At 70.3% G+C, this 46,346-nt stretch carries 57 protein-coding genes, 1 pseudogene and 1 riboswitch (1 of these 59 only partly in view); of the genes and pseudogenes, 52 read left to right on the top strand and 6 right to left on the bottom strand.

Going from position 1 to position 46,346, the window contains the following annotated elements; translation table 11 throughout:
• The first annotated feature begins 66 nt into the window (after positions 1-66).
• From ABZ671_RS07230 to truA, 40 genes are all read left to right on the top strand, one after another.
• Positions 67-3,954: a DNA-directed RNA polymerase subunit beta' gene (locus ABZ671_RS07230; protein WP_357852577.1), complete on the top strand. Its 3,888-nt coding sequence runs from the start codon at positions 67-69 to the stop codon at positions 3,952-3,954.
• Between the two features lie 108 nt (positions 3,955-4,062).
• The gene (locus ABZ671_RS07225; protein ID WP_357852574.1) at positions 4,063-4,431 is read left to right on the top strand and encodes a hypothetical protein; all 369 of its coding nucleotides are present in this window, start codon (positions 4,063-4,065) and stop codon (positions 4,429-4,431) included.
• A gap of 616 nt (positions 4,432-5,047) precedes the next feature.
• Positions 5,048-5,419: a hypothetical protein gene (locus ABZ671_RS07220; RefSeq protein WP_357852631.1), complete on the top strand. Its 372-nt coding sequence runs from the start codon at positions 5,048-5,050 to the stop codon at positions 5,417-5,419.
• A 511-nt stretch (positions 5,420-5,930) separates the two neighbouring features.
• Complete coding sequence (rpsL, locus tag ABZ671_RS07215) at positions 5,931-6,305, top strand: 30S ribosomal protein S12 (protein ID WP_014440718.1); 375 nt, start codon at positions 5,931-5,933, stop codon at positions 6,303-6,305.
• A gap of 1 nt (position 6,306) precedes the next feature.
• Positions 6,307-6,777 carry a 30S ribosomal protein S7 gene (gene rpsG, locus ABZ671_RS07210; RefSeq protein WP_013735957.1) on the top strand — a complete coding sequence of 157 codons (471 nt, stop codon included), beginning with the start codon at positions 6,307-6,309 and terminating at the stop codon, positions 6,775-6,777.
• 75 nt (positions 6,778-6,852) lie between these two features.
• On the top strand, positions 6,853-8,949 hold the full coding sequence (gene fusA, locus ABZ671_RS07205; RefSeq protein ID WP_357852571.1) for an elongation factor G: 2,097 nt from the start codon (positions 6,853-6,855) through the stop codon (positions 8,947-8,949).
• Positions 8,950-9,170: 221 nt separating this feature from the next.
• Positions 9,171-10,364: an elongation factor Tu gene (gene tuf / locus ABZ671_RS07200; protein WP_357852567.1), complete on the top strand. Its 1,194-nt coding sequence runs from the start codon at positions 9,171-9,173 to the stop codon at positions 10,362-10,364.
• Between the two features lie 354 nt (positions 10,365-10,718).
• Positions 10,719-11,027 carry a 30S ribosomal protein S10 gene (gene rpsJ, locus ABZ671_RS07195; protein ID WP_007073037.1) on the top strand — a complete coding sequence of 103 codons (309 nt, stop codon included), beginning with the start codon at positions 10,719-10,721 and terminating at the stop codon, positions 11,025-11,027.
• Between the two features lie 11 nt (positions 11,028-11,038).
• Entirely contained in the window at positions 11,039-11,704 is a 666-nt protein-coding gene (gene rplC / locus ABZ671_RS07190) for a 50S ribosomal protein L3 (RefSeq protein ID WP_357852564.1), read from the top strand.
• A complete protein-coding gene (gene rplD / locus ABZ671_RS07185) occupies positions 11,701-12,351 on the top strand; it encodes a 50S ribosomal protein L4 (protein ID WP_357852561.1) in 651 nt (216 codons plus the stop codon). Before rplC ends, rplD begins: the two co-directional genes overlap by 4 nt.
• Positions 12,348-12,650 carry a 50S ribosomal protein L23 gene (rplW, locus tag ABZ671_RS07180; protein WP_357852558.1) on the top strand — a complete coding sequence of 101 codons (303 nt, stop codon included), beginning with the start codon at positions 12,348-12,350 and terminating at the stop codon, positions 12,648-12,650. Before rplD ends, rplW begins: the two co-directional genes overlap by 4 nt.
• A gap of 12 nt (positions 12,651-12,662) precedes the next feature.
• The gene (gene rplB, locus ABZ671_RS07175; RefSeq protein WP_357852555.1) at positions 12,663-13,502 is read left to right on the top strand and encodes a 50S ribosomal protein L2; all 840 of its coding nucleotides are present in this window, start codon (positions 12,663-12,665) and stop codon (positions 13,500-13,502) included.
• A 15-nt stretch (positions 13,503-13,517) separates the two neighbouring features.
• Positions 13,518-13,799, top strand: a complete 282-nt coding sequence (rpsS, locus tag ABZ671_RS07170) for a 30S ribosomal protein S19 (protein WP_091627706.1) — start codon at positions 13,518-13,520, stop codon at positions 13,797-13,799.
• A gap of 40 nt (positions 13,800-13,839) precedes the next feature.
• Positions 13,840-14,295, top strand: coding sequence for a 50S ribosomal protein L22 (gene rplV, locus ABZ671_RS07165; protein WP_357852551.1), 456 nt, complete (start codon positions 13,840-13,842; stop codon positions 14,293-14,295).
• Positions 14,295-15,176 (top strand): 30S ribosomal protein S3, encoded by an 882-nt coding sequence (rpsC, locus tag ABZ671_RS07160; RefSeq protein WP_357541189.1) that lies wholly within the window; start codon positions 14,295-14,297, stop codon positions 15,174-15,176. Before rplV ends, rpsC begins: the two co-directional genes overlap by 1 nt.
• 3 nt (positions 15,177-15,179) lie before the next feature.
• Positions 15,180-15,605 (top strand): 50S ribosomal protein L16, encoded by a 426-nt coding sequence (gene rplP, locus ABZ671_RS07155; protein ID WP_073834927.1) that lies wholly within the window; start codon positions 15,180-15,182, stop codon positions 15,603-15,605.
• Positions 15,605-15,841: a 50S ribosomal protein L29 gene (gene rpmC / locus ABZ671_RS07150; RefSeq protein ID WP_357852547.1), complete on the top strand. Its 237-nt coding sequence runs from the start codon at positions 15,605-15,607 to the stop codon at positions 15,839-15,841. Before rplP ends, rpmC begins: the two co-directional genes overlap by 1 nt.
• On the top strand, positions 15,838-16,116 hold the full coding sequence (gene rpsQ, locus ABZ671_RS07145) for a 30S ribosomal protein S17 (RefSeq protein WP_357852544.1): 279 nt from the start codon (positions 15,838-15,840) through the stop codon (positions 16,114-16,116). Before rpmC ends, rpsQ begins: the two co-directional genes overlap by 4 nt.
• 101 nt (positions 16,117-16,217) lie before the next feature.
• Positions 16,218-16,586, top strand: a complete 369-nt coding sequence (rplN, locus tag ABZ671_RS07140; RefSeq protein ID WP_007465279.1) for a 50S ribosomal protein L14 — start codon at positions 16,218-16,220, stop codon at positions 16,584-16,586.
• Positions 16,583-16,903 (top strand): 50S ribosomal protein L24, encoded by a 321-nt coding sequence (gene rplX, locus ABZ671_RS07135; protein ID WP_181570334.1) that lies wholly within the window; start codon positions 16,583-16,585, stop codon positions 16,901-16,903. Before rplN ends, rplX begins: the two co-directional genes overlap by 4 nt.
• On the top strand, positions 16,903-17,472 hold the full coding sequence (rplE, locus tag ABZ671_RS07130; RefSeq protein WP_357852539.1) for a 50S ribosomal protein L5: 570 nt from the start codon (positions 16,903-16,905) through the stop codon (positions 17,470-17,472). The genes rplX and rplE overlap by 1 nt, the downstream gene beginning before the upstream one ends.
• A 1-nt stretch (position 17,473) precedes the next feature.
• Positions 17,474-17,659, top strand: coding sequence for a type Z 30S ribosomal protein S14 (locus ABZ671_RS07125; RefSeq protein ID WP_007073023.1), 186 nt, complete (start codon positions 17,474-17,476; stop codon positions 17,657-17,659).
• Positions 17,660-17,756: 97 nt separating this feature from the next.
• Positions 17,757-18,164 carry a 30S ribosomal protein S8 gene (gene rpsH, locus ABZ671_RS07120; protein ID WP_013288624.1) on the top strand — a complete coding sequence of 136 codons (408 nt, stop codon included), beginning with the start codon at positions 17,757-17,759 and terminating at the stop codon, positions 18,162-18,164.
• A 16-nt stretch (positions 18,165-18,180) separates the two neighbouring features.
• Complete coding sequence (rplF, locus tag ABZ671_RS07115; protein ID WP_302771506.1) at positions 18,181-18,723, top strand: 50S ribosomal protein L6; 543 nt, start codon at positions 18,181-18,183, stop codon at positions 18,721-18,723.
• On the top strand, positions 18,720-19,109 hold the full coding sequence (rplR, locus tag ABZ671_RS07110) for a 50S ribosomal protein L18 (protein ID WP_357852536.1): 390 nt from the start codon (positions 18,720-18,722) through the stop codon (positions 19,107-19,109). The genes rplF and rplR overlap by 4 nt, the downstream gene beginning before the upstream one ends.
• 33 nt (positions 19,110-19,142) lie before the next feature.
• Entirely contained in the window at positions 19,143-19,757 is a 615-nt protein-coding gene (rpsE, locus tag ABZ671_RS07105) for a 30S ribosomal protein S5 (RefSeq protein WP_357852533.1), read from the top strand.
• The gene (rpmD, locus tag ABZ671_RS07100; RefSeq protein ID WP_357541198.1) at positions 19,757-19,939 is read left to right on the top strand and encodes a 50S ribosomal protein L30; all 183 of its coding nucleotides are present in this window, start codon (positions 19,757-19,759) and stop codon (positions 19,937-19,939) included. Before rpsE ends, rpmD begins: the two co-directional genes overlap by 1 nt.
• Positions 19,939-20,382, top strand: coding sequence for a 50S ribosomal protein L15 (rplO, locus tag ABZ671_RS07095; RefSeq protein ID WP_357852530.1), 444 nt, complete (start codon positions 19,939-19,941; stop codon positions 20,380-20,382). The genes rpmD and rplO overlap by 1 nt, the downstream gene beginning before the upstream one ends.
• Positions 20,383-20,617: 235 nt before the next feature.
• The gene (secY, locus tag ABZ671_RS07090; RefSeq protein WP_357852527.1) at positions 20,618-21,946 is read left to right on the top strand and encodes a preprotein translocase subunit SecY; all 1,329 of its coding nucleotides are present in this window, start codon (positions 20,618-20,620) and stop codon (positions 21,944-21,946) included.
• Position 21,947: 1 nt separating this feature from the next.
• Positions 21,948-22,601, top strand: coding sequence for an adenylate kinase (locus ABZ671_RS07085; protein ID WP_357852524.1), 654 nt, complete (start codon positions 21,948-21,950; stop codon positions 22,599-22,601).
• Between the two features lie 95 nt (positions 22,602-22,696).
• Positions 22,697-23,548 carry a type I methionyl aminopeptidase gene (gene map, locus ABZ671_RS07080; protein WP_357852521.1) on the top strand — a complete coding sequence of 284 codons (852 nt, stop codon included), beginning with the start codon at positions 22,697-22,699 and terminating at the stop codon, positions 23,546-23,548.
• Positions 23,549-23,809: 261 nt separating this feature from the next.
• On the top strand, positions 23,810-24,391 hold the full coding sequence (locus ABZ671_RS07075) for a DUF1707 domain-containing protein (protein WP_357852518.1): 582 nt from the start codon (positions 23,810-23,812) through the stop codon (positions 24,389-24,391).
• A gap of 285 nt (positions 24,392-24,676) precedes the next feature.
• Entirely contained in the window at positions 24,677-24,898 is a 222-nt protein-coding gene (gene infA, locus ABZ671_RS07070) for a translation initiation factor IF-1 (protein WP_007073013.1), read from the top strand.
• A 92-nt stretch (positions 24,899-24,990) separates the two neighbouring features.
• The gene (gene rpmJ, locus ABZ671_RS07065; RefSeq protein ID WP_357852515.1) at positions 24,991-25,104 is read left to right on the top strand and encodes a 50S ribosomal protein L36; all 114 of its coding nucleotides are present in this window, start codon (positions 24,991-24,993) and stop codon (positions 25,102-25,104) included.
• A 208-nt stretch (positions 25,105-25,312) separates the two neighbouring features.
• Complete coding sequence (gene rpsM / locus ABZ671_RS07060; protein ID WP_007073012.1) at positions 25,313-25,693, top strand: 30S ribosomal protein S13; 381 nt, start codon at positions 25,313-25,315, stop codon at positions 25,691-25,693.
• A gap of 18 nt (positions 25,694-25,711) precedes the next feature.
• Entirely contained in the window at positions 25,712-26,119 is a 408-nt protein-coding gene (gene rpsK / locus ABZ671_RS07055) for a 30S ribosomal protein S11 (RefSeq protein ID WP_007073011.1), read from the top strand.
• Positions 26,120-26,133: 14 nt separating this feature from the next.
• Positions 26,134-26,760, top strand: a complete 627-nt coding sequence (gene rpsD, locus ABZ671_RS07050; RefSeq protein WP_357852512.1) for a 30S ribosomal protein S4 — start codon at positions 26,134-26,136, stop codon at positions 26,758-26,760.
• Positions 26,761-26,858: 98 nt separating this feature from the next.
• On the top strand, positions 26,859-27,881 hold the full coding sequence (locus ABZ671_RS07045; protein ID WP_013735931.1) for a DNA-directed RNA polymerase subunit alpha: 1,023 nt from the start codon (positions 26,859-26,861) through the stop codon (positions 27,879-27,881).
• Between the two features lie 34 nt (positions 27,882-27,915).
• Positions 27,916-28,461 carry a 50S ribosomal protein L17 gene (gene rplQ, locus ABZ671_RS07040; RefSeq protein WP_357852510.1) on the top strand — a complete coding sequence of 182 codons (546 nt, stop codon included), beginning with the start codon at positions 27,916-27,918 and terminating at the stop codon, positions 28,459-28,461.
• 74 nt (positions 28,462-28,535) lie between these two features.
• Positions 28,536-29,369, top strand: coding sequence for a tRNA pseudouridine(38-40) synthase TruA (gene truA / locus ABZ671_RS07035; RefSeq protein ID WP_357852508.1), 834 nt, complete (start codon positions 28,536-28,538; stop codon positions 29,367-29,369).
• Between the two features lie 16 nt (positions 29,370-29,385).
• Here the strand turns inward: truA and ABZ671_RS07030 are convergent, their stop codons facing one another.
• On the bottom strand, positions 29,386-30,273 hold the full coding sequence (locus ABZ671_RS07030; RefSeq protein ID WP_357852506.1) for a hypothetical protein: 888 nt from the start codon (positions 30,271-30,273) through the stop codon (positions 29,386-29,388).
• A gap of 685 nt (positions 30,274-30,958) precedes the next feature.
• Here ABZ671_RS07030 and ABZ671_RS07025 point away from each other — a divergent pair.
• The 10 genes and pseudogenes from ABZ671_RS07025 to ABZ671_RS06980 form a co-directional block, all read left to right on the top strand.
• Positions 30,959-31,564 carry a methyltransferase gene (locus ABZ671_RS07025; protein ID WP_357852628.1) on the top strand — a complete coding sequence of 202 codons (606 nt, stop codon included), beginning with the start codon at positions 30,959-30,961 and terminating at the stop codon, positions 31,562-31,564.
• A gap of 41 nt (positions 31,565-31,605) precedes the next feature.
• Positions 31,606-33,285, top strand: coding sequence for an ATP-binding cassette domain-containing protein (locus ABZ671_RS07020; RefSeq protein ID WP_357852503.1), 1,680 nt, complete (start codon positions 31,606-31,608; stop codon positions 33,283-33,285).
• 13 nt (positions 33,286-33,298) lie between these two features.
• Positions 33,299-34,243, top strand: coding sequence for an aldo/keto reductase (locus ABZ671_RS07015; RefSeq protein ID WP_357852625.1), 945 nt, complete (start codon positions 33,299-33,301; stop codon positions 34,241-34,243).
• A gap of 161 nt (positions 34,244-34,404) precedes the next feature.
• A riboswitch (TPP riboswitch) is annotated at positions 34,405-34,513 on the top strand.
• The gene (gene thiE / locus ABZ671_RS07010; RefSeq protein WP_357852500.1) at positions 34,508-35,134 is read left to right on the top strand and encodes a thiamine phosphate synthase; all 627 of its coding nucleotides are present in this window, start codon (positions 34,508-34,510) and stop codon (positions 35,132-35,134) included. It overlaps the preceding riboswitch by 6 nt.
• Complete coding sequence (gene thiO / locus ABZ671_RS07005) at positions 35,128-36,264, top strand: glycine oxidase ThiO (RefSeq protein ID WP_357852498.1); 1,137 nt, start codon at positions 35,128-35,130, stop codon at positions 36,262-36,264. Before thiE ends, thiO begins: the two co-directional genes overlap by 7 nt.
• On the top strand, positions 36,255-36,455 hold the full coding sequence (gene thiS, locus ABZ671_RS07000; protein ID WP_357852495.1) for a sulfur carrier protein ThiS: 201 nt from the start codon (positions 36,255-36,257) through the stop codon (positions 36,453-36,455). Before thiO ends, thiS begins: the two co-directional genes overlap by 10 nt.
• A complete protein-coding gene (locus ABZ671_RS06995; RefSeq protein ID WP_357852492.1) occupies positions 36,452-37,231 on the top strand; it encodes a thiazole synthase in 780 nt (259 codons plus the stop codon). Before thiS ends, ABZ671_RS06995 begins: the two co-directional genes overlap by 4 nt.
• A gap of 62 nt (positions 37,232-37,293) precedes the next feature.
• On the top strand, positions 37,294-37,950 hold the full coding sequence (locus ABZ671_RS06990) for a thiamine phosphate synthase (RefSeq protein ID WP_357852622.1): 657 nt from the start codon (positions 37,294-37,296) through the stop codon (positions 37,948-37,950).
• Positions 37,947-38,735, top strand: a complete 789-nt coding sequence (gene thiD, locus ABZ671_RS06985; protein ID WP_357852489.1) for a bifunctional hydroxymethylpyrimidine kinase/phosphomethylpyrimidine kinase — start codon at positions 37,947-37,949, stop codon at positions 38,733-38,735. The genes ABZ671_RS06990 and thiD overlap by 4 nt, the downstream gene beginning before the upstream one ends.
• Positions 38,736-38,752: 17 nt before the next feature.
• Positions 38,753-39,171: pseudogene (locus ABZ671_RS06980) on the top strand (phosphomethylpyrimidine synthase ThiC); the annotation flags it as partial.
• A gap of 141 nt (positions 39,172-39,312) precedes the next feature.
• On the opposite strand, the gene ABZ671_RS06975 reads toward ABZ671_RS06980, so the two are convergent.
• The 4 genes from ABZ671_RS06975 to ABZ671_RS06960 all read right to left on the bottom strand — a co-directional run bounded on the left by ABZ671_RS06975 (position 39,313) and on the right by ABZ671_RS06960 (position 43,744).
• Positions 39,313-41,577, bottom strand: a complete 2,265-nt coding sequence (locus tag ABZ671_RS06975; RefSeq protein WP_357852487.1) for a hypothetical protein — start codon at positions 41,575-41,577, stop codon at positions 39,313-39,315.
• Positions 41,578-41,661: 84 nt separating this feature from the next.
• A complete protein-coding gene (locus ABZ671_RS06970; RefSeq protein WP_357852484.1) occupies positions 41,662-41,970 on the bottom strand; it encodes a cupin in 309 nt (102 codons plus the stop codon).
• A complete protein-coding gene (locus ABZ671_RS06965; RefSeq protein WP_357852481.1) occupies positions 41,970-42,917 on the bottom strand; it encodes an LLM class F420-dependent oxidoreductase in 948 nt (315 codons plus the stop codon). Before ABZ671_RS06965 ends, ABZ671_RS06970 begins: the two co-directional genes overlap by 1 nt.
• A gap of 2 nt (positions 42,918-42,919) precedes the next feature.
• Positions 42,920-43,744: an ABC transporter ATP-binding protein gene (locus ABZ671_RS06960; protein WP_357852478.1), complete on the bottom strand. Its 825-nt coding sequence runs from the start codon at positions 43,742-43,744 to the stop codon at positions 42,920-42,922.
• Positions 43,745-44,027: 283 nt separating this feature from the next.
• Here ABZ671_RS06960 and ABZ671_RS06955 point away from each other — a divergent pair, with 283 nt between their 5' ends.
• Both ABZ671_RS06955 and ABZ671_RS06950 read left to right on the top strand, forming a co-directional pair.
• Complete coding sequence (locus ABZ671_RS06955) at positions 44,028-45,056, top strand: ABC transporter substrate-binding protein (protein ID WP_357852476.1); 1,029 nt, start codon at positions 44,028-44,030, stop codon at positions 45,054-45,056.
• 107 nt (positions 45,057-45,163) lie between these two features.
• Positions 45,164-45,982 (top strand): ABC transporter permease, encoded by an 819-nt coding sequence (locus ABZ671_RS06950; RefSeq protein ID WP_357852619.1) that lies wholly within the window; start codon positions 45,164-45,166, stop codon positions 45,980-45,982.
• A 127-nt stretch (positions 45,983-46,109) separates the two neighbouring features.
• On the opposite strand, the gene ABZ671_RS06945 is transcribed toward ABZ671_RS06950, so the two are convergent.
• Positions 46,110-46,346 carry the end of an ABC transporter substrate-binding protein gene (locus ABZ671_RS06945; protein WP_357852473.1) on the bottom strand. 945 nt of this gene lie beyond the right edge of the window, so only the last 237 of its 1,182 coding nucleotides appear in the window; the start codon falls outside the window, past its right edge; it ends in the stop codon at positions 46,110-46,112.

The raw sequence follows: 46,346 nt of genomic DNA, 5'->3' as shown, positions 1-46,346 counted from the left end.
CCGGCGACGCCGGCTCCCGACTCCGCCCGTTAGCTAAGCAGTACAGACGACGACATAGGGGACATAGTGCTCGACGTCAACTTCTTCGACGAGCTGCGCATCGGCCTCGCCACCGCTGACGACATCCGTCAGTGGTCCCACGGCGAGGTCAAGAAGCCCGAGACCATCAACTACCGCACCCTGAAGCCGGAGAAGGACGGGCTCTTCTGCGAGAAGATCTTCGGTCCGCAGCGGGACTGGGAGTGCTACTGCGGTAAGTACAAGCGGGTCCGCTTCAAGGGCATCATCTGCGAGCGCTGCGGTGTCGAGGTGACCCGCTCCAAGGTTCGCCGGGAGCGGATGGGTCACATCGAGCTGGCCGCTCCGGTGACCCACATCTGGTACTTCAAGGGCGTGCCGAGCCGGCTGGGCTACCTGCTGGACCTCGCCCCGAAGGACCTTGAGAAGATCATTTACTTCGCCTCGTACGTCGTGACGAGCGTGGACGCCGAGGCGCGTCACCGTGACCTCTCGACCATCGAGAACGAGATCCTGGCCGAGAAGCGGCAGTCCGAGAACAGCCGCGACTCGGAGATCGAGAAGCGGGCCGCCAAGCTCGAGGCCGACCTGGCCGAGCTGGAGGCCGAGGGCGCGAAGGCGGACGTCCGGCGCAAGGTCAAGGAGGGCGGAGAGCGCGAGATGCGCCAGATCCGCGACCGGGCCCAGCGCGAGATCGACCGCCTCGACGAGGTCCTCGACACCTTCCGCAAGCTCGAGCCGAAGCAGCTGGTCACCGACGAGCTGCTCTACCGCGAGCTGCGCGACCGCTTCGGCGAGTACTTCACCGGCAGCATGGGCGCCGAGGCCATCAAGGCGCTGGTCCAGAACATGGACCTCGACGCCGAGGCCGAGAGCCTGCGCGAGACCATCCGCTCCGGCAAGGGTCAGCGGAAGATCCGGGCGCTCAAGCGGCTGAAGGTCGTCGCGGCGTTCCAGAACACCCGCAACTCGCCGCTCGGCATGGTGCTGGACTGCGTTCCGGTCATCCCGCCGGACCTGCGTCCGATGGTGCAGCTGGACGGTGGCCGCTTCGCGACCTCCGACCTGAACGACCTGTACCGCCGGGTGATCAACCGGAACAACCGCCTCAAGCGGCTGATCGACCTCGGCGCGCCCGAGATCATCGTCAACAACGAGAAGCGGATGCTCCAGGAGGCCGTCGACGCGCTGTTCGACAACGGCCGCCGCGGCCGGCCGGTCACCGGCCCGGGCAACCGCCCGTTGAAGTCGCTCTCCGACATGCTCAAGGGCAAGCAGGGCCGGTTCCGCCAGAACCTGCTGGGCAAGCGCGTCGACTACTCGGGCCGTTCGGTCATCGTGGTCGGCCCGAAGCTCAAGCTGCACCAGTGTGGCCTGCCCAAGCAGATGGCGCTGGAGCTGTTCAAGCCGTTCGTGATGAAGCGGCTGGTTGACCTCAACCACGCGCAGAACATCAAGTCCGCCAAGCGGATGGTCGAGCGGCAGCGGCCGGTCGTGTGGGACGTGCTGGAAGAGGTCATCGGCGAGCACCCCGTTCTGCTGAACCGGGCGCCGACCCTGCACCGGCTGGGCATCCAGGCGTTCGAGCCGCAGCTGGTCGAGGGCAAGGCCATCCAGATCCACCCGCTGGTCTGCACCGCCTTCAACGCCGACTTCGACGGTGACCAGATGGCGGTCCACGTGCCGCTGTCCGCCGAGGCCCAGGCCGAGGCGCGGATCCTGATGCTGTCGTCGAACAACATCCTCAAGCCGGCCGACGGCAAGCCGGTCACCATGCCCACCCAGGACATGGTCATCGGTCTCTACCACCTCACCCACCTCACCCCGGGCAACAAGGGCGAGGGCCGGGCGTTCAGCTCGGACGCCGAGGCTCGGATGGCGTACGACAACGGCGAGCTGCACCTGCAGGCGCCGGTCAAGATCCGGCTGCGGGACGTCGTCGGGGTCGACAACGGCGCTGGCGCCGAGCCGTGGGTCGCGCCCGAGGGCTGGGTCGAGGGCGAGCCGGTGACGGTGGAGACCACCCTGGGTCGGGTCCTGTTCAACGAGACGCTGCCGCCGGGCTACCGCTTCGTGAACTACGAGATCCGCAAGGGCCAGCTCTCCGCGATCGTCAACGACCTCGCCGAGCGCTTCCCGAAGGTGGCCCTCGCGGCCACCCTGGACGGGCTCAAGGAGGCCGGTTTCCACTGGGCCACCTGGTCCGGCGTCACCATCGGCATGGAGGACGTCATCGCTCCGCCGCGCAAGCGGGAGATCCTGGAGCGGTACGAGAAGGAAGCCGACCGGATCGACAAGCAGTACCAGCGTGGTCTGATGACCGCCGAGGAGCGTCGCGGCGAGCTCATCGAGATCTGGACCAAGGCGACCAACGAGGTCGCCCGGGAGATGGACACCGCGCTGCCGCAGGAGAACCCGCTGTGGAAGATGATCAACTCGGGCGCCCGCGGTAACCTGCTCCAGCTCCGGCAGATCGCGGCGATCCGTGGTCTGGTGGCCAACCCGAAGGGTGAGATCATCCCGCGGCCCATCAAGGCCTCGTACCGGGAGGGTCTGTCCGTACTGGAGTACTTCATCTCCACGCACGGCGCCCGGAAGGGTCTCGCGGACACCGCCCTGCGTACCGCCGACTCGGGTTACCTGACCCGTCGTCTGGTGGACGTCTCGCAGGACGTCATCATCCGCGAGGAGGACTGCGGCACCGACCGGGCCATCCCGATGCAGATCGGCCAGCGGGTCGACGGCAAGCTGGTCGTGCACGAGCACGCCGAGACCAGCGTGCACGCCCGTACCCTGGCCGACGACATCAAGGCGCCGGACGGTGCCCTGGTGGCCGAGCGGGGTCAGGACGTCAACTCGATCCTGGTCGACCGGATCGTCGCGGCCGGCGTGGAGAACATCCGGGTGCGCAGCGTGCTCACCTGCGAGTCGAAGCTGGGCGTCTGCGGTGCGTGCTACGGCCGCTCGCTGCCGACCGGCAAGACCGTGGACGTCGGCGAGGCGGTCGGCATCATCGCCGCCCAGTCGATCGGTGAGCCGGGTACGCAGCTGACGATGCGTACCTTCCACACCGGTGGTGTCGCGGGTGAGGACATCACCCAGGGTCTGCCCCGGGTCCAGGAAATCTTCGAGGCCCGGATCCCGAAGGGCAAGGCGCCCATCGCCGACACCCCGGGCCGGATCCGGATCGAGGACGGCGAGCGGTCGCGGAAGATCATCGTGGTGCCGGACGACGGCAGCGACGAGATCGTCTACGACAAGATCTCCAAGCGGGTCCGGCTGCGGGCCCACGACGGCGACCACGTCGAGGTCGGCGAGAAGCTCACCGAGGGCACCATCGACCCGCACGAGCTGCTGCGCATCCTCGGCCCGCGCGCGGTCCAGGTCCACCTGACCCAGGAGGTCCAGGAGGTCTACCGCTCGCAGGGTGTGCTCATCCACGACAAGCACATCGAGATCATCATCCGTCAGATGCTGAAGCGGGTGACGGTCATCGACTCCGGCTCGACCGAGTTCCTGCCGGGCGTGCTGGTCGACCGGGCGCTCTTCGAGTCGGAGAACCGCCGACTCGTCTCCGAGGGCGGCGAGCCCGCCGCGGGTCGCCCGGTGCTGATGGGTATCACCAAGGCCTCGCTGGCCACCGACTCCTGGCTCTCGGCGGCCTCCTTCCAGGAGACCACCCGGGTGCTGACCGACGCGGCGATCCACGCCCGCAGCGACTCGCTGATCGGTCTCAAGGAGAACGTGATCATCGGTAAGCTCATCCCGGCCGGTACGGGCATCAGCAAGTACCGCAACATCCGGGTCGAGCCGACCGAGGAGGCGAAGGCCAAGGTCTACTCGATGACCGGCTACCCGGAGACCGACTACGGCTTCGGGCCGGCCAGCGGCCAGGCGGTGCCGCTGGACGACTTCGACTTCGGGTCGTACCGCTAAGCACCAGCAACGACGAGGCCCCCGGCACCCCGCCGGGGGCCTCGTCGCGTTACCGGCGTGGCCGAAACCGTCGCTGGGGCCGGGCGAGGCCCGGGCATGATGGTGGGCATGACGACCGTGCCCGGGCAGATGCCCGCCGCCGAGCAGGGGCCGCGCCATCCGCTCGACCCCGAGCCGGTTCGCTCGACCAAAGCCCGCGCGGTCTTCGCCCTGGGGCTGATCGGGGCATGCACCGGGCTCTTCGTCGGCGGCGTGGTGCCGTCGACCATCGCGCTGCGGCTCGCCCGGCAGGCCCGGCGGGAGGCGTACGCCTCGGGTGGCTACCTGACCGGCGCGGACTGGCTGCGGCGCGGGGAGCGGCTGGCCTGGACGGGCCTGTTCCTGGTCGCGGTCGCGGTGGTCGCGGCCGTGGTGATCGGGGTGGTCCGGCTCGCTGACGCGCCCTTCGGGCACGACTACCCCCCGAACGTCGACTGATCGGGCGGGGGAGGCCGGCCGCGCCCGGCCCGCCTCTCGCGACCCTGACGGTAGCCTGGCCCGTGTCCGCCGCGCGGCGGACGAGCCACGTCGACAGGAGGCGCTCGTGACGGAGTCGGCCCCGCCGCCGGGAGACGACCCGACCCGGTCCGTCACCGGCCCGGACCCCGCCGGGGCGACGCCGGGCAGCGACCCGGCCAGTCCGTGGGCCGCACCGGGAGCCGGGTCCTCGGGGTCCACGCCGCCGGGGGCCTGGCCGCCCGCTGGGTCGTACCCGCCGCTTCGGTCCTCGGCACCGCCTCCTCCCGGTGTCCCGCCGCACTACGTCGGGTACCCCGTGCCAACCGGGCTCGGGGTGCCTCCTCCCGGATCGCCGCCGCCGACGCCCGGTGGGTGGGCGCCGCCCGGGACGTACCCGGGCAACCAGCCGACGCCCGGTGGGTGGGCGCCGCCCGGGACGTACCCGGGCAACCAGCCGACGCTTGGCGGCGGGTGGGCGACGCCGGGGGGTGTGCCGGTGGGCGGCGGTTGGGCCCCGGCGCCGCCGGCGGCCAGCGCCCGACCGGTGCCGCCGCCCCCGCGTGAGGCCCTGCGCCCGCCGAGGCGGGTCGATCCGGTGCCCGGCACCCCGTTCGGCGTGGTTCACCTCGAGGTGCCCCCGGTGACCTCGGGCCTCGCCGTCGGGTCGCTGGTGAGCGGGATCGCCTCGATCCTGGTCTCGCTGCTGGTCTTTTGCTTCGGCATCGCCGGGCCGAGGTACGGAGGTGCCTGGGCCGCCGGGGCGTTCACGGTGCTCGGCGGGCTCGCCGGCGGTGCCGCGATCGTGGCCGGGTCGCTGGCCCGCCGGCAGATCCGCCGGCCGGCGCCGCCGCCGGCGGTCCGCTTCGCCGGGCGCGGCCTGGCCGTGTCGGGCCTCAGTTGCGGGGGAGTCGGGCTGCTGTTCAGCCTGGTCGGGCTTGCGTTGGCGCTGCTGTTGCAGATCAGGTGATCCGCGTCACCTTCCTTCGCTCCGGGGTGACCAGGAGCGCGCCGGGCCCGGAGGCTGGGCGGAAGCGGGGCCGCCGGGCCCCCGAGTGGTGAAGCCGGTACACTGGTCGCCGTAGGTGCCCATCAGGGGCGGGTAGACATGACGTGATCGGCCGGTGGTTCCCCCGGGCCGCTCCGTTTTGACCTGCGCGGCTGTGGTAGGTACTCTTTCCGCCTGTGCCCGGGCAAGCCCGGGCAATGCGCGCGTGCGCTGGAGCCGGTCAGCCGGTGATCGCGCGTCGGCGTGCCCATAGCCCCAAGATCCGACACTCGGAGCGTCGCGTGCCGGTGACAAAGACCGGTACGACGTGCGAGCGGCGCGCCGGGACACCGTGATTCGGGCGACACGCCCGACCGCGGGTGCTGGGACCTCCGTCAGGCGGTCCTGGCTGGAATGTAGGAGAGCCGCCCATCAGGTCGGCTAGAGCAGACGGCGCGGTCGCTTCGCGGCGGCCGAAGGGAGCAGGAACCCGGTGCCCACGATTCAGCAGCTGGTCCGCAAGGGCCGGCAGGCAAAGACGAGTAAGACCAAGACCCCGGCGCTGAAGGGTTCCCCTCAGCGGCGCGGCGTGTGCACCCGCGTGTACACCACCACCCCGAAGAAGCCGAACTCGGCGCTGCGCAAGGTCGCTCGTGTCAAGCTCAGCAGCCAGATCGAGGTGACCGCGTACATCCCGGGTGTCGGCCACAACCTGCAGGAGCACTCGATCGTGCTCGTCCGCGGCGGCCGGGTGAAGGACCTCCCCGGCGTGCGGTACAAGATCGTCCGCGGTTCGCTGGACACCCAGGGTGTCCGCAACCGCAAGCAGGCGCGCAGCCGCTACGGCGCGAAGAAGGAGAAGAGCTGACATGCCGCGTAAGGGACCCGCTCCGCGGAAGCCGCTGGTCGCTGACCCGGTGTACAACTCGCCGCTGGTCACCCAGCTGGTGAACAAGATCCTGCTGCGTGGCAAGCGTCAGCTCGCCGAGCGCATCGTCTACGCCGCGCTCGAAGGCTGCCGGGAGAAGTCCGGCACCGACCCGGTCGTCACCCTGAAGCGGGCGATGGACAACGTCAAGCCGACCCTCGAGGTGCGCAGCCGCCGCGTCGGTGGCGCCACCTACCAGGTTCCGGTCGAGGTCCGGCCGGCCCGGGCGACCACCCTCGGTCTGCGCTGGCTGGTCACCTACTCCCGCGCCCGGCGCGAGAAGACCATGGTCGAGCGGCTGATGAACGAGCTGTTGGACGCGAGCAACGGCCTCGGCGCCGCCGTCAAGCGGCGCGAGGACACGCACAAGATGGCCGAGTCCAACAAGGCCTTCGCGCACTACCGCTGGTAACACCCTGGTTCCGGCGCCCACGAGGCGCCGGAACCGCCACCAGTTGTGTCGGGACGACGATAAGTAGGGATTGAAGTGGCCGCCGCAGACGCGCTCGCCAACACACGCAACATCGGCATCATGGCGCACATCGATGCTGGTAAGACCACCACCACCGAGCGGATCCTGTTCTACACCGGCATCACGTACAAGATCGGCGAAACCCACGAGGGTGCCGCGGTCATGGACTGGATGGAGCAGGAGCAGGAGCGCGGTATCACCATCACTTCCGCCGCCACCAAGTGCGAGTGGAAGGGCCACACGATCCAGATCATCGACACGCCCGGCCACGTCGACTTCACGGTCGAGGTCGAGCGGTCGCTGCGGGTGCTGGACGGTGCGGTCGCGGTGTACGACGGCGTCGCCGGCGTGGAGCCGCAGACGGAGAACGTCTGGCGTCAGGCGGACAAGTACAACGTCCCGCGGATGTGCTTCGTCAACAAGATGGACCGGACCGGTGCCGACTTCTTCCGCGCCGTGCAGATGATGATCGACCGGCTCAACGCCACTCCGCTGGTGCTCCAGATTCCGATCGGGGCCGAGGCCGACTTCGTTGGTGTCGTCGACCTGATCGGCATGCGGGCCCTCACCTGGCGCGGGGAGACCCAGAAGGGTGAGGACTACGCGGTCGAGGAGATCCCGGCCGACCTGGCCGACACCGCCGCCGAGTGGCGGGAGAAGCTGTTCGAGACCCTGGCCGACGTCGACGACGCGGTGATGGAGAAGTACCTCGAGGGCGAGGAGATCTCCGTCGAGGAGATCCACGCCGCCATCCGCCGCGCCACCATCGCGGGCAAGGCCAACCCGGTGTTCTGTGGGACCGCGTTCAAGAACAAGGGCATCCAGCCGATGCTCGACGCGGTCGTCGCCTACCTGCCGTCGCCGCTGGACGTCCCGGCGATCGAGGGCACCGCGACCGACGGCGAGACTCCGATGCAGCGGAAGCCGTCGACCTCGGAGCCGTTCTCGGGCCTGGCCTTCAAGATCCAGACCGACAAGCACCTGGGCAAGCTGACCTACGTCCGGGTCTACTCCGGCGTGGTCGAGTCCGGCACGCAGGTGGTCAACTCCACCAAGGACCGCAAGGAGCGGGTCGGCAAGATCTACCAGATGCACGCCAACAAGCGGGAGGAGCGCAGCTCCGCCAAGGCTGGCGACATCATTGCGGTGCAGGGTTTGAAGCAGACCACCACCGGTGACACCCTGTGCGACCCGGCGAACCCGGTCATCCTGGAGTCGATGACCTTCCCGGAGCCGGTCATCGAGGTCGCCATCGAGCCGAAGACCAAGGCCGACCAGGAGAAGCTCAGCACCGCCATCCAGCGGCTGGCCGAGGAGGACCCGACCTTCCGCGTCAAGCTGGACGAGGAGACCGGCCAGACGGTCATCTCCGGCATGGGCGAGCTCCACCTGGACATCCTGGTCGACCGGATGCGCCGCGAGTTCAACGTCGAGGCCAACATCGGTAAGCCGCAGGTGGCGTACCGCGAGACCATCCGCCGCAAGGTGGAGAAGGTCGAGTACACCCACAAGAAGCAGACCGGTGGTTCCGGCCAGTACGCCCGCGTGATCGTGAGCATCGAGCCGCTGCCGCTGGACAACGACTCGCCGACGTACGAGTTCGCGAACGCCGTCACCGGTGGCCGTATCCCCCGGGAGTTCATCCCGTCGGTGGACGCGGGCGCCCAGGACGCCATGCAGTACGGCATCCTCGCCGGCTTCCCGCTGGTGGGTGTCAAGCTGACGCTGCTCGACGGCCAGTACCACGAGGTCGACTCGTCGGAAATGGCATTCAAGATCGCCGGCTCGATGGTGATGAAGGAGGCGGCCCGCAAGGCCGATCCCGCGCTGCTCGAGCCGATGATGGCCGTTGAGGTCACCACTCCTGAGGAGAACATGGGTGACGTCATCGGCGACCTCAACTCCCGCCGTGGCATCATCCAGGCGATGGAGGAGCGCGGCGGTGCCCGCGTCGTCCGCGCCCTGGTGCCGCTGTCGGAGATGTTCGGCTACGTCGGCGACCTGCGGTCGAAGACCCAGGGCCGGGCTAGCTACAGCATGCAGTTCGACTCCTACGCCGAGGTTCCGGCCTCGGTGGCCAAGGAGATCATCGCCAAGGCGACTGGTGAGTGACGCTCGCCTGAGCTGATCTGATGAGCCGGGGCCGGCCGCGGGAGGTTTCCCGCCCGCGGCCACCTCGGTCGGGTTGTGTGAATCCGGGCCTGTAGGCTTCATCGCCGCAGAACCCACAAAAGCTCTCCGGCCGCCAGGCCGGAAAGGCTGTCGACAGAGTCCTAAGCGCCGACCCGGCGCACCGGGGCGAACGAACCAAGAAAGTCCACAGGAGGACACCAGTGGCGAAGGCGAAGTTCGAGCGGACTAAGCCGCACGTCAACATCGGCACCATTGGTCACATCGACCACGGTAAGACGACGCTGACGGCGGCCATCACCAAGGTCCTGCACGACCGTTACCCGGACCTGAACCCGTACACGCCGTTCGACCAGATCGACAACGCGCCGGAGGAGAAGGCGCGTGGTATCACGATCTCGATCTCGCACGTCGAGTACCAGACCGAGAACCGGCACTACGCGCACGTCGACTGCCCCGGTCACGCCGACTACATCAAGAACATGATCACCGGTGCCGCCCAGATGGACGGCGCGATCCTGGTGGTGGCGGCGACCGACGGCCCGATGCCGCAGACCCGCGAGCACGTGCTGCTGGCCCGCCAGGTCGGCGTGCCGTACATCGTCGTGGCGCTCAACAAGAGCGACATGGTCGACGACGAGGAGCTCCTGGAGCTCGTCGAGCTCGAGGTGCGTGAGCTGCTCTCCTCGCAGGAGTACCCGGGTGACGACCTGCCGGTCGTGCGGGTCTCGGCGCTGAAGGCCCTCGAGGGCGACCCGGAGTGGACCGAGCGTCTGCTCGATCTGATGAGCGCCGTCGACACCGCGATCCCGCAGCCGGAGCGCGAGACCGAGAAGCCGTTCCTCATGCCCATTGAGGATGTCTTCACGATCACCGGTCGTGGCACCGTGGTCACCGGTCGCGCGGAGCGTGGCATCCTCAAGCCGAACGAGGAGGTGGAGATCGTCGGCATCCGCGAGAAGTCGATGAAGACCACCTGCACCGGCATCGAGATGTTCCGCAAGCTGCTGGACGAGGCCCGGGCCGGTGAGAACGTCGGTCTGCTCCTGCGCGGTATCAAGCGCGAGGACGTCGAGCGCGGCATGGTCGTTATCAAGCCGGGCACCACGACCCCGCACACGGAGTTCGAGGCGACGGTCTACATCCTCTCCAAGGAGGAGGGTGGCCGCCACACCCCGTTCTTCCAGAACTACCGTCCGCAGTTCTACTTCCGGACCACGGACGTCACCGGCGTCGTCACGCTGCCCGAGGGCACCGAGATGGTCATGCCGGGCGACAACACCACGATGTCCGTGAAGCTGATCCAGCCCATCGCGATGGAGGAGAACCTCAAGTTCGCGATTCGGGAGGGTGGCCGTACGGTCGGCGCGGGTCGCGTCACCAAGATCATCAAGTGAGCTGGGTAACCCCGATTAGCGTGGCCGCCGGTCGTGCGGCATACTAGTCAGGTTGCGTAACGACGGTCAGTCGCCTGCGTCCGGTGCATGCTGGACCTCCGGGTGACCGACAGTCTCGCGTGGGGTGGTTGATTGCCCATGGCGGTCAACCACCCTCGCGTGGCGCTCAGGTCGCGGTAACGCGATCGGCGCCATGACCCACCGCGTGGTCGGAGTACCGCTTCGGAGTTCCGGGGCGGAGCCCGGCCCACGGGCGCGACACGCCCGACCGCGGGGGTCGGCGGAAGTGGGCCTGTGCCAGCCGGTGCAGGCGCCCGCAACACAGCGGCATCGAGAGAAGGAACAGAAGCCACCATGGCGGGACAGAAGATCCGCATCCGGCTCAAGGCCTATGACCACGAGGTCGTCGACTCCTCGGCTCGGAAGATCGTCGAGACGGTGACGCGTACCGGGGCGCAGGTCGCTGGCCCGGTGCCGCTGCCCACGGAGATCAACCGTTTCTGCGTTATCCGCTCGCCGCACAAGTACAAGGACTCGCGCGAGCACTTCGAGATGCGTACGCACAAGCGTCTGATCGACATCATCGACCCGACCCCGAAGACGGTCGACTCGCTCATGCGCCTCGACCTGCCGGCTGGCGTCGACATCGAGATCAAGCTGTAGGGACCGGACAAATGGACAGGCAAGTCAAGGGGATCCTGGGCGCAAAGCTCGGCATGACCCAGGTCTGGGACAACAACCGTGTTGTTCCGGTGACCGTGGTTCAGGCCGGCCCGTGCGTCGTGAGCCAGGTTCGTAGCGCCGAGAAGGACGGTTACTCCGCGGTCCAGCTGGCGTACGGGGCCATCAACCCGCGCAAGGTCAAGAAGCCGCTCGCCGGGCACTACGCCAAGGCGGACGTCGCGCCGCGTCGGCACATCGTCGAGCTGCGCACCTCCGACGCCGCGGACTACTCGCCCGGCCAGGAGGTCACGGTCGAGGAGTTCCCGGCCGGCGTCACCATCGACGTCACCGGCAAGACCAAGGGCAAGGGCTTCGCCGGCGCAATGAAGCGGCACGGCTTCCACGGTCTGCGTGCCAGCCACGGTGTCGAGCGCAAGCACCGCTCGCCGGGCTCCATCGGCGGCTGCGCGACCCCGGGTCGCGTCTTCAAGGGCACTCGGATGGCTGGTCGGATGGGTGGCGTGCGCTACACCGTCCAGAACCTGACCGTCCAGGCGATCGACACCGAGAACAACCTCCTGCTCGTCCGTGGCGCCATTCCCGGCCCCAAGGGCGCGCTGGTCCTGGTCCGCACCGCGGCCAAGACCAAGGCGAAGAAGGGCGGTGTGGCCAAGTGACCACCGTTGACGTCCTCAGCGTTGAAGGCGCCAAGAGCGGCTCCGTCGAGCTGCCGGCCGACATCTTCGACGCCCAGGCCAACATCGCACTGATGCACCAGGTCGTGGTGGCTCAGCTCGCGGCGGCTCGGCAGGGCACGCACAAGACCAAGACCCGCGGCGAGGTCTCCGGTGGAGGCAAGAAGCCGTACAAGCAGAAGGGCACCGGTCGTGCCCGCCAGGGCTCGACCCGCGCGCCGCAGTTCGCCGGCGGTGGCGTGGTCCACGGCCCGGTGCCGCGCGACTACAGCCAGCGCACCCCGAAGAAGATGAAGGCCGCCGCCCTGCGTGGCGCCCTCTCCGACCGGGCCCGCGCCGGCCAGGTGCACGTCGTCGAGGGCTTCGTCTCCGGCGAGAAGCCGTCGACGAAGGCCGCGCTGGCCACGCTGGCGAAGCTGACCGACGCCCGTCGCGTCCTGGTCGTGCTGAGCAGCACCGACGAGCTGAACTGGGTGTCGCTGCGCAACGAGCCGCGGGTGCACCTGATCGAGGCCGGCCAGCTCAACACGTACGACGTGCTGGTGGCCGACGACGTGGTCTTCACCAAGGAGGCCCTGGACGAGTTCCTGGGCGTTCCCGCCGAGACCACCGAGGAGGGTGGCAAGTGAGCACGATCGCCGATCCGCGCGACATCATCGTCGCGCCGGTCGTCTCGGAGAAGAGCTACAGCGAGCTGAACCGCAACTGGTACACCTTCCTGGTGCACCCGGACGCGAACAAGACCGCGATCAAGATCGCCATCCAGCAGATCTTCAACGTCCGCGTCCTGACGGTCAACACGCTCAACCGTGAGGGCAAGCGCAAGCGCACCAAGACCGGCTTCGGTCAGCGCAAGGCCACCAAGCGGGCGATCGTGAAGCTGGCTGACGGTGACCGTATCGAGGCCTTCGGCGGCCCGGTCAGCTGAGGGGTGTAGACAATGGCTATCCGTAAGTACAAGCCGACGACGCCGGGCCGGCGTGGCTCGAGCGTCGCCGACTTCGCCGAGATCACCCGGTCGACGCCCGAGAAGTCGCTGCTGGCTCCGCTGCCGAAGAAGGGTGGTCGCAACGCCCACGGCCGGATCACCGCGCGGCACCAGGGTGGCGGCCACAAGCGCCAGTACCGTCTGATCGACTTCAAGCGGGTCGACAAGGACGGCGTGCCGGCGAAGGTCGCTCACATCGAGTACGACCCGAACCGCACCGCGCGGATCGCGCTGCTGCACTACGCCGACGGCGAGAAGCGCTACATCCTCGCGCCGAAGGACCTGAAGCAGGGCGACGCGGTGGAGTCCGGCCCGGGCGCTGACATCAAGCCGGGCAACAACCTGCCGCTGCGCAACATCCCGGTCGGTACCACCATCCACAACGTGGAGCTGCGCCCGGGCGGCGGCGCCAAGCTGGCCCGTTCGGCCGGCGTCGGCATCCAGCTGCTTGGCCGGGAGGGCGCGTACGCGACTCTCCGCATGCCGTCCGGCGAGATTCGGCGGGTCGACGTGCGGTGCCGCGCCAGCATCGGCGAGATCGGCAACGCCGACCAGTCGAACATCAACTGGGGTAAGGCCGGCCGGATGCGGTGGAAGGGCAAGCGCCCGACCGTCCGTGGTGTCGCGATGAACCCGGTCGACCACCCGCACGGTGGTGGTGAGGGTAAGACCTCCGGCGGTCGCCACCCGGTCAACCCGCAGGGTAAGCCCGAGGGCCGCACCCGTCGTAAGGGCCAGCCGAGCGACCGGCTGATCGTCCGCCGCCGCTACGCCACCCGCAAGCGCGGCTAACAGGAGAGCTGACAGATGCCTCGCAGCCTGAAGAAGGGCCCGTTCGTCGACGACCACCTGCTCAAGAAGGTGGAGACGCAGAACGACAAGGGCTCGAAGAACGTCATCAAGACCTGGTCGCGGCGCTCGACGATCATCCCCGACATGCTCGGGCACACGATCGCCGTGCACGACGGACGGAAGCACGTCCCGGTGTTCGTGACCGAGGCCATGGTCGGGCACAAGCTCGGCGAGTTCGCGCTGACCCGCACGTTCAAGGGTCACGAGAAGGACGACCGGAAGAGCCGCCGGCGCTGACGCCGCGGGCATACGGATAGAGGAACAAGGGGTTACAGCGATGCCAGGAAAGGGCGACGCTCCGGTGCTTCCGGGCGCGCGGGCGGTTGCGCGGCACGTGCGCATCTCGCCGATGAAGGCGCGCCGGGTGGTCAACCTCGTCCGCGGCCTGCCCGCGAAGGAGGCGCTCACGGTGCTGCAGTTCGCGCCGCAGGCTGCGAGCGAGCAGGTGTACAAGGTGCTCGCGAGCGCGATCGCCAACGCGGAGAACAACGAGCGGCTGGACCCCGATGCGCTGCTCGTCAGCGAGGCGTTCGTCGACGAGGGCCCGACGATGAAGCGGTTCCAGCCGCGGGCGCAGGGCCGGGCGTACCGGATCCGCAAGCGGACCTGCCACATCACCATGGTGGTCGAGGCGGTGGCGCCGGCCGCGCCGAAGAAGTCGGCGAAGAAGGCCGCTCCGGCCAAGCAGGCCGAGGCCGCCGAGGGGCAGAGTAAGACGGAGGGTGCCGAGTAATGGGTCAGAAGGTTCACCCCACTGGGTTCCGGCTCGGCATCTCGACCGACTGGAAGTCCCGCTGGTTCGCGGACAAGCTCTACAAGGACTACATCGGCGAGGATGTCAAGATCCGCCGGATGATGTCCAAGGGCCTGGAGCGCGCCGGCATCTCCAAGGTCGACATCGAGCGCACCCGGGACCGGGTCCGCGTCGACATCCACACCGCCCGGCCGGGCATCGTCATCGGCCGTAAGGGTGCGGAGGCCGACCGGATCCGGGGCGAGCTGGAGAAGCTCACCGGCAAGCAGGTTCAGCTGAACATCATCGAGGTGAAGAACCCCGAGTCGGACGCGCAGCTGGTCGCCCAGGGCGTCGCCGAGCAGCTGTCCAGCCGGGTCAGCTTCCGTCGGGCCATGCGCAAGGCGATGCAGTCCGCGATGAAGAACCCGGTCTGCAAGGGCATCCGGGTGCAGGTCTCGGGCCGTCTCGGTGGCGCCGAGATGAGCCGGACCGAGTTCTACCGCGAGGGCCGGGTTCCGCTGCACACGCTGCGGGCCAACATCGAGTACGGCTTCTTCGAGGCCCGTACCACCTTCGGCCGGATCGGCGTGAAGGTCTGGATCTACAAGGGCGACGCCGTCCCGGGTCGGGAGGCCCCGGCCGAGGCCGGTCCGTCCCGCCCGCGCCGTGACCGTGGTGACCGGCCCGAGCGGCCGCGCCGTGGCCGGTCGGGTTCGTCCGGCACGACCGCCGGTGGCACCGAGGCCGGCCGGGCGGCGACTACCGTCGCGCAGCAGGCCGAGACGCCGAGCGGCGAGCCGGTGGACGCCGGCGCTGTCGCCGCGACCGCGTCCGCCCCGGCCGCCACTCAGCCGGCAGAAACGCAGCAGGAGGGCTGACAGATGCTGATGCCGCGCAAGCCCCCGAAGGGCTTCCGCAAGCCGCACCACCCGGACCGCCACGGCGCGTCCAAGGGCGGCAACCGGGTGGTGTTCGGCGAGTTCGGGATCCAGGCTCTCGAGCCGGCGTACGTGACCAACCGCCAGATCGAGTCGGCGCGTATCGCGATGACCCGCCACATCAAGCGTGGTGGCAAGGTCTGGATCACGATTTTCCCGGACCAGGCTCTCACCAAGAAGCCGGCGGAAACCCGGATGGGTTCCGGTAAGGGCTCGCCCGAGTGGTGGGTCGCCAATGTCAAGCCGGGGCGGGTTCTCTTCGAGATGTCGTTCCCGAACGAGCAGATCGCGCGAGAGGCGATGCGTCGCGCGATCCACAAGCTCCCGATGAAGTGCCGCATTGTTACGCGCGAAGTGGGTGAATCCTGATGGCAGCGGGCGTCAATGCCTCCGAGCTGCGTGAGCTCTCCGAGGAGGAGCTGGTCACGAAGCTGCGCGAGGCGAAGGCGGAGCTGTTCAACCTCCGCGTGCAGGCCGCAACCGGGCAGCTGGACAACAACCGGCGGCTGCAGGTCATCCGTCGGGAGATCGCCCGGATCTACACGATCATGCGTGAGCGTGAGCTGGGTCTCTCGGCCGCGCCGACTGAGGTGACTGCATCATGAGTGAGAACACCACCGCCGCCACCGCGCGGGCCCGCCGCAAGGTGCGTGAGGGCCTCGTGGTCAGCGACAAGATGGACAAGACCGTCGTGGTCGAGGTCGAGGACCGGGTCAAGCACGCGCTGTACGGCAAGATCATGCGTCGTACCAGCAAGCTGAAGGTGCACGACGAGCAGAACTCGGCCGGTATCGGCGACCGGGTCCTGATCATGGAGACCCGGCCGCTGTCCGCCACCAAGCGGTGGCGGCTCGTGGAAATCCTCGAGAAGGCCAAGTAGCGAAGGCTCGAGCTCGGCCGGTATCGGTCGGGCGCAGGTTCCGCCAGGCTCCGGCCGCCCCGTCAAGGCGGCCGGAGAACCGGCAGACATAGGAGATAGACGTGATTCAGCAAGAGTCGCGACTGCGCGTCGCCGACAACACGGGTGCCCGGGAGATTCTGTGCATCCGCGTTCTCGGTGGCTCCGGTCGGCGCTACGCGAGCATCGGCGACGTCATCGTGGCCACGGTCAAGGACGCGATCCCCGGTGCCGGTGTGAAGAAGGGCGACGTCGTCAAGGCGGTCGTCGTTCGTACCGCCAAGGAGAGGCGGCGCCCGGACGGCTCGTACATCCGCTTCGACGAGAACGCCGCCGTCATCATCAAGGACGGTGGGGACCCGCGCGGTACCCGTATCTTCGGCCCGGTTGGTCGGGAGCTGCGGGACAAGCGGTTCATGAAGATCATTTCTCTCGCGCCGGAGGTGTTGTGACCGTGAAGGTCAAGAAGGGCGACACGGTCGTCGTCATCGCCGGCAAGGACAAGGGTGCCAAGGGCAAGGTCATCGCGGCCTACCCGCGGCAGGACAAGGTCCTCGTCGAGGGCGTGAACCGGGTCAAGAAGCACACCCGCATCAGCACCACCCAGCGTGGCGCCAAGACCGGTGGCATCGTCACCCAGGAGGCTCCGATCCACGTCTCGAACGTGATGGTCATGGACTCCGACGGCAAGCCGACCCGCGTCGGTTACCGGATCGACGACAACGGCCAGAAGGTCCGCATCGCGCGTAGCACCGGTAAGGACCTGTGATGACCACGGCTACCGAAACCAAGACCATGCCGCGCCTCAAGGAGCGGTACCGCAGCGAGATCGCGGCCGAACTGCAGAAGCAGTACAGCTACGGCAACCCGATGCAGGTGCCGCGGCTGGTCAAGATCGTCGTCAACATGGGTGTAGGCGAGGCCGCCCGGGACGCCAAGCTGATCGACGGCGCGGTCCGCGACCTGGCCACGATCACCGGCCAGAAGCCGCAGGTGCGGCGGGCGACCAAGTCCATCGCGCAGTTCAAGCTCCGTGAGGGCATGCCGATCGGCGCGAAGGTCACCCTCCGCGGCGACCGCATGTGGGAGTTCCTGGACCGGCTGCTGTCTATCGCGCTGCCGCGTATCCGCGACTTCCGCGGGCTGGACGGGCGCAAGCTCGACGGGCACGGCAACTACACGTTCGGTCTGACCGAGCAGTCGGTGTTCCACGAGATCGACCAGGACAAGATCGATCGCCAGCGGGGCATGGACATCACGGTGGTCACGACCGCCACGACCGACGACGAGGGCCGGGCGCTGCTGAAGCTCCTGGGCTTCCCGTTCAAGGAGAACTGAGATGGCCAAGAAGGCGCTGATCCTCAAGGCGGCCGCGAAGCCGAAGTTCTCGGTTCGCGCGTACACCCGCTGCCAGCGGTGCGGGCGTCCGAAGGCGGTCTACCGCAAGTTCGGCCTCTGCCGGGTGTGCATCCGGGAGATGGCCCACCGCGGTGAGCTGCCCGGTGTGTCCAAGGCTTCCTGGTAACTAGCCCGGCGCGCGTCGCGCGTCAGCTGGACTGTCTCTTCGCCGGAGGCCCCGGGCCCGGCCCGGGGAACCGCGGCGAGAAAGGTTGACGAATTTCATGACGATGACCGACCCGATCGCAGACATGCTCACGCGTCTGCGTAACGCCAACCAGGCGTACCACGACCGGGTGACGATGCCCTACTCGAAGATCAAGGCGAACATCGCCGAGGTCCTCAAGGCCGAGGGTTACATCGCCACCTGGTCGGTCGAGGAGCCCGAGGAGGGCGCCGTCGGCAAGCGACTGGTCGTCGAGCTGAAGTACGGCCAGAACCGGGAGCGGAGCCTGGCCGGCATCAAGCGCGTGTCCAAGCCCGGTCTCCGGGTTTACGCCAAGTCGGACGGGCTCCCGCGGGTGCTCGGCGGGCTGGGCGTGGCGATCATTTCGACGTCCCAGGGGCTGCTCACCGACCGGCAGGCCCGCAAGCGGAGCGTTGGCGGGGAAGTCCTCGCCTTCGTCTGGTAACGGGAGACAGGTAGAAATGTCGCGTATTGGACGTAAGTCGATCCCGGTGCCAGCCGGCGTCGACATCACGATCGACGGCCAGACCGTCAAGGTCAAGGGGCCCAAGGGCGAGTTGAGCCACGTGCTGGCCGAGCCGATCACGGCGGAGCGGGGCGAGGACGGCGAGCTGCACGTCAACCGGCCCAACGACGAGCGCAAGGCCAAGGAGCTGCACGGCCTGAGCCGTACGCTGGTGGCCAACATGATCGTCGGCGTGACCGAGGGCTACCGCAAGAGCCTCGAGATCGCCGGTACCGGTTACCGGGTTACCGCCAAGGGCAAGGACCTGGAGTTCGCGCTCGGGTTCTCGCACCCGGTCCTCGTGCCGGCGCCGGACGGCATCACCTTCACGGTGGAGAAGCCGACGCTGTTCCACGTGGCCGGCATCGACAAGCAGCAGGTCGGCGAGGTTGCCGCCAACATCCGGAAGATCCGGCCGCCGGAGCCCTACAAGGGCAAGGGCGTGAAGTACCAGGGCGAGGTCATCCGCCGCAAGGCTGGAAAGGCAGGTAAGAAGTGAGCGCCACGCTGCTCAAGCGCCGCCGCGGCGTCGCCGCCAAGCGTGCCGTCGGGCGTGCGCGTCGGCACTTCCGGGTCCGCAAGAACGTCAGCGGCACCTCCGAGCGTCCCCGCCTGGTGGTCACCCGTTCGCTGCGGCACATCGTCGCCCAGATCGTGGACGACACCAAGGGGCACACCCTGGCGTCGGCCTCGACCATGGACGCGTCGCTGCGTGGCACCGAGGGCGACAAGAGCGCCCTGGCCGGCAAGGTCGGCGCCCTGCTCGCCGAGCGGGCCAAGGCCGCCGGCGTCTCGAAGGTCGTCTTCGACCGCGGTGGCAACCGGTACGCGGGGCGGGTCGCCGCGCTTGCCGACGCCGCCCGCGAAGCCGGGCTCGAGTTCTAGAAACCCCGTCACGAGAGAGAAGGAAGGCTGCTGATGCCAGGTCAACAGCGCCGTGGCGGCGGGTCCGGTGGCAACGAGGGTGGTCGCCGCGACAACCGCCGTGAGGGCGGCCGCGGAAACGCGCCCGTCGAGAAGACCCCGCACCTTGAGCGGGTCGTCGCGATCAACCGCGTCGCCAAGGTCGTGAAGGGTGGTCGTCGCTTCAGCTTCACCGCCCTGGTGATCGTGGGCGACGGCGACGGCACCGTCGGCGTGGGCTACGGAAAGGCCAAGGAGGTGCCCGCGGCGATCGCCAAGGGTGTCGAGGAGGCCAAGAAGCACTTCTTCAAGGTGCCGCGGATCGGTTCCTCGATCCCGCACCCGGTGCAGGGCGAGGAGGCGGCCGGCGTGGTGCTGCTCAAGCCGGCCTCGGCCGGTACGGGTGTCATCGCCGGTGGTCCGGTGCGTGCCGTCCTGGAGTGCGCGGGTATTCACGACGTGCTCTCCAAGAGCCTCGGCTCGTCCAACCCGATCAACATCGTGCACGCCACGGTGGCGGCTCTGAAGGCGCTCGAGTCGCCGGAGGCGGTCGCGGCCCGTCGTGGTCTGCCGGTCGAGGACGTCGCGCCGGCCGCCATGCTGGCGTCGCGGGCGGGGGTGGCTTCCTGATGGCACGCCTGAAGGTCACCCAGCTCCGGTCCGACATCGGGGCCAAGAAGAACCAGCGTGACTCGCTGCGTTCGCTCGGTCTCAAGCGGATCAACGACGTGGTGGTCAAGGAGGACCGGCCGGAGATTCGCGGCATGATCTTCGCGGTTAACCACCTCGTGAAGGTCGAGGAGGTCGAGTAATGACGATCAAGGTCCACCACCTGCGTCCGGCGCCGGGAGCCAAGACCGAGAAGACCCGTGTGGGTCGCGGTGAGGGCTCCAAGGGCAAGACCGCCGGTCGCGGTACCAAGGGTTCCAAGGCCCGGAAGAACATCTCGCCGGCGTTCGAGGGTGGGCAGATGCCCATCCACATGCGCCTGCCGAAGATGAAGGGCTTCAAGAACAAGTTCAAGGTCGTCTTCCAGGTGGTCAACCTGGACCGGCTCGCTGAACTCTTCCCGAACGGCGGCCAGGTCGGCCCGATCGAACTGGTCGAGGCCGGCGCGGTCCGCAAGGGCCAGCCGATCAAGGTGCTCGGCACCGGCGACCTCGGCGGGGTGTCTCTCCAGGTTTCGGCGCACGCGTTCAGCGCCTCTGCCAAGGAGAAGATCACCGCCGCCGGTGGCACCGTCACCGAGCTGTAGGGCATGATCCGTGGCGCCCGCCCAGTTGTCCGCGACTGGGCGGGCGCCACGGTCTCCCCGGCGAAATGTGCGCCGGGTAACATCGGATTCGTTTTTATGTAGCCGGGCGCATCTGCCCCGACAGGGATCGGGCTGTTAGAGTCCCTTCCCAGCCATGGATATCGGGCGCTCGCCCGGCACCCAAACCGCCCCGCCCGGATCGTCCCGGCGGCCCGCGTCGCGCAGGAGGAAGAAGTTGCTGTCCGCCTTTCTCAGTGCGTTCCGTACGCCTGACCTGCGCAAGAAGCTGCTGTTCACAGTAGGCATCATCGCGGTCTACCGGCTCGGGGCCACGCTGCCCAGCCCGGGCGTCTCGTACGGCAACGTCCAGAAGTGCCTCGACGCCATCCAGGGCGGCGGCACCGGTGTGCTGAACCTGCTGGACCTCTTCTCCGGCGGGGCGTTGCTGCAGCTCTCGGTCTTCGCGCTGGGCATCATGCCCTACATCACCGCGTCGATCATCCTGCAGCTGCTGACGGTGGTCATCCCGCGGCTGGAGCAGCTCCGCAAGGAGGGCCAGGCCGGCCAGGCGAAGATCACCCAGTACACCCGGTACCTGACCCTGGGTCTGGGCGTCCTGCAGTCCTCCGCGTTCGTGGCGCTGGCCCGCTCGGGGCAGCTGTTCCAGAACCGCTGCGACCAGTGGCCGATCATCCCCGCGGACACCGGCATCCCGAACTGGCTGACCCTGGGCATCCTGGTCATGACCATGACCGCCGGCACCGGTGTGGTGATGTGGCTCGGTGAGCTGATCACCGACCGCGGCGTCGGCAACGGCATGTCGGTCCTGATCTTCACCTCGATCGCCGCTCGGCTCCCCAGCGAAGGCTGGAAGATCAAGACCACCAAGGGCTGGGGGATGTTCTTCCTCGTCATCGCCCTGGTGCTGCTGGTCATCTGCGCGGTCACCTTCATCGAGCAGGCTCAGCGGCGGATCCCGGTGCAGTACGCCAAGCGCATGATCGGTCGGCGGATGTACGGCGGCACGTCCACCTACATCCCGCTGAAGGTGAACCAGGCCGGCGTTATCCCGGTCATCTTCGCCTCCTCGCTGCTCTACCTGCCGCAGCTCGCGCTCCAGTTCTTCGACCAGACCAACCCGGGCAAGACCCAGGCCTGGATCCAGAACCACATCGTGAAGGCCAGCGCGCCGGAGCACATCGCGGTCTACTTCCTGCTGATCGTCTTCTTCACGTACTTCTACGTGTCGATCACGTTCAACCCGACCGAGGTCGCGGACAACATGAAGAAGTACGGCGGCTTCGTGCCGGGCATCCGCCCCGGCAAGCCGACCGCCGAGTACCTCGACTTCATCCTCAGCCGGATCACCCTGCCGGGCGCGCTCTACCTGGGCATCATCGCGATCCTGCCGAACTTCTTCTTCATCTGGCTCGACAACCAGCAGTTCCAGAACTTCCCGTTCGGCGGCACCGCTGTCCTGATTATGGTCGGCGTCGGTCTGGAAACCGTGAAGCAGATCGAGAGCCAACTCATGCAGCGGAACTACGAAGGGTTCCTGCGGTAGGATGCGACTCGTTCTGGTTGGCCCGCCGGGTGCGGGCAAGGGCACACAGGCGGAGTTCATCGCCGCGCACCTCTCCGTGCCGAAGATCTCGACCGGCGACATCTTTCGCGCCAACGTCTCCCAGGGCACTGCCCTGGGGGTCGAGGCGAAGCGCTACATGGACGCCGGCAAGCTCGTCCCGGACGAGGTCACCATCAACATGGTGCGCGACCGGCTCGCGGAGCCCGACGCCAGCGAGGGCTTCCTCCTCGACGGCTTTCCGCGTACCACGCCGCAGGCCGCCGCGCTGGACAAGCTTCTCGCCGACCTTGGCACCGCGCTCGACCTGGTGCTGGAGTTGGTGGTCGACGACGACGAGGTGATCCGCCGGCTCTCCGGCCGGCGGACCTGCCGCGGCTGCGGCAAGATCTGGCACGTCGAGTTCGACGCCACCACGCGGGACGGGATCTGTGACCGCTGCGGCGGGGAGTTGTTCCAGCGGGACGACGACAAGCCGGAGACCATCGCGGCCCGACTTCGGGAATACGCGGAGAAGACCGCGCCGCTGGTCGACTACTACGGCGCCCAGGGCAAGCTGGTCGGCATCGACGCGACCGGGCCGGTGGAGGACGTCACCGTCCGCGCCATCGACGCCCTGCGGTCGTACGGCGGCTGACTGATGTCCCGCCGGGTGCTCGGCGGATAGAGTGCGAACAGCGGGGTACGTCCGACGTGCCCCGCTGCTCAGCGCAACGAAAGGTAATGCCTCCCATGCGTCGTCCCCAGCTGGACATCCAGCTGAAGACCCCGGACCAGATCGAGATGATGCGGGCCGCCGGTCTGGTGGTCGCCCGTGCGCTGCGGCTGATGCGGGAGGCGGTCGCCCCCGGCGTGAGCACCGCCGATCTGGACGCGATCGCCGAGTCCACCATCCGCGAGGCGGGCGCGACGCCGTCGTTCAAGGGCTACCACGGCTTTCCGGCGTCGATCTGCTCCTCCGTGAACGAGCAGGTGGTGCACGCCATCCCGTCGCCGAAGCAGGTGCTCCGCGACGGCGACCTGATCTCGATCGACTGCGGTGCGGTGCTGAACGGGTGGCACGGCGACGCGGCCATCACCGTCGGGGTTGGCGAGACCGACCCGGCTCTGCTCAAGATGGCCGCGGCCGCCGAGGACGCTATGTGGGCCGGGATCGCTGCCGCCGCCCGCGGCGCGGCGAGCGGGAAGGGTCGCCTCACCGACATCTCTCATGCGGTGGAGCACGCGGTCCGCAAGGCCGGGCGGTACGGCATCGTCGACGGGTATGGCGGGCACGGCATCGGCACCGAGATGCACCAGGACCCGCACGTGCTCAACCACGGGCGACCTGGCAAGGGCCCCCGGTTGGTGCCGGGGCTGGCGCTGGCCATCGAGCCGATGATCACGATGGGTTCGCCACGCACCGTCGAGCTGGCCGATGGCTGGACGGTGGTGACCCGGGACGGGTCGATGGCGGTGCACGTCGAGCACTCGATGGCCCTGCTGGAGGACGGCGTGTGGGTGCTGACCGCCGAGGACGGCGGCCGGGCCCGGCTCGGTGACCTGGTCACCTCCCGCCAGCCGGCGAACTCTGCGGCGCTCTGACCCCCGGTCACCATCGCCCTAGGTGGGCCTTCAGGCCCGCTACGAACCTGAGGTCGTAAATCGGACTCGGGTGCTCGGGGCGGCGATGCCGGGTTGGGCAGGTCGCACCGGGCGCGATCCGTTTGCGTCATCAGGTTGGTAGGGCGACGACTGGGAGGTTCCTCCCGGTCAGCTGCCCGTATCGGGTATGTCGGCGGCCAAGCCGATCGGTCCGGCGGGGGCCTTGCCGGCAGGTGGTGTCCCGATGTCATGCTTGCCCTCATGGACGGGCGAGGTGGGATGCGGGCGGCCGACGCCGACCGCGAGGCCACGGCGGAGCGGCTTCGGGTGGCCCTGGAGGAAGGCCGGCTCAGCCTGCACGAGTACGACGAGCGACTGGGGCGGGCCTACGGCGCGAAGACGTACGGCGAGCTGGACGCGGTGTTGGCGGATCTGCCCGGGCCCGCGTCGGCCGAGCGGTCGGCCGTAGTGCCCGTGCAGCGCGGCCCCGAGCCCGCCCCGGTGTCCGACGAGGCGCCGGTGGCGGTGCCGGCCGCCAGTTCGGCCCGGTGGCTGATCCGGGCGTGGCTGCCCTGGCTGCAAGTGGCCGGGATCCTGACCGCGGTCTGGCTGGTCTCCTGCCTGGGCGCGGGGGAGATGTTCTTCTACTGGCCGGTCTGGGCGCTCGGCCCGTGGGGTGTCGTGCTGCTGATGCGTACTGTGGGCGGCCTGACCACCGGTGAGCCCCGCCGCGAGGCGGAGCGCCGGAAGCAGCGGGAGGCGGAGCGCCGGGAGCGGCGGGAGGCTCGCCGGGAAGCCCGTCGAGAAGCCCGGCTGCGGGCGGACGACGCAAGGGATCGGTAGCCGCAGCCCTCGGCGGTTGTCATCGGTATGGCTGGCATCACAACAGGTCGGTGGGCTTGACCGATTTCCACCCGCCGGGTGGTCGGATGCCCGGTCGGTTTGGCGACGGCGCGCAGGCGGGCGTACACTTTTGGATCGGCGCACAGCGTCCACTCCGGCATGCCCGCCAAGCGCTTCGGTGGGAGTCGGGGCCGCGGCTGGCGCGGGTTTCCTGATCTTGGTCAGTTCACCCGTGTAAGACGTTGTGGGCCGTCCGGAGTAACCGACGTCAGGACAGCGGAGGACATGCCGAAAAAAGACGGAGCCATCGAGATCGAGGGTCGGGTCATCGAGCCCCTGCCGAACGCCATGTTCCGGGTGGAGCTCGCGAACGGCCACAAGGTGCTGGCTCACATCAGCGGCAAGATGCGGCAGCACTACATCCGCATCCTGCCTGAAGACCGGGTCGTCGTCGAACTCTCGCCGTACGACCTGACCCGCGGGCGCATCGTCTACCGCTACAAGTAAGCCTGACGACGGCCGGGACGTCCCGTGTCCGTCTTCGACGTCCGGGGTCGCGCATCGTCGCGCCTCTGGGCCAGATGGGAAGTAAGGCAACCGTGAAGGTCAAGCCGAGCGTCAAGAGGATCTGCAACAAGTGCCAGGTGATCCGCCGGCACGGCCGGGTCATTGTCATTTGCCAGGACCCGCGCCACAAGCAGCGCCAGGGCTGACGCCCACACATCATCAGCTCGTCCCAGCCGCGAGCGGTACGCAGTGCGTACCCCCTCGTGGTTGACCCCCGGTCGGAGGCCGGGGCCCGCTCGGGCAGCGACCGAACCCGGTCGCCGGCGCGCATCGCGTCGGAAGGACAGGGTCGGTCGGTAGCGGGGTGGGACGGGTCCACACCTCCGCCACACATCACGAGGAGTACGCCCGCACATGGCACGTCTAGTCGGCGTGGATCTCCCCCGCGAGAAGCGGATGGAGATCGCGCTCACGTACATCTTCGGGGTCGGTCGCACCCGCGCCCTGGAGACCCTGGCCGCCACCGGCATCTCGCCGGACAAGCGCGCTCGCGACCTCACGGACGAGGAGCTCGTGCAGCTCCGCGACCACATTGAGGCCAACTACAAGGTTGAAGGTGACCTGCGCCGCGAGGTCGCCGCTGACATCCGCCGCAAGGTCGAGATCGGCTGCTACGCCGGTATCCGCCACCGCCGTGGTCTCCCGGTGCGTGGCCAGCGGACGCGGACCAACGCCCGCACCCGCAAGGGCCCGAAGCGGACCGTCGCCGGCAAGAAGAAGCCCGGCAAGAAGTAATTAGGAGCGCACAGACTTATGCCACCGAAGGCTCGTGCCGGAGCCGCTGTCAAGAAGGTCCGGCGCAAGGAACGCAAGAACGTCGCCCACGGGCAGGCGCACATCAAGAGCACCTTCAACAACACCATCGTGTCCATCACGGACCCGACCGGTGCGGTCATCTCCTGGGCCTCCGCCGGCCAGGTGGGCTTCAAGGGCTCCCGCAAGTCGACCCCGTTCGCCGCGCAGCTGGCCGCCGAGGCCGCCGCGCGTCGGGCCATGGAGCACGGCATGCGCAAGGTCGACGTGTTCGTCAAGGGCCCCGGCTCCGGCCGGGAGACCGCCATCCGCTCGCTGCAGGCCGTGGGTCTCGAGGTCGGCCAGATCTCCGACGTCACCCCGCAGCCGCACAACGGATGCCGTCCGCCGAAGCGTCGCCGGGTCTGAGAGGTTAGAGAGAGATGGCTCGTTACACCGGTGCTGACTGCCGCCGTTGCCGGCGGGAGAAGATGAAGCTGTTCCTCAAGGGCAGCAAGTGCGATGGCCCGAAGTGCCCGTTCGAGTCCCGGCCGTTCCCGCCCGGGCAGCACGGCCGAGGCCGCACGAAGGAGACGGAGTACCTGCTCCAGCTCCGTGAGAAGCAGAAGGCCCGCCGGGTTTACGGCGTGCTGGAGAAGCAGTTCCACGGCTACTACGTGGAAGCGGTGGCCAAGCCGGGCAAGACCGGTGAAGTCCTCCTGCAGATCCTCGAGTCGCGGCTGGACAACGTGGTCTACCGGGCTGGCTACGCCAAGTCCCGGGACATGGCCCGTCAGCTGGTCAAGCACGGTCACTTCACGGTGAACGGCAAGAAGGTCGACATCCCGTCGTACCGGGTCAAGGAGCACGACATCATCGAGGTGCGTGCGAAGAGCAAGGAGCTCACCCCGTTCCTCGTGGCGCAGGGTGAGGCCGGCTCGCGGACCGTCCCGGCGTGGCTGGAGGCCATTCCGAGCCAGATGAAGATCCTCGTGCACTCGCTCCCGGCCCGCCAGGTGATCGACACCCAGGTCCAGGAGCAGCTGATCGTCGAGCTCTACTCGAAGTAAGGGCTCGTTGCGGTGGCCCGCCCCGCCAGGGGCGGGCCACCGGAACAGTTTGTGTCGTGGGCGTCATATGGCGGGCGCCCCGGAAGAGAAGAGAAAAGATGCTCATCAGCCAGCGACCGACCCTCTCCGAGGAGTCGATCAACGAGACTCGGTCCCGGTTCACCATCGAGCCGCTGGAGCCGGGCTTCGGCTACACCCTGGGCAACTCGCTGCGGCGTACGCTGCTGTCGTCCATCCCGGGTGCGGCCGTCACCTCGATCAAGATCGACGGTGTGCTGCACGAGTTCACCACGATCCCCGGGGTCAAGGAGGACGTGGTCGAGCTCGTCATGAACATCAAGGAGCTCTGCGTCAGCTCCGAGCACGACGAGCCGGTCAGCATGTACCTGCGCAAGCAGGGCCCGGGCGACGTGACCGCCGGTGACATCCAGCCCCCGGCCGGTGTCTCGGTGCACAACCCGGACCTGAAGCTCGCCACCCTGAACGGCAAGGGCCGGCTCGACATGGAGCTGACCGTCGAGCGGGGTCGCGGCTACGTCACGGCGGCGCAGAACAAGCAGGCGGGCGCCGAGATCGGTCGGATCCCGGTCGACTCGATCTACTCGCCGGTGCTCAAGGTGACGTACCGCGTGGAGGCGACCCGCGTCGAGCAGCGGACCGACTTCGACCGGCTGATCATCGACGTCGAGACCAAGCCGTCGATGGGCCCGCGTACCGCGCTGGCCTCCGCCGGCTCGACGCTGGTGGAGCTGTTCGGGCTCGCCCGTGAGCTGGACGAGACCGCCGAGGGCATCGACATCGGGCCGTCCCCGCAGGACGCCCAGCTGGCGGCGGACCTGGCTCTGCCGATCGAGGAGCTGGACCTCACCGTCCGCTCCTACAACTGCCTCAAGCGCGAGGGCATCAACTCCGTTGGTGAGCTGATCGGGCGTACCGAGGCGGACCTCCTCGACATCCGGAACTTCGGTCAGAAGTCGATCGACGAGGTCAAGATGAAGCTCGCCGGGATGGGCCTGGGGCTGAAGGACTCGGCTCCGAACTTCGACCCGGCGCACGTCGTGGACGCCTTCGGCGAGGCCGACTACGACACCGACGACTACCGCGAGACCGAGCAGCTCTAAGTCCGGCTGCCGCCACATCTGAGGAGCACCAACAATGCCCACGCCCACCAAGGGCCCCCGCCTCGGCGGCAGCCCCGCGCACGAGCGGCTGATGCTGGCCAACCTGGCCATGTCGCTGTTCCAGCACGGCAAGATCCAGACCACCGAGACGAAGGCCCGGCGGCTGCGTCCGCTGGCCGAGCAGCTGATCACCAAGGCCAAGCGCGGCGACCTCGCCTCGCGTCGGCGGGTGCTGGCCGTCGTCAAGGACAAGGACGTGGTCTACACCCTGTTCGACCAGATCGCGCCCCGGTACGCCAACCGCAACGGTGGGTACACCCGGATCGTGAAGACCGGCCCGCGCAAGGGTGACGCCGCTCCGATGGCGATCATCGAGCTGGTGGAGGAGCTTCAGGTCGCCGAGCCGAAGGCGAACAAGAAGACCGCCGCCCGCAAGGCCGCGCAGCAGGACAAGGTCGAGGCCCTGGCCCCGGCCGAGGTGGCCCCGGCCGACCAGGACTCCGAGCCGCCGGTGCACGTCTCCGGTGACACCGCCGCCGCCCGCGAGGACAGCGACGAGGCCAGCGAGAACAAGGCCTGAGCAGAAGCATCATCGTCGGGCCCGGCACCCTGTCTTGGGGTGCCGGGCCCGACGGCGTCAACGGGAGGTACGAGATGGACGAGCGGATTCGGCTGCGGCTGGACGTCTCGTACGACGGCACCGGCTTCTCCGGCTGGGCCGCCCAGCCCACTCGGCGTACCGTCGCCGGGGTGCTCGTCGAGACGCTGGACCTGGTCCTCGGCGCGGGCACCGCGACCGGGCTGACCGTGGCCGGCCGGACCGACGCCGGCGTGCACGCCACCGGCCAGGTCTGCCACCTCGACCTGCCGGCCGAGGTCTGGCGGCAGCACGAGGGACGGCTGTTGCGCAGGCTGGCCCGGCTGCTCCCGCCCGACGTGCGGGTGCGCGCGATGGCCGAGGTCCCCGCCGACTTCGACGCCCGCTTCTCGGCCACCTTCCGCCGCTACGAGTACCGGGTCACGGACGCCCCCTGGGGTGCCGAGCCGCTGCGCCGGACGGACACCCTGGCCTGGCCGAAGCCGCTCGACCTGGCGGCGCTGAACGCCGCGGCGGTCGGCTTGGTGGGGGAGCACGACTTCGCCGCGTACTGCCGGCGCAAGGAGAACGCCACCACGCTGCGCGAGGTGACCCGGCTGGACTGGCGGCGGGACCCGGACGGCATCCTCGTCGCCACCGTGCAGGCCGACGCGTTCTGCCAGAACATGGTGCGCAGCCTGGTCGGCGCGATGCTGGTCGCCGGGGACGGCCGGCGGCCCGTCGACTGGCCGGCCGGCCTGCTGACCCGCCGGGAACGGTCCAGCGAGGTCACCGTCGCGCCGGCACACGGGCTGGCCCTGGTCGAGGTCGGCTACCCGGCGGACCCGGCCGAGTACGCGCGCCGTGCCGTGCTCACCCGCCGGCTTCGCGTGCCGCTCGCCGAGGGCTGACCGCACCGGCACAGCGTCAGTTGCCGGACGGGCTCCGGCCCCCGGTGCCGCTCTGGGTGGCGATGCCCTCGGCTGGGCCCGCGGTGGGCTGGCTGGCCACCCCGCTGTTCGCCCGGCGTTCGAGCACGTTGCGGTTCAGGTGGAGCTCGATCATGTCGTACAGGATCTCGCGGCTCTTGGCGTCGGTGGAGCTGATCTGTTCGCCGTCGACCCGGGTGACCATGCAGTAGGCGATGTAGTGGCCGCGTACCTGCCAGCCGACCCGGGCGGCGGCCCGGGCCACGGACTCGGTGTCGCGGCCGGCGGACATGCCCTGGAACCGGCCCTGCCGCTCGTCCAGCATCTGCCGGATCCGGTCCCGGGCCCGCTGCGCGTCGGCCACGTCGGTGAGGTTGAGCAGCCCGGCGGTGAGCAGATGATCGCGGTCCGGGGAGCGAAGGGTGGCCCGTACCACCTGATTGCACCCGAGCCGGACCAGCAGGTCCCCGATCTCGTCGGTCGCCGCGACCGTGCAGTTAGTGCTGGCCTGCGTCTTGAGTATCTGATAGGCCGTTCCGCCGGTGCCGACCACCAGCTTGTTGCCGGGAAAGACCTCCTTGACGGTGAGCGCCAGTTGGTCGGTGTCCCGGGAGTTGAGGTCCCGCGCGTTGGCGGTGGCGGACTGGTCGGCCACGGGCTGGTCGCTCGGCTGCGCGGCCGGCGGTGTCCTGGTCTGGTTCTGCAGCAGGGTGGCTGCGGCCAACCCGCAGAGGGCGAGCAGCACGAGCACGGCTGCGCCGCCGATCAGCACCTGCCAGGCCCGGCCGCCGCCGCGCCGGCGAATCACCTGGCGGGACCGGGGCAGGTCCAGCGGGTCGGCGGTCGCGAGAGCCGGGTTCGGGGGCGCCGAGACGGGCGGTGGCACGGCGCGTACCGCGGGTGACGCGGCGTGCGTCGGAGGCGGCGCGGGGCGTGTCGGGGGTGGTGCGGGGCGTGCCGGGGGTGGTGCGGCGTTGGCCGGGGGCGGCGTGACGTAGGTCGGGGGAGGTGCGGGGTGCGCCGGGGGTGGTGCGGCGTAGGTCGTGGGTGGTGCGGGGTGTGTCGGGGGTGGCGGAGGGTAAGCCTGAGGTGGTGCATCGTAGGCCGAGGGCGGCGCATCGTAGGCCGGGGGCGGCGGATCGTAGGCCGGGGGTGGCGCAGCGTAGGCCGGGGGCGGCGCGGGGGGCGTCGAAGGTGGGGCGGCCGCCGGCGGCGGAGGCGTGTTCGTTCGGGGCGCGGCCGGGGCGGCCAACGATCGGGGTGGCGCCGGGGTGACGGTGCCGGCCGGCCGGGTGGGCCGGGCCGGTGGCGGCAGGGACGGGGTCGGGAAGCGGGAAGGCGAGGGGCCGGCGGACGGAGGCACCGGTGCGCCGGGCGCGGACGGCTCCGAACCGGGCCTCGGGATATCCAGGAAGGCGTCCTCATCGGACTCGTACCCATACACCATGTGGGTTACAGTAGGGCCGATTATCCCTTTAGAGGGTAATTTTGGAAAATTCCGGCGGAACGGCGTGCCGGAGCCGGTCGTACCGTCGCCGGCCTGAATCCGGACCGGTGCGACAATGCCCGACGTGACCGGCGACCACTACTTCACCGCTGAACCCGCGACCGCCGCCCAGCCGCGCGAGGTCGAGTTCGACGTCGCCGGGCGGGACTACACCCTCGCCTCGGCCGCCGGTGTCTTCTCGGCCGATCGCCTCGATCCCGGCACCGCCGTGCTGCTGCGTAAGGCCGAGCTGCCGGCCGGCGACGCCACCGGCCCGCTGCTCGACGTCGGCTGCGGCTTCGGGCCGATCACCTGCGTACTCGCCACCTGCGCGCCGTCCGCCACCGTGTGGGCGGTCGACGTCAACGAGCGGGCCCGCGATCTCACCGCCGCGAACGCCGCTCGGGTGGGGGCCGCCGACCGGGTCCGGGTGGTCGCGCCGGACGACGTGCCGGCCGATGTTCAATTCGCTCAGATCTGGTCCAACCCGCCGATCCGGATCGGCAAGGCGGAGCTGCGCGAGTTGCTGCTGCGCTGGCTGCCCCGGCTCGCCCCGGACGGGGTGGCCTGGCTGGTCGTCGCCCGGCACCTCGGCGGCGATTCACTGCACCGCTGGTTGGTCGAACAGGGCTGGCAGGTGGAGCGGCACGCCAGCCAGAAGGGGTACCGCGTGCTGCGGGTCACCCGGTAATCGAGTGTCGTCCGACCCGCTCCCTCGGGCAGGATGCCCGCGTGGGTTACGTGGACGTGGCAGCGGTCGGGCACATTCTCCCGGACGGCCGGGAACTCTTTGCCGAGGTGTCGTTCCGGGTCGGTGAGGGCGCCAAGGTGGCCCTGGTCGGGCCGAACGGCGCCGGCAAGACCACCCTGCTCCGGATGGTCGCCGGTGACCTGCCGGTGAAAAGAGGGGCGATCGCCCGCACCGGCGGCCTCGGCATCATGCGGCAGTTCATCGGCATGATCGGGGACGACTCGACGCTGGCCGACCTGGCGCTCTCGCTCGCCCCGCCGGTGCTGCGCGACGCCGGCCGCCGCCTCGCCGAGACCGAGGCGGCCATGCGGGCGGCCGAGGTCCGCGGCAAGTACAGCACCGCCGCCGGCAAGGCCCAGCTCGCGTACGCAGACGCCCTGGCCGCCTGGGGCGAGCTCGGCGGGTACGACGCCGAGGTGCTCTTCGACACCGTCGCCACCATCGTGCTCGACCTGCCGTGGGACGCCGCCCGAAGCCGCCCGGTGCGGACCCTCTCCGGCGGCCAGCAGAAGCGCTTCGCCCTGGAGTTGCTGCTTCGGGGCAACGACGAGGTGCTCCTCCTCGACGAGCCGGACAACTTCCTCGACGTGCCGGGCAAACGCTGGCTGGAGGCGCGGCTGCGCGAATCCGGCAAATCGGTGCTCTACGTCTCGCACGACCGGGAGCTGCTGGCCCAGACCGCCGACCGGGTCGTCGCCGTCGAAGGTGGCAGCGCGTGGGTCCACCCGGGTGGCTTCGCCAGCTGGCACGAGGCGCGGATGGCCCGGCACGCCCGCCTCGACGAACTTCGCAAGCGCTGGGACGAGGAGCATCAGAAGCTGCGCGAGATGATGCTGATGTACAAGCAGAAGGCTGCGTACAACGCGGACATGGCCTCGCGGTACCAGTCGGCGCAGACCCGGCTGCGCAAGTTCGAGGAGGCCGGTCCGCCGCCCGTACCCCCGAAGGACCAGGACATCCGGATGCGGCTGACCGGCGGGCGGACCGGCAAGCGCGCGGTGATCGCCGAACAGCTTGAGCTCGACGGCCTGACCTACCCGTTCGACCTGGAACTCTGGTACGGCGACCGGGTCGCCGTGCTTGGCGCGAACGGGACCGGCAAATCGCACTTCCTGCGCCTGCTCGCCCGCGGCGGCACTGACCCGGACCCGGCCAACACCCCGGTCGACGGGGCGGCGGCGCTCGCGCCGGTCGCGCACGACGGCGTGGTACGCCTCGGCGCCCGGGTCCGGCCCGGCCACTTCTCGCAGACCCACGACCGTCCGGAGCTGATGGAGAAGACGCTGGTCGACATCCTGTGGCGGGGCGATGAGCACCGGGCCGGGATGGACCGGCACGCGGCGATGGCCGCGCTCAGCCGGTACGAGCTGGCCGGGCAGGGCGACCAGCGGTTCGGCACCCTCTCTGGCGGGCAGCAGGCGCGCTTCCTGGTGCTGCTGCTGGAGCTCTCCGGCGCGACCCTGCTGCTGCTCGACGAGCCCACCGACAACCTCGACCTGGCCTCCGCCGAGGCGCTCGAGGTGGGCTTGACCGCGTTCGAGGGAACGGTGATCGCGGTGACCCACGACCGGTGGTTCACCCGGTCCTTCGACCGCTTCGTGCTGTTCCGGGGGGACGGTGAGGTGGTCGAGACCCCCGAACCGGTCTGGGACGTAAGGTGATCTCGTGAGTGACATGACGTACCGCCGGCTGGGCGACTCCGGGCTCGTGGTGTCCGTGGTCGGCATCGGCTGCAACAACTTCGGCCGTAAGCTCGACCTCGACGGCACCAGGGCGGTGGTCGACGCCGCGCTCGACGCCGGGATCAACTTCTTCGACACCGCGGACATCTACGGCGAGCCACAGGGCGGCTCCGAGGAGCTGCTCGGGCAGGCGCTCAAGGGCCGCCGCGACGACGTGGTGGTCGCGACCAAGTTCGGCATGGACATGCACGGTTTGAACGGACCGGACCACGGTGCCCGGGGTGCGCGGCGCTACATCGCCCGGGCCGTCGAGGCGTCGCTGCGCCGGCTCGGCACCGACCACATCGACCTGTATCAGATGCACGAACCCGATCCGGGCACCCCGATCGACGAGACCCTCGCCGCGCTGGACGACCTGGTCCGCGCCGGGAAGGTCCGCTACCTGGGCAACTCGAACTTCGCCGGCTGGCAGATCGCCGACGCCGATTGGACCGCCTCCTCCCAGGGCCGGGCCCGCTTCATCTCCGCTCAAAACCACTACTCGCTGCTGGAGCGCGGCGTGGAGGCCGAGGTCGTCCCCGCCTGCGAGCGGTTCGGCCTGGGCATGCTGCCGTTCTTCCCGCTGGCCAACGGCCTGCTCACCGGCAAGTACAAGCGCGGTGAGGCGCCGCCGGCCGGCAGCCGGCTCTCCGGCGGTGGCCGGTACGCCGAGCGGCTCGCCGCCGCGAACTGGGACACCATCGAGGCGATCGAGGGGTACGCGGCCGAGCGGGGGCTCACCCTGCTCCAGGTGGCCATCGGTGGTCTCGCCGCCCGGCCGGCGGTGACCTCGGTGATCGCGGGTGCCACCACCCCCGATCAGGTACGCGCCAACGCCGAGGCGGGCACCTGGCAGCCCACCGACGAGGAACTCGACGCCCTCGACGCCATCCTCTGACCCACACCCAGCCTCGCTGCCCCGGCACCCGCCCCGATAGTGCCGGGGCAGCGTGCTGTCCCGCCGGTCACCCGCTGTTCGTACCCTCCATGCCCGACGGTGGGTGGGAGAAGCGTCACCCGCCCTTGGCGGATCCGGGTCGACGTCGTACGGTGAGCCACAAGTGACCCACGGGAGCCCGGTGCACCGGGCTGAGAGGGAGGCACGCAGCCTCCGACCGTCGAACCTGATCCGGGTAATGCCGGCGCAGGGAGGAGTGTTGCCGTGCCGTCCCTGGGACGACTGCATCTGATCACCGATACCCGCCCGGGGCGGGACCCCCTCGGTGTGCTGCGCGCCGCGCTGCCGGTGGCCCGTTCCGAGCTGGTCGTCCAGGTCCGAGTGGCCGACGACGCCACCGACCGCGAGACGTACGAGCTGGCCCGCCGAGTGATCACGCTGTGCCGCCCGTACGAAGCGACCTGTCTGGTCAACGACCGGCTGCACGTGGCGCTCGCGGTGGATGCCGCCGGTGGCCACGTCGGTGCCGACGACCTGCCGGTGCGGGCCGCCCGCCGGGTGCTCGGCCCCGCCGCCGTGCTCGGCGCCACCGCCCGGGAGCCGGGCGCCGCGGTCGCGGCGGTCGCCGCCGGGGCCAGCTACCTGGGCGTGGGCCCCTGCCATGCCACCGACACCAAGACCGGGCTGCCGGACCCGATCGGCCCGAACGGGGTACGCGCGGTCGCCGAGGCGGTGGACGTGCCGGTGATCGCGATCGGCGGGGTGACCGTCGCATCGGTGCCGGCGCTGCGCGCAGCCGGGGCGTACGGGGTGGCGGTGGTCGGTGCGCTCTCGAACGCGGCCGACCCCGCTCGGACCACGAGCGAGCTGCTCGGGGCGCTGACGTGTTAACAGGGGGCCCCTCCTCTACCGTAGGCGTTAACAGGGGGCCCTTCCTTCCGGATGTCGGGGTGGTGGGGGCGGGGCCGGTCGGGTTGGCCATCGCGTGGCGGTGCGCGCAGCGCGGGCTGCGGGTGGTCGTCCACGATCCGGCGCCGGGTTCCGGGGCAGCGCACGTGGCGGCGGGAATGCTGTCGCCGGTGGCCGAGGCGTACTTCGGTGAGCACGAGCTGACCGGTCTGCTCGCCGACTCCGCCGCCCGCTGGCCGGCCTTCGCCGCCGAGCTGGCCGAGGCCGCCGGCACCGACATCGGATACCGCACCGACGGCACGCTGGTGGTCGGGCTGACCGCCGATGATCTGGCCGAGGCACGCCGGCTCTGGTCGTACCAGCAGGGGTTGGGGCTGCCGATCACGCCGCTGCGACCGTCGGCGCTGCGGGACCGGGAGCCGGCGCTGGCCCCCCGGGTGCGCGGCGGCGCGGTCGCTCCCGGCGACCACCAGGTCGACCCCCGTCGGCTGGTGGCCGCGCTGCGGACAGCGGCCGAGCGCGCCGGTGCGGCGCTGCGAGCCGGCGAGATCGCCCGACTTTCCGACGTGGACGCCCGGGTCACCGTGGTCGCCGCGGGCTGCGGCGCGGCGGCGCTCACCGGGCTGCCGGTCCGGCCGGTGAAGGGGCAGGTGCTCCGGCTCCGCGCGCCCGGTCGCGGTGCCCCGGGCTTCCGGCATGTGGTCCGGGGGTACGCCGACGGCGAGTCGATTTATCTGGTGCCCCGGGACAGCGGCGAGGTGGTGGTCGGGGCGACCGTCGAGGAACGCGCCGACACCGACGTGATCGCCGGCGCGGTGCTGCGGTTGCTCCGCGCCGCCGTCGACCTGGTCCCCGAGCTGGCCGAGTACGACCTGGTCGAGGCGTCCGCCGGGCTGCGCCCCGGTACGCCGGACAACGCGCCGATCATCGGGCCGCTGCCCGGCCGACCGGGGGTGCTCGTCGCCACCGGCCACCACCGGCACGGAATCGTGCTCACCCCGGTCACCGCAGACCTGGTCACCGAACTGATCGTCACCGGCCGGCCGGACCAGTTGCTCGCCCCGTTCAGCCCGGACCGGTTCATACCCGAGAAGGAGCGCAGGTGGAACTGATCGTCAACGGTGTCGGGCGGACCGTGCCCGGCGGAGCGACCGTGGCCGATGTGGTCCGGGAGGTCACAGACCAGCGGCGCGGCCTGGCGGTCGCGGTCAACGGCGAGGTCGTGCCGCGCGGCGGCTGGTCGGCGACCACGCTGCGTGACGGCGACCGCGTCGAGGTGCTCAGCGCCGCCCAGGGCGGGTGAGCGCGATGCCGTTCGAACTCGGCGGGGTCGCCTTCGACTCCCGGCTCATGCTCGGCACCGGCGGCGCCGCCAACCTGCACGTGTTGGAGCAGGCGATCCGCGCCTCCGGCACCGAGCTGGTCACGCTGGCGCTGCGCCGGGTGGACACCGCGCCGGGCACCGCTGGCGGTCTGCTCGACCTGCTCGACCGGTGTGGCGTACGGCTGCTGCCGAACACGGCCGGCTGCTACACCGCGTCGGAGGCGGTGAAGGTGGCTCACCTGGCTCGGGAGGCGTTCGACACCGACTGGGTGAAGCTGGAGGTGATCGGCGACGAGCGCACGCTGCTGCCCGACGGGGTGGAGCTGCTGCGCGCCGCCGAGGAACTGGTGGCGGACGGGTTCACCGTGCTGCCGTACACCTCGGACGATCCGATCCTGGCCCGGCGGCTGGCCGACGTGGGCTGCGCGGCGGTGATGCCGGCCGGCGCGCCGATCGGCTCCGGGCTGGGCGTGAGCAACCCGCACCACATCCGGCTGATCCGGCAGAGCGTGGACGTGCCGGTGATCCTGGACGCCGGCATCGGCACCGCCTCGGACGCCGCGCTCGCCATGGAGCTGGGCTGCGACGCGGTGCTGCTGGCCAGCGCGGTCACCCGGGCCGCCGACCCGGTGGCGATGGCCACGGCAATGCGATACGCGGTGCAAGCCGGCCACCTCGCGCACGGGGCAGGCCGCATCCCCCACCGCCACCACGCCCTCCCCTCCACCCCCCACACCGGAAGACCTGACCTGTGATCGCCGGCCCTGTCGTTGATCTTGGAAGGGGGTGGCCCCTGGAGGGGCCGGATTCTTCCAAGATCTCGTCGAGTGACGCACCGTGCGGAGTTGTGCTGCTCACCGATCGGTGGGGGGCTCGGGGGGTGTTGGTGGAGGTGGTCGCGGCGGCGGTGGTGGGTGGGGGAGTGCGGTGGGTGGTGCTGCGGGAGAAGGACCTGCCGCGCCCGGAGCGGGCCGCGCTCGCCGTCGAGCTGCGGGCGGTCCTGGCCGAGGTGGGTGGCACCCTGATCGTCGCGGGACCGGACCCGCTCGACGGTGACGCCGTGCACCTGCCCGCCGCTGGCCCGTACCCGCCGCCGGCCGTCGGACTCGTCGGCCGCTCCTGCCACGACGCCACCGAGCTGGCCCGCCTCACCACAGAGGACTACGCCACCCTCTCGCCGGTCTTCCCCACCAGAACCAAACCCGGCTACGGCCCACCCCTCCTCCGGGCGGGGCTCGCCGATCTGATCCAGGTCAGCCCGGTGCCGATCCTCGCCCTCGGCGGAATCGAGACACCAGCCCAGGTGCAGGCGTGCGTCCAGGCAGGCGCCGTCGGAGTAGCGGTGCTCGGCGCGATCATGCGCGCCACAAACCCAGGCGAGGCAGCCACCACGCTGACCAGAGCTTTCGACGAGGCGATCACCCCCGTGCCGCGAAGCCCGCAGCCCTCAAGACCGACCAGGAGAGAAGAGTGACCCCGACGACAGTCCTCACCATTGCCGGCAGCGACTCCGGCGGGGGAGCGGGCATTCAGGCCGACCTCAAGGTCTTCGCCGCCCTCGGGGCGTACGGCACCAGCGTGCTCACCGCGGTCACCGCGCAGAACACCCGCGGGGTCGACGCCGTGCTGCCACTGCCCCCGCAGGCGGTCCGGGACCAGCTCGACAGCGTGCTCGGCGACTTCGACGTACGCGCGGTCAAGACCGGTATGCTCGGCACCCCGGCGGTCGCCGGCGCGGTGGCCGAGGCGGCGGAGGCGGGCCGGCTGCCCCGCCTCGTCGTCGACCCGGTGCTGGTCGCCACCAGCGGGCACCGGCTCGGCGTGGTGGAGGCGGTCCAGCGGCTGCTTCCGTACGCCGAGGTGGCGACGCCGAACTGCGCGGAGGCCGCCGCGCTCACCGGATGCCCGGTGACCACGGTCGAGGAGATGGTCGCGGCGGCCGAGGCCCTCGCGGCCGGCGGCCCGGCGCACGTGGTGGTGACCGGCGGTGACGTGGACGCGGCCGGCGAGTCCGTGGACGTGCTGGTCGGCGGCGGGCGGACCACGCTGCTGCGGGGGTACCGGGTCGACACCCGGCACACCCACGGCACTGGCTGTTCGTTCTCGGCGGCGATTGCCGTCCGGCTGGCGGCGGGCGACCCGATGCCGGTCGCGGTCACCGCCGCCAAGGAGTACGTCACCCGCGCGCTGTCCGGCGCGCGGGACTGGAAGCTGGGCGCGGGACCCGGCCCGCTGGACCACTTCGGCTGGTCCGCATGAGGCGACAGGAGGCGGCCATGCAGGCACGACGTAAGGTGTACGTCGAGGGGCCCGGCCGGACATCCGGGTGCCGTTCGCCGAGGTGACGCTGACCGGGGACAACCCGCCGGTGCGGCTCTACGACACCTCGGGCCCCGGCTCCGATCCGGTGGTGGGGCTGCCACCGCTGCGCGGCCCGTGGATCGCCGAACGGGGTGACGTCGCGCGGGTGCGCGGCGCGGGCACCCCGCTGGCCGGCGCTGCCGGAGAGCGCCCGACCCAGCTCGCGTACGCGCGGGCCGGGCTGGTCACGCCGGAGATGGAGTTCGTGGCGATCCGGGAGGGCAGGTCACCGGAGTTCGTCCGGGACGAGATCGCCGCCGGGCGGGCGGTGCTGCCACTCAACGTCAACCACCCCGAGTGCGAGCCGGCGATCATCGGCCGGGCATTCCTGGTGTCACCCAGGAGCTGAAGGACTACGCGGCGCGCGGCATGCGGGACAAGTCCGGCGAGTTCCGGGACGCCGGCGCCCGGGTGTACCTGCCGCTGGCCTGAGCGTGTCCGGGCCGGGCCGGCCAGGTGGTCGGCCCGGCCCCGATCAGTCGCGGTGGTGGCGGCCGGTACGCGGCGAGCGAGCACCCTGCCCGCCTTCGTCCGAGGCGAGTCCGGCGACCCAGTCGACGTACTCCTCGTCCTTTGCCGCGAGCGGCTCCAACTCGTGATCGGTCCGGCTGGCGTCACTCGGTCCGGTCTCCTTGGCCCGGTTGCGCCGGAACAGGCCACGGAGCTTCGACTTCCCGCCGCCCGGCTCCACCTCGGCGGGATCCGTCACGATGGCCGCGCCGGCGTCGTCGTGCCGGCCGTCCGTCGGCGGGCCGACCGGGGCAGCGCGCCGGGCGTTGGCGAAGGCGTCCCAATGGACGTCCCGGCTTAGGTCTGGGAGCGTTTGGTGTCGGGGATGCGGCAGCTGCTCGCCCCGGGTCTCGTCCGCCGGTGCGCCGGTCCGCTCGGAGGTGCTGCTGTCGGTGGTGGTACCGCTGTCGGTGGTGGTACCGCTGTCGGTGGTGGTACCGCTGTCCGGTCCGGTGCTGCCGAGCGGGGTGACGGGCTGGCTCGGCGCGGGGATGACCGGCCGGCTCGGCGCGGGCACGACCGGCCAGGCCGGTCGGAGGCGGGCTCGCTGGTCCGGCACCTCCTCGAACATCGAAAAGCGTGGGCGTGGCGACGCCGGAGCCTCGACGACGGTGGGGAGGTCGGGCGCGGGATCCGGCGGCTCCTCCGCAACCGGCGGCTCCTCCGCAACCGGCGACGGCGTCGGACCCGACGGCGTCGGACCCGACGGCGTCGGACTCGACGGCGTCGGACTCGACGGCGTCGCCGTGGCGGCGTCCGGTTGCGGCGATGGCACCGGCCCGGGAACCCGGTCCGAAGCAGGAGCGGGTGTGCCTTCGTCGGGCTCGACGGGCGGCTGCGGTGCCGGGCGGCCGGCGGCGAGCACGTCGATGGCGGAGGTACGCCGCCTCGGGGGCAGCAGCCCTGGCACCGGCAGGTTCCGCCTCGGGTCCTCCGCGTCCGGTCCGACGACCGGCTCGTCCGGTCCGACGACCGGCTCGTCCGGGCCGACGACCGGCTCGTCCGGGCCGGTGTCGTGGTCGGTGCTCGGGGCAGCGCCCGGCTCTGGTGCGGCAGGGGTGGGAGTCGCGGCCACCGGTCCCGGGTCGTCGGGGGTGGTGGCGGGGTCGGGGGCCGTCCGAACGGTACCGGGCCGGCGGGGCGCTGGCGCGACCGCTGTGGGCGAGGGCCAGTCCCAGTGGGCGGGGGTGGCGGCCACGGCTCCCGTGGAGCCTTCCTGCCCGGTCCCGAGGTGGTTCGGTACGTCGACCGTACCTACGGCCGTCGGCGGGACACCGGCGTCCGGCCCGACGGCCGTGCCCAGGTTGTCGGGGGTCGCGGGCGACGGCGGCAGGGACTGCAGGATGTCGGTGGGTTGGAGTGGGGTGCTCTCCGGCTCCATGGTCGGCCGGCGTAGCACCGTGGTGGCGGCCGAGCCGAGCACGCCGGCGGCGACCGCGATCAGCGCCCCGTAGTAGGGAGTGAGCTGGTATCGATCGGCCACAGTGCCCGGGCCGGCGGCCAGGTACGCGAAGGCGAGCAGCGCCGGGCCGGCTGCTCCGGCCGCCCCGCCGACCAGCGGCAGGTGGCCGCGCCGGCGGGCCAGCGCGCCGACCGCAGCGCCGGCGAGCAGAGCGACCAGGGGCAGGAGCAGCATGGCCAGGCGCTGTGCGGTTTCGGCATCCAGCCAGGGCGGTTCGAGGACCCCGAGGCGTACGGTGACCAGCGGCCCGGCCGAGGACACCGTCGGCGCTACGGAGACCAGCGCGAACAGCCAGACGGCTGCCGAGGTGAGCGCGATGTTCCATCCGATCGGCGGCTTGAGCAGGACGACGATCGCCGCACCCGCTCCGAGCACCGCGCCGAGGATCGCGCAGATGCCGACCGCCCACACCGGGTCGACGGTGCCGCCGAGTTCGGTCGCTCGGGCCGGTTGCATGCACAGTGGTGCGACCACGGTCGCGCCCAGCGCGGCGGCGCCGGCGACGGCAAGCTGTGCGTTGGTGCCACTTGGGGCGCCGTCCCGGCGGGCGAGGCGTTCGGTGCCGACCGCGCCGGCCACTGCGGCGACCGCCGCGAACCAGCCGACCCAGGCGAGCTGGGCGGGCCACCGGTTGACCGCGTCGTCGGTGAACGCGCCGTCGAGGCGCACGACGCCGATCCCGTACGCGATGCCGAGCTGACCGGCCCCGGCCAGCACGCTCGTCCCGAGCGCCGTGAGCAGGAGCCTGCCCCACGTCCGAAAGGCCATGCCCGGCACGTTACGGCCCGGCGACCGCGATCGCCACCAATGCCGCCGCGCGGCGCGGCGCGTCGGCTCGACTACGCCGGGTGGCTATTTCAGCTCGACCAGGCGGGCCAGGTAGGTCGTCTCGCCGACGTTGGTCAGCATGTGCACCGCGCCCGGGTCACGGTAGACCACCCCGCCGGTCGGCTCGTCGGCGTCGATCGTGAGCCCGTCGATGGTCTGCACGACGTTCTTGGCCCCCTGGATCGCGATCACCAGGTAGGGGTGGTCGTGCCGGTGCAGCGGCTGCCGCTCGCCCGGTTCCAGGCGAATGTGCCAGACGCGTACCTTGTCGTTCTCGTAGACGATCTCCTGCCCCACGGGGCCGAGCTCGACGTCGGCGGAGAGGTCGGTCATCAGTTCCCGCCCAGTTGGGGGAGCACGTCGGCGGCGATGAGCTCCAGGTGGTCGAGGTCGTCGAAGTCGATCAGGCGCAGGTGCGCCCGGGTGGCGCCGATCGCGGCGAACTCGCCGAGCCGGTCGACGAGCTGCGCCGGGGAGCCGATCACCGGATCCTCCGGCGGCAGGGCGCTCTTGACGCGCAGCGGCGCGGCCCGCCGTTCTGCCTCCGCGTCGGTACGCCCGATCGCCACCACGATTCCGGTGGAGAACACCAGCGGCTGTCGCCCCGACTCGGTGCGCCCGACCCGGTCGCATGCCGCCTGGACCCGCTGGTACGCGGTGGCGGTCTCGGCGACGTTCTTGAACGGCACGTTGAACTCGTCGGCGTACCGGGCGGCCAGCTCAGGGGTGCGCTTGGGTCCCCGTCCGCCGATGATCACCGGCGGCCCGGGGCGCTGCACCGGCTTGGGTAGCGCGGGCGCGTCGAGGAGCTGGTAGTGCTCGCCCTTGAAGCTGTACGTCTCGCCGGACGGGGTGCCCCACAGCCCGGTGATGATCTCCAGCTGCTCGGCCAGCCGGTCGAACCGTTCGCCGATCGCGGGGAAGGGGATGCCGTACGCGGTGTGCTCCCGCTCGTACCAGCCGGCGCCGATGCCCAGCTCGACCCGGCCGCCGCTCATCTGGTCGACCTGGGCCACCTGCACGGCCAGCGGCCCGGGCAGCCGGAAGGTGGCCGAGGTGACCAGGGTGCCGAGCCGGATCCGGGAGGTCTCGCGGGCCAGCGCGGCGAGCGTCAGCCAGGCGTCGGTGGGGCCGGGCAGCCCCGGGTCGTCGCCCATTGAGCGGTAGTGGTCGGCCCGGAGGAAACCCTCGAATCCGGTCTCCTCGACTCGTCGGACGAACCGGAGCTGGTCGTCGTAGCTGGCCCCGCGGTGCGGCTCGGTGAACACGGACACGCGCATGGTCAGCGGCCTCCTGCGCCGGCTCGCACCGGGGCCTGCGTGGGGTCGACGGCTGCGCCCGCCACGTCCGGCGGGGTCCGCTCCATCAGCAGTTCGTGCAGGTCGGCACTGATTCGGGCTACGTCGGCCAGGTGCGCGTGCCGACCCAGGGTGCGCGGCCGGGGCACGTCGACCTCGACCACCTTGCGGATCCGGCCGGGCCGTGGGCTGAGCACGACCACCCGGTCGGCGAGCAGCACCGCCTCGTCGATCGAGTGGGTGACGAAGACGATTGTCGCCTTCGTCTCCATGTGCACTCGCTGGAGCTCGCCGGAGAGCTCCTCCCGGGTGAGCGCGTCGAGCGCCGAGAAGGGCTCGTCCATCAGCATCACGCGCGGCTCGCCGATCAGCGACCGGCAGAGTGAGACGCGCTGCTGCATGCCGCCGGACAGCTCGTGCGGCAGGCGCTTCTCGAAGCCACCCAGCCCGGCCATTTCCAGCAGGGCGCGGGCCCGGTCGCGGTGCTTCGCCCGGCTCCAGCCGAAAATCTCGACCGGGAGCAGGACGTTGTCCAGCACCGAGCGCCAGGGCAGCAGCGCCGGCCGCTGGAACAGCATGGCGATGTCCGGGCGCGGCTTCGTGATCGGCGTGCCGCCGACAGTGATCTCACCGCCGGTCACCGGGAGCAGCCCGGCGATCATGCGGAGCAGGGTCGACTTGCCGCAGCCGGATCGGCCGAGGATGGCGACGAACTCGCCCTCCGCCACGTCGAGGTCGATGCCGCGCACCGCCTCGACCCGCCCAGAGCGGCCGTCGAAGGTGCGGGACACCCCGGACAGTCGGATCATCTGCCGCCGGCTCCTTCCACGTCTCGATCGAGAGTCGGCCTAGCGTATCGGCACGCTCCTCATAGCACTGTCAGGGGTGGACGGCAGTCCACTTTCCGTCAGGCAACTTCGTTTCCGTTCCGCAACCCGTACGCCCGACGGTCTCCACTTGCCTTCTCGTACGCTGTTGCGCGCGAAGAGTCCCCTCACGACGGTCCTGTCGGCTCATTCCCTTCGTCGGCACCGTCGGATCAACGACCCGTCCGGGCGAACATTGCCTGGTCGGAAAGGACATGGTGCATTGATGAGAAGGTTGACCCGTACGGTCGCCGCCGCCGCGCTGGCCACCGCCCTCGCCCTGGTTTCCGCCTGCAGCAGCGGTTCGGACAAGTCCGACGACAACAAGGGCACGGGCGGTGCGCTGGAGAAGGTGACCTATCTCACCTCGTTTGGCAACTTCGGCCGTGACGCCTATGCCTGGGTGGCGAAGGACAAGGGCTACTTCAAGGAGGCCGGCTTCGACGTCGACATCAAGCCCGGGCAGGGCACCGGCTCGATCATCCAGACCGTCACCGGCGGCCAGGCCGACTTCGGTCCGATCGACCTGACCGGTGGCATCCTTCAGCTCGGCAACGGCCAGGCCAAGGACTTCGTCGTGGTGGCCGCGATCCAACAGCGGACCATGGCCGCCATCGTCTCCGTGGACGGCAAGGGCATCGCCACCCCGAAGGACCTGGAGGGCAAGAAGCTCGCCGACACCCCCGGCTCCGTCGTGCGCAACCTCTTCCCGACGTACGCCCGGCTGGCCGGCATCGAAGGCAGCAAGGTGACCTGGGTCAACGGTGAGGCGCAGGCCCTGATGGGCATGCTCGGCTCCGGCTCGGTCGACGGCATTGGTCAGTTCGTCGTCGGTCAGCCCACGGTCGCGGCGGTGACCGGAAAGGCGCCGGTCGTGCTGCCCTACAGCAACGTCATGCAGGACCTCTACGGCAACGCGCTGATCACCTCCGCGAAGATCGCCAAGGAGAAGCCGGAGATGGTCAAGAAGTTCACCGCGGCGCTACTCAAGGGCCTCGAGTACGCCTTGGCCAACCCGCAGGAGGCGGCGGACATCTTGAAGAAGAACGTGGACGCGGCCAACCCGGCCGCGGCCAAGGCCGAGCTCGAGCTGATGGCCGCGTACGTCCGCTCCAGCAACTCCGGCACCGCGATCGGCACCCTGGACAGCGGCCGGGTCGCCAAGAGCATCGCCCTGCTGCAGGGCGCGGGCGCGCTCAAGCAGGACCTCACCCCCGAGCAGTTCATCGACTTCGACCTCGTGCCGAAGGCCTGACCGGTCGGCTCGGACATCGGGGGTGCGCCCCGCCGCGACGGCGGGGCGCACCCCCCTTCGCGTGCCGGTCGTCCGGCCGGCCGAGAGAGGAGGACACGTTGACGCAGTTGACCGAGGCTTCTGCCGGGGCGCCGGCGACAGCCGCGCCGAGCCGTCCCCGGGTGCGTCCGGCGGCGCTGGGGCTGCCGGCGCTCGGAGTGGTGATCGCGGTGGCGGCCTGGTGGCTGGTCACCTCGGGCCTGCACCTGGTCCCCTGGGCGGCGCTGCCACCGCCGCAGGAGGTCTGGTCCGCGCTGACCGATACGACTCACGTGCTGCTACCGGCGCTGCTGAGCACCACCTGGATGACGCTGGCCGGCTTCCTGCTGTCGGCGGTGGCCGGTGTGCTGATCGGGATGGCCCTGGCCGCCTCCCGGCGGGTGGAGCGAATGTTCGCGCCGCTGCTGGTGGCGGTCAACGCGGTGCCGAAGATCGCGTTCGGCCCGCTGCTGGTGATCATGACGGGTTGGGGGCAGAAGCCGATCCTGACCATGGTGTTCCTGCTGTGCTTCTTCCCGATCGTGCTCTCCACCGCGACCGGGCTGACCACCACCCCGGCCGACTTGGCCGAGCTGGCCCGGGCGCTGAACGCGTCGTGGTGGCAGTCGTTCCGCAAGGTGCGGTTCCCGGCCGCCCTGCCGCAGATCTTCGTCGGGCTGAAGGTGGCGATGCCGCTCGCCGCGATCGGCGCGGTGATCGGGGAGTTCTACTCGGACCGGCCGGGGCTGGGCTACCAGATCCTCCAGTACAACGGCATGGGCGCCTACCCGACGTCGTGGGCGGCGATCATGCTGATCGCGCTGATGAGCATCCTGCTCTACTCGGCCCTCACCCTCGTCGAACGCCTCGCCCTCCCCTGGGTGAAGGCCACCACCTCCGCCCGGTAACCACCAGGGCGAGGTGAAGCGGTGGACGGCGAGCGACCACCGAAGGTGTGGCCCGACCGCAACCGGCGGAGGGATCAAGCCTGACCGCCCGGAGCCGGTTGCGGTCGGGCCACACCCACCAGAGCGACTACCCAGCCAGCCGCCACCGCCCACCCCGAGCCACCAGCGTCGTCAGCGCCTGCGGCATCAGCCCGGAGTGGTTGTCCGGGGTCATCCGGATCGGGCCGGAGAGCCCGTCGAGCTGTGCGGTCTCCAGGACGTCGCGCAGCGCGTCCCGGTTCACCGTGCCGGTCTTACCGCCGGCGTGCAGTTCGGCGTCCGCGATGAGTTGGACCGCGTCGGCGGCAAACGACGAGGAGCCGTG

This window comes from Micromonospora sp. NPDC006766 (genome assembly GCF_040636055.1).
In the GTDB taxonomy this organism is placed as follows: domain Bacteria; phylum Actinomycetota; class Actinomycetes; order Mycobacteriales; family Micromonosporaceae; genus Micromonospora.
This window is presented reverse-complemented; position numbering and strand designations above follow the sequence as displayed.

Coding starts and splice junctions, on each gene's coding strand:
- rpsM (WP_007073012.1), top strand. CDS start 25,313: ATGGCACGTCTAGTCGGCGTGGATCTCCCCCGCGAGAAGCGGATGGAG.
- rpmD (WP_357541198.1), top strand. CDS start 19,757: ATGGCACGCCTGAAGGTCACCCAGCTCCGGTCCGACATCGGGGCCAAG.
- ABZ671_RS06955 (WP_357852476.1), top strand. CDS start 44,028: ATGAGAAGGTTGACCCGTACGGTCGCCGCCGCCGCGCTGGCCACCGCC.
- truA (WP_357852508.1), top strand. CDS start 28,536: ATGGACGAGCGGATTCGGCTGCGGCTGGACGTCTCGTACGACGGCACC.
- rpmC (WP_357852547.1), top strand. CDS start 15,605: ATGGCAGCGGGCGTCAATGCCTCCGAGCTGCGTGAGCTCTCCGAGGAG.
- rplE (WP_357852539.1), top strand. CDS start 16,903: ATGACCACGGCTACCGAAACCAAGACCATGCCGCGCCTCAAGGAGCGG.
- ABZ671_RS06970 (WP_357852484.1), bottom strand. CDS start 41,970: ATGACCGACCTCTCCGCCGACGTCGAGCTCGGCCCCGTGGGGCAGGAG.
- ABZ671_RS07015 (WP_357852625.1), top strand. CDS start 33,299: ATGACGTACCGCCGGCTGGGCGACTCCGGGCTCGTGGTGTCCGTGGTC.
- ABZ671_RS06975 (WP_357852487.1), bottom strand. CDS start 41,577: ATGGCCTTTCGGACGTGGGGCAGGCTCCTGCTCACGGCGCTCGGGACG.
- rplP (WP_073834927.1), top strand. CDS start 15,180: ATGCTGATGCCGCGCAAGCCCCCGAAGGGCTTCCGCAAGCCGCACCAC.
- rpsE (WP_357852533.1), top strand. CDS start 19,143: ATGCCAGGTCAACAGCGCCGTGGCGGCGGGTCCGGTGGCAACGAGGGT.
- rpsH (WP_013288624.1), top strand. CDS start 17,757: ATGACGATGACCGACCCGATCGCAGACATGCTCACGCGTCTGCGTAAC.
- rplB (WP_357852555.1), top strand. CDS start 12,663: ATGGCTATCCGTAAGTACAAGCCGACGACGCCGGGCCGGCGTGGCTCG.
- rpsD (WP_357852512.1), top strand. CDS start 26,134: ATGGCTCGTTACACCGGTGCTGACTGCCGCCGTTGCCGGCGGGAGAAG.
- ABZ671_RS07085 (WP_357852524.1), top strand. CDS start 21,948: ATGCGACTCGTTCTGGTTGGCCCGCCGGGTGCGGGCAAGGGCACACAG.
- ABZ671_RS07125 (WP_007073023.1), top strand. CDS start 17,474: ATGGCCAAGAAGGCGCTGATCCTCAAGGCGGCCGCGAAGCCGAAGTTC.
- rpsS (WP_091627706.1), top strand. CDS start 13,518: ATGCCTCGCAGCCTGAAGAAGGGCCCGTTCGTCGACGACCACCTGCTC.
- rpsJ (WP_007073037.1), top strand. CDS start 10,719: ATGGCGGGACAGAAGATCCGCATCCGGCTCAAGGCCTATGACCACGAG.
- rplF (WP_302771506.1), top strand. CDS start 18,181: ATGTCGCGTATTGGACGTAAGTCGATCCCGGTGCCAGCCGGCGTCGAC.
- ABZ671_RS07075 (WP_357852518.1), top strand. CDS start 23,810: ATGGACGGGCGAGGTGGGATGCGGGCGGCCGACGCCGACCGCGAGGCC.
- ABZ671_RS06960 (WP_357852478.1), bottom strand. CDS start 43,744: ATGATCCGACTGTCCGGGGTGTCCCGCACCTTCGACGGCCGCTCTGGG.
- rplO (WP_357852530.1), top strand. CDS start 19,939: ATGACGATCAAGGTCCACCACCTGCGTCCGGCGCCGGGAGCCAAGACC.
- rplV (WP_357852551.1), top strand. CDS start 13,840: ATGCCAGGAAAGGGCGACGCTCCGGTGCTTCCGGGCGCGCGGGCGGTT.
- rplQ (WP_357852510.1), top strand. CDS start 27,916: ATGCCCACGCCCACCAAGGGCCCCCGCCTCGGCGGCAGCCCCGCGCAC.
- ABZ671_RS07045 (WP_013735931.1), top strand. CDS start 26,859: ATGCTCATCAGCCAGCGACCGACCCTCTCCGAGGAGTCGATCAACGAG.
- rpsG (WP_013735957.1), top strand. CDS start 6,307: ATGCCGCGTAAGGGACCCGCTCCGCGGAAGCCGCTGGTCGCTGACCCG.
- ABZ671_RS06965 (WP_357852481.1), bottom strand. CDS start 42,917: ATGCGCGTGTCCGTGTTCACCGAGCCGCACCGCGGGGCCAGCTACGAC.
- rpsQ (WP_357852544.1), top strand. CDS start 15,838: ATGAGTGAGAACACCACCGCCGCCACCGCGCGGGCCCGCCGCAAGGTG.
- rplC (WP_357852564.1), top strand. CDS start 11,039: ATGGACAGGCAAGTCAAGGGGATCCTGGGCGCAAAGCTCGGCATGACC.
- rpsC (WP_357541189.1), top strand. CDS start 14,295: ATGGGTCAGAAGGTTCACCCCACTGGGTTCCGGCTCGGCATCTCGACC.
- map (WP_357852521.1), top strand. CDS start 22,697: ATGCGTCGTCCCCAGCTGGACATCCAGCTGAAGACCCCGGACCAGATC.
- ABZ671_RS07225 (WP_357852574.1), top strand. CDS start 4,063: ATGACGACCGTGCCCGGGCAGATGCCCGCCGCCGAGCAGGGGCCGCGC.
- infA (WP_007073013.1), top strand. CDS start 24,677: ATGCCGAAAAAAGACGGAGCCATCGAGATCGAGGGTCGGGTCATCGAG.
- rpsK (WP_007073011.1), top strand. CDS start 25,712: ATGCCACCGAAGGCTCGTGCCGGAGCCGCTGTCAAGAAGGTCCGGCGC.